Raw genomic sequence first — 57671 nt, 5'->3', positions numbered from 1 at the left:
AATTAATAATTCTATTCAAGAAATTGATGATGAATATTATGAAACATCAGGTAGAAGATTAGATGAATTATTATACAGTTTGGTAGAGGTAGATCCTTATATTTCACAAGCTAGGTTAGAAAGCAGACTTCAATCTATAGAAGATAGTAAAAGTATAATAGAAATAATTGATAAAACGTTATCAATGCTAAAGTCTTACCCTGATAATGGGGAACGGTATTATACATTAATATATAAAATTTATATTACACCTTGTAGGCATTCAGAGAATGAAGTAATAGAATATCTTTGTTGCTCAAGAGCCACATATTACAGAGAAAAGAAAAAGGCTATTAATTTATTAGGAACTATATTATGGGGATATTTATTTCCTAATATGGTCCAAGCTTTAAAAACTATAGATATGATACAAGATTGAGACTAAACAGATACAGCTTTGGTACTGACACTATACTTTGATACTGTTAAGATATATACAATAGGATATTGCGGAGTTTAAGAAAGTCCTGAAATGCAGAATTATATTGCATTGAAGGGCTTTTTTTTTATACCCAAAATTCCTAAATGAAATATAAAACTGACCCAGAAGGAGTCGCACGATTTTCGTGCGGCTCCTTTTTGCGTTCAGGCAGAAAGGAGCAATTAAAAATGTCAAAAGAAGAAAAACAACAAAATTATGAGGAATTTATGGAAGTTCTCCAAGAGGAGGACAAAAGAGAAGAAAACAATGAGAGGAGGTATTACAGACATAATCTTTCTCTTGAATACTTGCAAAAGTATGATGTACCAATTGAATTTGAATATGCAAAAGATGCGTTAGGAATTGAAAAAGAAGTTAATGAGCTATTGGATTTTACTGATTTTATTAGTGATTCAAACCTATATAAAGCTTTAAAGAAATTAAATGAATCAGATTTTAAGGTTATAGAGCTTAGATACAGATATGGGTTTTCCTTAAATGAAATAGCAGTAAAGCTTCAACTTAAAAATGATGCTGTTAGACAAAAGCATATAAGGGCTTTGGCAAAGTTAAAATCAATGCTTTAAAAAAATTTATAAAAACTTTTTTAAATTTGTCACATTTAATCTTCTCCCAAGGCTATACAGTGAGGGCGTTTTTTTATAAATGCTTTTACAAGTTCTTTGATAGTTGAATATTCAATACTTTAGGTACGTTACTGTGCAGCAGTTAAAGCTGGAAGCAACAAGAGGAAAACGCCAAGACACTTATAAATAAAATTTCAAAATTTTATTTAATAAAGAAATTTGTTTATTAAGGATAGCGATAAATTTTGCTCAAAACAGATTTGATAAATCTGATTGCCATGATCTGCACAGGAAAATAATGATACTTCCACTTAGTCTTAGGTATCCCATGGAGAGTGGCTTCCACATTGTGGGAGAGGTTAAAGTCCTATGATACTTGCTAATCACAAGTAGCTTAAAGTATTCCCAGCATTGGGGAGGTGTGACAAATACAATGCTTATTAAATAAGGAGCTATAGGTGAGGTTAATGCCTTGCCTTTAGCCCATTTATTGATAACAGACCAAAGGATTAAAGGTCTGTTTTTAATCTTTTGGTTTGGTATTAAAAATTTTTATAGCAGGGGAGATGGTTTTAATGGATAACAATATGAAATATAGTATTCAGTTAGCTATGTTAAATCAATTGCTTGGGCTTAAACTTATTACAGATAAAGAATATAACACTATTAAAATAGAGTTGATGAAAAAATATAATATTATGATTATTAATGCTTGATTCAATATGTGTTCAGATATATAATTAAAACTAATAAGTTATAGGAATACACTTTGTAAGGAGCGATTTTGATGGCAGATGTTAAAGTAATAAAAGCAAGTCAAGGTAGAATTGATAGACGTAATGCAAAAGTGATAGATAGATTAAGAGTTGCAGCTTACTGTAGAGTAAGTACTGATTCAGAAGAGCAATTAACTAGTTACAATTCTCAAGTAGAGCATTATAGAAATATGGTTGAAGCTAATCCACAGTGGAGTCTTGTTGATATTTATGCTGATGAAGGGATAAGTGGTACACAAACAGATAAAAGAGCAGAATTTCAAAGAATGATAAATGATGCAGTAGATGGAAAGATTGATTTAATCATAACCAAATCAATTTCAAGATTCGCTAGAAATACTTTAGATACTTTGAAATATGTAAGGCTGTTGAAGGATTATAACGTTGCAATTTTATTTGAAAAAGAAAATATCAATACTTTAACAATGAATGGAGAAATGTTATTAACTATTCTAAGTTCATTAGCTCAACAAGAAAGTGAATCTATCTCAACTAATGTAAAAATGGGACTAAAAATGAAGATGAAACGTGGAGAGCTTATAGGATTTAATGGTTGCTTAGGATATGATTATGATACAATAAATAAAGTAATAACAATAAACGAAGAAGAAGCAAAGATAGTTAGATATATTTTTAAAAGATATATTGAAGGTGCAGGATGTTTTGTTATTGCAAAAGAGCTTACACAGTTAAATTATAAAACTAAAAAAGGAAATACTAATTGGAATGATGGTTCAGTTAGAGGAATTATAACTAATGAAAAATACAAAGGAGATTTATTATTAGGAAAGACTTTTACTGTTGACCCAATATCCAAAAGAAGACTTGATAATATGGGTGAAGAAGAAAAGTATTATATAAACTCTAATCATGAACCTATAATATCAGAAGAAATGTTTAATGAAGCTCAAAAGATACTTGAAAAACGTAGTGTAAATAGTAACAATAAAGGAAGAGGAGAAAAGTATAGCAGAAAATTTGCTTTCAGTAGTAAAATAGAATGTGGATTTTGTGGAGGCACAGCTAGTAGACGTAGATGGCACAGTAATACAACTCATGAAAAAACTATTTGGCATTGTTGTGTATCTACTAAGAAAGGTAAAAAGTATTGTCCAGACAGTAAGGGGATAGATGAAAAGATTATTGAAAATGCATTTCTTGAAGCCTTTAATATGTTTTGTCTACAAAATAAAGATATAGTTACAGAGTTTATGGAAACTGTAGAAAATACTCTTAATAACACTAATACAGCTAAAGAATTAAAAAGAGTTGCAAGAGAAGTTACTTCTTATGAAAATAAGTTAAAAAAGCTAGTGGATATGAGAATTGATGAATTAATTGATAAAGCTACTTACGAAATTAAATTCACAGAGCTTTCTACAGCATTAGAAAAGCTTAAAGTTGAAAAAGTTGATTTAGATGCTTCTAATGAAAATAACATTGATATTAAAAAAAGAATAAACAGTTTTAGAAAAGTATTTGATAGTAATAAACCAATTAAAGAATTTGATAGAGTAGTTTTTGAAAGTGCAGTTAATAAAATTATATTAGGTGGAACTGATGAAGAAGGCAACGTAGATCCATACATGATAACTTTTATATTTAATTCTGGTATGAGCCATTCACTAAAAGGTAAAGATGTGATAGAATTAGATACAGATAAAAATGACAAAGAAGTGTGTTCCTATAGCGAACTCCACACACGTGGAGACGTGCGTACTACTATATAATAAGGAGTACTACGATAAGGAAATTAAGGGCAAGGTTAAGGCTGAAGTGGTAACGGAAGTTTAGAATAGAATTTAATAAAGGTTTAAGTATATAATAAAGGGCATTCAATTCTTAAAAGGGTTGAGTGCTTTTGTTATACCTAAAATTCATTGCTTGGTAATATTTGTGTATTTGCTATAAAAAACTTAGAAGATTTATTTTGAGTATTAGCTTTTATCATAGAATGATAAAATTTTTTGTAGATTGAAGAAAGATAAAAAGAATAGTAGAATAATAAACATAAGTTAGGTATAATTGCTTATGTTAGAAGGTGAATACGATAGTTACTATTATAGATAAACCTAAACAAGTTAATACAATAATAAAAAGAATAGTAGAAGCTGGATTGGATGATGTTATAAAGTATATGGATTACAAACATCCAGATTTATCTGATGATGAAAAAGCTAAAATTCTGAGAGAAAAATGGCTGCCAAGTTTAATTGAAGATGGGATTAAAACAGGACATTTCACTATGAATAATGGGAGACTTCAAGTGATTATTCAGCAAGAACTTAGTGTTATTGCTGGGTTTATATATGAAGCATATGTTGTTAGAAAGGCTAAAGTTGATAGTAATTTTTTCTTTAAGCTTTTTAAATGGACAACAAGAAGAGAGCGATTGCAATTAGAAATATTGAATCAATATTTTCCTATAGGACTAGGTCATAAAGAAACGAGGGAAAAATATCCATTGTTTTATGAACCAACAAGTAGAAAATTTGATGTTATTTTTTTAAGATTTAATGATAAAGTAGGAGCATATGAGGAGGCAACTGTTGTTGGCACTTCAATAAGAGCTGGAGTTCAAGTTAAAGCTATCAAAGGTAATGAGATAAAGGAAATAATCAGCCCAATTTTACAAGACAAATATGAATCGGTAATTACAATGTTAAGGCATAAAGATAATATTCATAGTTATGATTACTGTATGGATATTATAAAAAAAATGTATAACAAATCTGAAATTACTAATGAGCAAAGAATTAAACTTGAAAATTCTATAGCTTATCCTGGAAATATGGGAATTGATCAATATGAAGTAGATGAGTATTATGATTACATAAAGTATTGGTATAATAGTGAAGCAACGGCAGATAAAGTAACTCTAAATGGAGTAAGTATAGGCGTGCAAGAAGCAATTCTAAGAAAAAGTATTTTATCTTAAATTAGAAAGTGAAAATTAATGTACAAGATATTGTTTGAGAGTGCTTACTCTGATGAAAAAGGAACAATACTATAATTTCTTGCTTTTTAACTATAAGATGTCATAACAAGAATAAACCTGAAAAAGTATTTTCTAAAATTGGGATGGGGGAGATGTTAATGAAAATAATTTCTGTATTCAATAACAAAGGAGGCGTTGGAAAAACAACATTGTCATATCATATGGCATATGCACTTACTGAAATTGGATATAAAGTTCTGATGATAGACCTTGATCCTCAATGTAATTTAACCATACATGGAATTGATATAGAACAACTACATGATATATGGAAAAAAGAAGATGAATTTATTGAAACAGGATTTGATGCTGCTAAGAAAGAACTTTCAGAAAATGAATTCTTAGAAATGAATAGAGAACCAAGAACTATTCATTATTTATTAAAGCCAACAGAAGAAGGAACAGGAGATTTGGAAATTTTACCGCCACCATTTGTAATTACAGATAAATTAAATATAATTCCTGGCAGATTAACATTACATATGTATGAAAATAAAATATCATCTAGGTGGACAGAAGCATATGTAGGAGACCCGTTAGCAATAAGGACTATAACTAAGATTAGAAGCTTGGCTTGTGATTATGCTAGAATTTATGATTTTGATTTTGTGGTAGTGGATACATCACCTAGTTTAGGAGTATTAAATAAAGTTATTATTTCTACAGTTGATGGTTTTTTAATTCCAGCGTTGCCAGATATGTTTTCAATGTATGGAATAAAGAATATAGGTAGTTCATTAGCAAGTTGGAAAAAAGATTTTGATGCCATATACAATTTAATTTCAAGTCAAAAAAGAAAACAGTTTCCTAAAGAATTTGTAAAATTCCTTGGATTTACAATTTATAATGCAAAAAAATATAATGGGAATAATAACAATCCTTGGGAATTAGCACAATCACATTATAATTACGCAAAACAAATACCAGATACTATAAAAAATTATATAAGCAATGATGTTAGAAAACATTTGACGGATGATATGATAAATACTCCAATAGGTCTAAAAAATGTAATGCATTCGCATAATACATTACCAGGAATGGCACAAAAATATAAAAATCCAATATGGAAGATACCAAGTTTAGACAATTTAGAAATAGAAGATTCAGCTACAATAAGGGGGAATAGAAAGGTTTATGAAAACACAAAGCAAGCATATATTAATTTCGTAAAAGATTTATTAGAAAGGATAAAAACTTTAGAATAAAGTTATATTTTTTTAATACTATAGAGCATCTGTTGAGTCAGATGCTTTTATTATGTCTACATTTATTTTTTATTTACACTAATTATGGCTTTGGATGTTTCAACGATAAGTTTAAAATCTAATTCACTACAATTCTTGGTTAAATTAGCTAATTCATCTTTTAAGTATTCTTTAGATTTATATATAGAATCTAAAAGTATTAAATCAGGTGTAATCCCAAGTGTATTGCATATTTTTACAAGAGTTGGAAGGCTTAATTTTGTTGTTCCACATTCTATGTGACTCACATGTTCTTTTGACATATCAATCATTTCTGCAAGCTTTTCTTGAGAGATATTTAATTTTAATCTTTCTTCTTTTATCCTAGTTCCAATCTTTTTATAATCTAATCCCATAACCAAATCCATCCTTTTATATAAGTTTAGCAATTTCAATAATTTTTAAGAATGAATTGTATAAGCACAATGCTTATAATAGGTTGATTAATAGTAAAAAAAGTAATAAAATTGGAGTTGAACTATGTAGACATATTGCTTATGAGAGGTGGGGAAATTATTGGAACATCATAATGACTTGACATTTTTTACAAATGAACCAGATAGAAATTTATATGATAGATTTTCAAAAATATTAAAATCAAATACAAAATTTTTTGATGTACTTGTAGGTTATTTCAGAACTAGTGGCTTTTATTTAATGTATCCTGCTATGAAAGACATAGAGAATATAAGAATATTGGTTGGTTTAAATGTAGATGGAAAAACCGTTCAAATAATTCAAAAGTCAAAAGAAGAACAATTATCTTTTGAAATGTCTCATAAAGAAGTAAAGGGTGAATTTAAGGATAATATACAGGATGAAATGGAAAATTCAGAAGATAGTTTTAAGGTTGAGCAAGGAATTAAAATTTTTATTAAATGGTTACAATCTGGAAAACTTCAAATGAGAATATATCCTGAAAGTCCTATTCATGCAAAAGTTTATATCATGAGAAAAGATATGGACAAGTGTCCTGATAGCTATGGATCAGTTATAACAGGTTCAAGTAATTTTTCACAGGCAGGGCTTGTAAATAATCTGGAATTTAATGTTGAACTTAAAGATAGCAGGGACGTAGATTTTGCTTTAGAAAAGTTTGAAGAATTATGGAGTAGAAGCATTGATATAACTGAAGAATATATAGAAACAATTAACAAGGATACATGGATTAGAGATGATATAAAACCATATGAATTATTTCTAAAAACTCTTTACGAATATTTTAAGGAAGAAATCAATGAAGATAAAAACGATGTATGGGTTGAAATGCTTCCTGAAAATTTCATGAAACTTCAATATCAAACTGATGCTGTAATACAGGCAAAAAAGACATTAGATTCTTATGATGGAGTGTTTATTTCGGATGTAGTTGGACTTGGAAAAACTTATATTTGTGCAATGCTTATGCAAAGATTAAAGGGAAGGAAACTTGTAATATGTCCACCTGTACTTAAAGATTACTGGGAAAAAACCTTACATCAATTTGAGGTATCAGCTGAGGTTGAATCTCTTGGAAAACTTGATGATATTATTAATGATAATGATATTATGAAAAATACAAAATATGTTTTTATAGATGAAGCACATAGATTTAGAAATGGAAAGACAGAGAGTTTTCAAAAACTTCATGAGATTTGTTACAACAAAAAAGTAGTATTAATTACAGCAACACCTCAGAATAATTTTTCAACAGATATAGCAAATCAAATATATTTATTCCAGCCTAAAAACAACAGTACCATAATACCAAATGATAAAAATATTGAAGCATTTTTTAATAAATTAGATAGCCAACTTAAAAAATTAGAGAGAGGTACAAAAGAATACTCCGATGCATTAAAAGCAAATTCAGAAATAATAAGAGACCAAGTGCTTAGAAATGTAATGATAAGAAGAACACGTAAGGAAATAATAGAATTTTACAAGGATGACCTTGAAAGACAAGGACTTAGATTTCCACAACTTAGTACACCTGAAAAAATAGTTTACATATACAAAGACGAGATTGAAAAGGTATTTAATTATACAATTTCAGTTATTAAAAGTATGAATTATTCAAGATATCAACCACTTACATATCTTAAAAAGATAGATAAGGACATAGCATCTCAAATGGTATCACAAAAAAATATGGGCGGATTTATGAAATCTATTCTTATTAAAAGGCTGGAAAGTAGCTTTGAAGCATTTAAGAAAACTTTAAATAGATTTATAAAATCTTATGAGCAATTTATAGATATGTGTTCAAAAGGTGATGTTTATATAAGTAAAAAGATAGATGTTTATGATCTTTTAGATAATGGTGATGACGAAAAACTGATGGAGTTTGTTGATGAGAATAGAGTTCAGCACTATAAAATAAATGAATTTCGTGAAGACTTTATTTCAGCATTAAAGCAGGATTTGCTATTTTTAAAACTACTTCATGATCAGTGGGAAGAAATAATTGATGATCCAAAGAAAGAACAATTCTTATTTGAACTTGAAAACAATAAAACGCTTAAGAATAAAAAAATTATTATTTTCACTGAATCTAAAGAAACTGCTGAGTATATAGGATTGTATTTAGAAGAAAAATACCCCGAAAAGGTGCTCGCATTTAGTGGACAAGGTTCAAGACATGAAAGAGATGAAATTGAAGCAAATTTTAATCCTAATTATCAAGGTAAGAAAAAGGATGATATCCAATATTTGATTACAACCGATGTACTTGCAGAAGGAATTAATCTTCATCGTGCAAATATAATTGTGAATTATGATTTGCCTTGGAATCCAACGAAGATAATGCAGAGAGTAGGACGTATAAATCGTGTAGGAACGGAACATGACAGGATTTATGTATTTAACTTTTTCCCAGCAGCTCAGGCGAATGCAGAGCTATCAATGGAAGAAAATATTATTTTAAAAATACAAGCTTTTCATGACACATTAGGAGAAGATTTTAAATACTTGTCAGAAGATGAGGAGGTTTCATCTCACAAATTATATCAAAAATTAAATAGTAATGACATTTTTGATGAGAGTGATGTTTATGGAGAATCTGAACTTGAATATTTAAGTCTCATAAGAAAAATAAGAGATACTGACGAAAAGCTTTTTGAAAAAGTAAAGAAATTACCTAAAAAATCTAAGAGTAGCAGAAGAATTCAAGGTATAAAAAGTAGTGTAACATTATCATTTCTTAGAAAGGGTAGTTTAAAAAAGTTTTATGCAACTGATGGTCAAAAAATAAGAGAATTAACATTTATTGAAGCTATGAAATATCTGAAATGTACTCAGGAAGAAAAAAAGTTAAAAGTTCAAAAAGAATACTTTGAACATTTAAAGCTTAATAAAGAAAAATTTGAAGATATATTTGATGAAGAAATATTTGTAAATACTACAAATGCCACTAAGACAGGTAATGATGCAAAAATTATAAAAATATTAAAGGGTATATTTAAAATATGTAAAGCATTTACTGATGAACAGGAAAAGAAAATAAAACAATTGCAAGAACTTTGGGAAGATGGAAATATACCTGCAAGTATAAGCAAAGAAGTTGTAAAAGTAACAAAGAATATGAATGACCCAATAAAGATTTATTACGAAATAGAGAATCTTGTGCCAGAAAATTACTTTGAGAAAAGAGAAAATAAACAAAAGAAAAACATTGAAGGGAATATAAAAGTTATTCTTTCAGAGTATTTACAAAGGGGTGAGGAGTAGGTATGATTTCAGCAAAACTTCAGCTACTAAAGGAAACATTTGAAAGTAAATTTGATATAGATAAATTTAAAAGATTTACACGAGAGTTTTTTAATGAACCAGAAATGCTTTCAGCAAAGCGACATATTGGAATATGGAAAGAATACGAGAATAATATTTTATCATATAATGATATTGCTAAATTTAATGATTCAGAAGGAAATAAAATAATTATTCTTGCAGTTGAATTAAAAAGCGAAAAGGGAGTAGAGAGAGCCAGAAGTATTCAAAGAAACTTCATTTCAAAAATACTTGATATGCAAGGTTGTGAAGCAGCTATAGTAGCATTTTATTCAGAAGAGGACGTTAACTGGAGGCTTTCTTTTGTAAGACTTGATTATACATTTAAGGAAAAAGGACTTGAATTGGACTTAACACCTGCCAAGAGATATTCTTATCTTGTAGGTGAGAATGAGACAAGCCATACAGCACAGAAACAATTGTATCCTATATTTGAGAATGACAAGGATAATCCTAAGCTTGATGAAATAGAAGCTGCATTTAGTGTTGAAAAGGTTACTAAAGACTTCTTTGAACAATACAAAAATAAATATTATGATCTGAAAGAATATCTTGAGAAAGATGAAGCATTTATCAACGAATCATTAGTATTAGGCTTTGAAGTTAATAAATTTTCAGAGCAATTTGCTAAAAAGCTTATGGGACAACTTGCCTTTTTATATTTTCTTCAGAAAAAAGGGTGGCTTGGTGTTAGGATAATGCCACAAAATCATAGCATAGAAAAAGCACAGTTTATGGAAATATATAATGCGGTAGATGATAAGCATAAAGAAATATTAAAAAAGTTATTTATTAATGGAAAAGATGGCAAAGTAAAGTTGGCAATTAAAGCGTTTTATTCTATAGAAGCTGAAGAAGCAAATTTGTTATCTGATTGTTTTATAAACTCTGAATTTAATATGCCTTGGGGAAGCGGAGATAAAAAATTTATAAGAGGAATTTATGACTTTTGTAATAGCTATAAAAATAAAAATTTTTTTGATGATTATTTAGAACCATTTTTTTACGAGGCTCTAAATAAAAGGAGAAAGAATCAATACTATAAAAACTTTAATTGTAAAATTCCATTCCTTAATGGAGGATTATTTGAACCGTTAGAGGGTTATCATTGGAAGCAAGCTAAATTTGAAATTCCCAATAGTATTTTTTCAAATATTGATGAAAAAGGTAGAGAAGCAGATGGTATATTAGATATATTTGATAGATATAATTTTACAATGAATGAAGATGAGCCACTTGAAAAAGAAGTAGCTGTAGATCCAGAAATGTTAGGAAAGATATTTGAAAATTTGCTTGATGGAAAAGACAGAAAGTCTAAAGGAGCTTTTTATACCCCAAGAGAAATAGTTCATTATATGTGCCAAGAGAGTCTAACAAACTACCTTGTAAATAAAGTTAATGTACCTTATGCGGATATAAGAGAATTTATTCTTTATGGAGAATTGATTAGAGATGCAGACAATAGAAGTAATGTTGGATATGGAAAAGAATTTACAATAAAACAGACTGTTTTTGATAAAATAGTCCAAATTGATGAAGCACTAAAAAATATAAGGGTAGCTGATCCAGCAGTTGGTTCAGGAGCATTTCCACTTGGAATGCTTAATGAAATTGTAAGAGCTAGAAATAATATTACAGAATATTTAGTTAGGTTGGATAAAACTAATAAGTTGGATAGAAAATACGGAGAATTATTTATAAGAAAGTGGCGTTCTCAATATAAAATGAAATGGGATACTATTAAAAATTGTATTTTTGCTGTTGATATAGAACCAAGTGCAGTTGATATTGCAAAACTTAGATTATGGCTTTCAGTAGTTGTAGAACAGGAGATTGATGAAGAAAATGTAGAACCACACCCACTACCGAATTTAGATTGTAATATAATGGTTGGTAACAGTCTTGTAGATGAATATGAAGGAATAAAATTGTTTGATGAAAGTTTGCTTCATAAATATAAGAATAATAATTTAAAAGAAGAATCAGAAACATATAGTCAAATTGCTAGCACCATGCAAATGAGCTTGTTAATTGATCATTCTGATGATATGCTTAAAGAAATGTTCGAATATCAAGACATGTTGTTTGGTGAAGATGATGAAACTAAAAAGAAACAAATAAAAGTAAAGATTGATAAAATAAGAGATGATTTAATTGAGTACAAATTAACTAAGGATGGTAATAGAGAGGGACTTAAAAAATATGAAGAAATGAAAAAATTAAAGATGAAACCTTATTTTATTTGGGAATTAGAATTTGCTAAAGTATTTAAAGATAATGGAGGATTTGATGTAGTAATTGGCAATCCTCCATATGGTGCGAAATTCGATAAGAAGAATAAAAATTTCCTACAAAAAAAGTATCCATCTGTACCTGATTATGAATCAGCTGATTATTTTGTATGTAAAACTGAAGAACTTTTAAGAAGTAAAGGTATAATCAGTTATATAATACCTAATACCATATTGGCTAATGTATTTGCAGAGAAAATTAGAAAACAAATTATAAATAATTGGAGCTTTATTAATGTTGATAATTTATCAACTATAGATGTATTTGAATCTGCAACTGTTAGAAATTGTATTTTGACATTGCTAAAAGAACATAATTCAAATTTTAACTGCAAATTTATAAACGCTAAGATAGATAATTCGGTGTACATAATTGATAAAATTAAAATTGTATCAAAGGATTACTTGAATGATAATATAGATAATTGGCTAAATATATTTTATCATGATGAAGAAACTATAAGTATAATTAATAAAATAAAGAAGTTAAGTACACCATTGAGCCAATTTACAGAAATATCACAAGGTCTTATACCTTATGATAAATATAGAGGGCATAGTAAGGAAACCATAAAAAATAGAATATGGCATTCAAACTTTAAAAAAGATGATACTTATAGAATGGAACTTCAAGGTAAGGATTTGAACAGATATAGTATAAGATGGAATGGAAAGACTTGGATAAGCTACGGAGAATGGTTGGCAGCACCACGAAAAAAAGAGTTTTTTACAGAACCAAGAATACTAATTCGAGAAATAACTAACCCAAGAATTTTGGCGAGCTATACTTGTGAAGAATATTATAATACACCGTCAATAATTAATATAATAAATTTTAATAGCATAAATTCTAAATATGTTTTAGGATTAATAAATTCAAAATTAATTTCATTTTATCATAACAATACATCTTCAAAAGCGAACAAAGGTATATTCCCTAAAATTCTTGTTAATGATGTTAGAAACATACCAATAGTCTTATCCAATGAGAAAACTATGAATTTTATGATTGAACTTGTTGAACAAGCACTATCTATGAATCAAGAAGAAAATGAAAAAGTGGATAAAATGAAATTAGATAGTAAAATTGATAATTTGGTATACAAAATATATGAATTGAGTGATGAAGAGATTAATAAAGTAGAGAACTATTTTAAAAAAAAGGAGGCATAGTGAAATGCCAGACATTAAATTTGAAATTAAAGAAACTACAGGAACTCTTTCAGAATCACCAAAAGGCTGGAAGAAAGAATTGAATCTAATTTCTTGGAATGATAAAGAGCCTAAATATGATTTAAGAGATTGGGATTCTGAACATAAGAAAATGGGTAAAGGTATTACTTTAACAGCAGAAGAATTGAAAAAGCTTAAAGAAATACTTGATGAGATGGATTTATAAATGTAAAAACACTAGGTACTTTCAAGAGGCATCTAGTGTTTTTGCATTTATAAAGATTAATATTTTTTTAGAGTAAAGGTGCGTTTTTCTACTAATTGCTATAAGTTATCTTCAATCCAATCTTTTACAGATGATTGTTTTCTAATATTTGATGGCAATTCATCATGAATTAATTTTTCGATTTTTTTGCCATTAGATGTTGAAGAAGCTATTTTATTAATCATATATAATACTTCATATCCTTCATGTCTATTAAATAATGTACTATCTGGCTCACCAGAAACTTTAGGATCATCATTTTCATAGGCTGTCCATGAATAGTCATCATAGACCATGTCTGATTTTTTGTATAAAGCCATTTAAAAAAACCTCCTTATTATTAGAATGTACCCTTACTGTAGTAAAAAACATCAACAACCATATTATAACATAATATATAATAATTTTAATAAGATGCAAATATATATAGTAAGTTTTAGCGTCAGATACAGCAGTATTTGGTGTTTTATTTTGTCTAAAAATATTTAAATAGAAAGCATCAAGGAGTATAATTTAATTATTGCGAAATTTTAGAAAAAACAATTTTTATATAGATATACAACAGGATGGGGGTACAAGTATATGATTTCAAAACGACAATATCACATATGGCAGTATAAACTTGATGATATTTATGAAAATGATGGAAAGCTTATGGTTAACTTTTCAGAAGAAGAAGCTATAAATACCAGTGAAACATTAATGCTATATATTTTAAATGAGAAAATAAGAGAGCGTAATTATGATGACGCTATTGAATATAAAGCTGATGATAATGGTAATGAGATGAGGGTAAAGAAAAATTTTGCTCCAATAATTACTGTGGAAACAGGCAGAAGCAGAAAAAAAGAAACCAATGAAAAACTTCAAAGGCTTTTAAATGAAGGTTTCTATATTAATACTAAACCATTGGGACATTTCGTATTTTTAGATAATGTGCTTTCAGGTTCACAAAATAAAGAATGCAGGCAGATATTTGTTTATGAAGACTACTATGAAAAACTTAAAGAATACATTTCTCTAGGGAAAGAACCTTTCAAATGTACAATTTCAAAGAATCTTACTAGAAATGCGTTAACTACAACGGATGTTTATTTAGTTCCTACAGATATGAAAAAGCTGGGCATTTGCATTATTCCTGATTGTGAAGTTCCTGTTTATGAAACTGTAAATATGATAAAACCGTATACTCGTACGCCAGAAGAAGAAAAGAAGTTTGAAGAATTACAGCAGTGGATTGATGAGCAGGATAATTATAATAAGGTCATAAAGGAAGTAAAAGAAAGCATTAATTCTAATGAGTGTAAATTAGAAAAAGTAACAAAAGAAAATCGTCAAAAATCAACATACAAAACTGTAAATCAGTGGAAGAATGAAGGCAGAAAAGTTAAAGTTGAAGAATTAGGAACTCCTAAAGCTAGGATTTATGTTGATAAGAGTGGAAAGTATTTTGCTCTATATATTGAGGAACAGACAGAAGAATTTGCTGAAGAAGAAACAACAGAAATACCTATTATAGAATGGTCTACAGGATTACAGCTTGTAACTGAAGAAAATCATGAATGTAAGGAAGTTGTATTTGATGGTATGGGTATTATTTCAAAGGAGCTTGGTGATAAATTTAAGAAGTTTCTTGAAGTTAATTATGCCATTACAGGATATCAGTTAAGGATTCCAGCAGTTAAAGGATTTTTTCCAGTGGTAGATTTTCATTCATATTTCAAAATGCATAATATTGAGTACATTATGGATATGTGGGGACAGGAACATAAGGTTAGTGAGATTGACATTCTTACAACAGAGTCAACTTTTAAGGCTAAGTTAAATGTAATAGGTGTTAAGGATGATGGCTCTGAAAAGAAAGAATGGATGTTTAAAAGCATTGATGAATATAAAGATTTACTAATTAAATATGGTTATGATGTCATTGGTATTTCTAATTTTGCAAAGCCAGTAGAAGAGGAATTTAGACGTGCTACGTATCAGCTATGGCTTGCTTTAGATGTAAGAAAACTGGACATGCTTGCATTAGGAAATATCCAAGGCAATATGATTCATAAGGTTTTAAGTATTTATAGAAAAGATGAAATTGAGTGGGAAGATATAAAATATATTGAAGCCTTTTTAAATTTAATCCAAAAAGAAAATGCTGAAAGTAACCTTGCAAGACAATGTGCTGATGCTATTCATGCTCTTCGTTTAAATAAAAAAATGGTCTTTGATAGAAAGGTTATTCAGACTATTAAAGATGTTATTAATAAAAAAATTGATGATATGTGTATGGGCAGATTTTATGTAAAAGGAAAATATCTTTATGTTACACAAGATATTCTTGCTTTTTTAAGATATGCAGGTGCTGATAATAGAGAGCTGTGGAAGTATTCAGGCTTCCTTGGTAAAAGACAATTTTATTGTGGCGGACAAATCATGGGAAGAAATTTGCTGGCAAGGAATCCTATAATGAGTTATTCGGAAATAACAAAGGCTGATTTTGTTGATTATACTGGTGAAGATTCAGAGTTTATCAAACATATGGACAATATAATTCAGATGCCACTTGGAACTGAACCAGATAGGCTTTCAGGAAATGATAAAGATGGCGATGAAGTTCTAGTTTTATCTACAGATATTAATTTTAAAGAAACACATATAGAATTTATGCAACACTATAATTTCATAGTAAGCAAAGAAGATAGTGATAATTATGGAAAGAATTTATTAGAAGTTATAAATGAAAAATTGCAAGTACATTTTAATAATAGATTTCCAGATAAAGATGTTGTAACTATTGAAGATTTTGTTGTTCCATCATTAGTTCAGGTAAATGATGAGGATAAGGCTACAGCTCCAAGTAAAGAATGGAATAAAGAAAGTGTCGTTCAGTTTATTTTAGATTCAGAAGATAGAACAGGAGTTATTACTGACATAAATACTGCAATTGAAAATGTGGCTAATAATGAAGAGAACTTGCCCAAATATGCTCTGCCTATTGCAATTATGAAAGACCTTCAAGGTAAGATGATTGATGCTAGTAAAAGTGGATTATTTGACCAGGTTGTTATTCCAAAGGTTATTAAATTAAAGTATAGAAAGAAACCGCAGTTTATGTATTTCAAGGATGGAAATGAATTTAATAAAGATTACTCGACAATGTCAGCACTAGATTTTTTTTCGGCAAGAATGCAGAAATTTAAAGAGTATGTAAATACGGTTATGAGAGAAAAAACGAATGCCAAAATAAGAGGACAACATTTTGAAAATATATACAATTATTTAATGAATCCAGAGCTTGATGGCGAAGTTGTGCAGAATATTATTGAAGGCTTAGATAAGGTTTATTCAGATTTTATAAAGGAAAATAGAACACTAGCTATATTAAAATCGCATATTAATCCTTACTCCAATGATGATAGATATAAAAGGGAACGTGAAATTGTAGACCAGAAATACAAGGTCTTGTATGAGAAAACAAAGAAAGCGGCAGAGGCTGTTTGTAACTGTCCATCACTTCTTGCGACAGCTGCTGTACGTATGACTTATATAAATTCAAAATATAATAATCAAAATGATAATTACTCATTTTGCTGGATTGTTGCTCCTGAAGGAATTCTTCAAAATATTAAAATGCATGAAGATAAAGAAAAAATATATGTGGTTAAAGCTAATAAAGGAGAAGAAGACGTTTTTGAATGGCTTGGAGAATATTATAAAACCAAGGTTTTTGATGGGGAGTATCCATTAAAGTTTGATGAGGAAAAGGATATGAGTATTTCCAAAGATTATTTAAGAAAAGAAGGAGAGGAGCTTTCAGATATTTGTGACCTTAAGATTACTATTATGGGAGTTGAAAAAGGAAAAGCAGAAGAAGTTTCAAAGGAGATGCTTGGAAAGCCTTATAAATTATTTGTTACTGAAAATAATTGGATTGGTATTGACGGAAATATGAGTATTAAGGAAAAAGAAACTTTATCTTCAGGAATAGATTTAAGAAAATATATTGGTCATGATATTATAGTAAAAGAAATTATTACAGCAAAGGATTCTCAAACTATAATAAAAGTAATTGCAGACGTAAAGGGATAGACAGCCAGCGAAGCTGGCTTAGGGTGGACAATGCAAGCTTATAATGTATTGTTACACACTAAGATACAGGAGGTCATGAACAATATGAATAATGAAACAATTGTAATTACGCAGGAAAGAATGGCTGGTTGGCTTATGTTTAACAGATTCCATAAAGTAGATGAGAAGGCTGACTTGAAAGATTTAAATAGAAAAATTTTTATCTTTAAGGATTCTCCAAAACTGCGTGAGACTATGGTTAAATATAATCAATTTAAAGAATTGATTTAAGACTGGAGGATCATAATGGATGGGGAGCAAAACAAAAAAGTTATAATTGAAGATTTTGAATATAAACGTGAATACAAAAAGAAAACTTCTGCTGATGGTACAACATATATTGACGCTGGAGAATATACTCAATGGACAACTAAAATTGAAGTTTCAGTATTAAAACCTGATGAAATAGTTCACATGAATAATGATATAGAAGGCTTTGCTAAGGATGTAAAAGATAAATTCAGAGGACTATTTGATGCCAGACATAATCCAATTACTGAAGGACAAATAAATTTTAGTTATGATGCAACAGTAAGTATAATGGGAGAAGTTAAAAATCCTGATAAAATAACAATAATACCTGCAAAAGCTGGCTTTGGAAAATCAAGCTACATTTACTCTTTTCTGAGCACACTTTGCAAACATATTAAAATGGATGCATTAAGCAAGTTTTCTAAGCAAGGAGTCATAATTGTTACTGATAAAATAGATGTTTTGAGGCAGCTTGAAAAAGATATTTATAATGACATGAAATATTATCATGAGGGTAAGTATAAAACAAAATATACATATATACTTGAAGCATGGAATAAAAATTCTTTCAGAGATGAAATATGCAAAAATGAAGCTGCTGAAAAATATGAGTATGGTATGTGTAGTCCTATGGAATGTCCTTATTATAATAACTGTAAAATGAGCTATCAGAAAAGAAGACAAGTGTATAGTCCAATTTTACTTATAACTAATGCTAGATTTAAACAGTATCAGGAAAAAATTGATGAATACAGAACTTGGATTGATAAAGAAGGAAATAATCAAGAAAGAGACATTGTTATTATAGATGAAAAACCATCAATAATTGACAGCTATAAAATTGATACAAATTTATTTTCTTCATTAAAGAAAACTGTTGAAGAAATAAAATCAGATGACACAGAAATAAAGAGTGATAAGGAATTTTTATTAAAGGAATTGATAGATAATGAAAATGAAGTCTTAAGTCTGAGAAATACAATGACTGATTATAGAAATTGTATTTACTGCGGAACTAAAGAAAAAGTATTTACTGAGGAATTCAATGAAAAATGGGAAAATCTTATTGGTTATAAAAACATTGACCTTTTGAATGCAATTGAAAAAATGTTTACGCAGGGGGCATTATGGTGCAACGCAGATATACCTTATTTTAAAACATTGGGGATTAAGAATTTCAATTATACTGGGTTTAAAACATATATATTTGATGCTACAGCAGAATTAGATCCAGATTATGATGATGAGAGATTTCAATTTTTAAATATTGCTGATTATAAAAACTATGAGAATGTCAAATTTCATATTTTTAGAGATAAAATGATGAATATGAGCAGAAGTGCTTTAGATTTAAAAAAGCATTATTGGAAAAATAAAGCTGTTGCTGAGTGGATAAATAATAAATTCAATGAAAAAACCTATGTTGTAAGTTATAAGGCTAATGTAAAAGTTATTTCAAAGCATTTAAAAAATAAAGACAGTCTTATATTTATTGATAAAGATGAAGAAAAACAAGTTATTCCTCATTTTGGAGATACAAAGGGAAGCAATGAATTTAAAGATGCTAAAAATATGGTTCAAATAGGTTGGAATAAGGCTCCTTCAGATGAATATTTAGCACAATGTTTAAGTAGAAATGCTAAGTATGAAAAGTTGTTTGAGCCACAAGAAGATAAAGCTGCAAGAACTGCAGAGGTGCTTGAGAATGAGAATGGATATTTTAGAAAATATGATGAAGCCAATATTTATATGTGGCGTAAAATGGCTGTTGAATTTGAGCAAGAAGTATTTAGAACATGTGTAAGAGATTTTTCTGCTGATAATGCGGTTGATATTTATATATTTAAGCCTGATGGTAAAATATTAGACCTCATAGTCCAAAGATTTAAAAAGTGCAAAATGAATAGTATTTATAGTGTACCAGAGGAATTCAATGAAGAAAAAATTCTTGGAAGGCAAAATGCTGATGGCAATGATAATAAAATACAAGCATTTGTGAAATGGGTCAAAAGCGAATGGACAGGCAGTAAAATAAGCATTAAGGATATAAAAGCTAAATTTGAAATGAGTAATAAGTATTGGGAAAAAGTAAGTTCAAATCAAGTAGTAAAAGATATTAAGAAAAATCGTAATATAAAAGTTAAAAGAGAAGGTAAAGGTAGTAATCAAGTTAATTATTGGTATATTTAATTTATATGGTTTTAGACTCCCCCATAATCAGTATATATATTTATACATAATAGTAGGGGTTCTAAGGATATTAAGTATATTATTGTAAAATAGTGCTGAATAATATTAGAATAAAAAATAATAAAGTATTATACGTCAGGGGGTTTGGGGGACGGGCGTAGGCTTTGCAATTTGAGAAGCCCTCAAGGCTGAACAAACTGCAAAGGATGGTGGTAAGTCCCACAAGTAAGTAACATTTATTAAATTTGTTGCATATATTATATTAAAGATAGAATATCCTCCCGTAAAATATATTATTATTCCCAATTTTATGATATAATATGTTGAAATGTGTGACATTTTTACGTGGGGGGGATTAGATGGAAGTAAAATATGATGATTTAAATATAATTGCAGATGATGTTAATCAAAAAACTGTTGATTGTAAAACCAATATAATGATTAGATCGAATATGTACCCGTTTATAAAGAAATATATGGAGTATTTAGAAACGTTAAACTCTTATGAGGTTGCTTCAATTTTTATAGATGTTGGTAAATGGGAAAAGTCAAGAAAAAAATCTTTTGACAAGAGTACAAAACCTTTTAGATATAATCAGAGAGATATAGTTTTTGTAAACCTTGGGGCTTCTAATTATGGATTTGAAGCATCATATAAACATCCGTTTATTGTATTTGCTAATGGATTTAATTGGATATTAGGTATACCTTGTTCAACTGGTAGATATAAAGTTAAAAATGAATATATTATTAAAGGAGAACGATCGGATGGATTTCAAGAACCAACAGGTATTCAACTAGATAAAATTAGGATTATAGATAAATGGAGAATTGAAGGGGATATAAAAGGAAGACTTTCTGCAACTAAATTTAAAGAAATAAATGAAAAATTAATTGAACTTTATTTCCAAAATATAGATAAAAAAATGAAGCGGCTATTAAAAGAGAACTTCGATTTAAAAAATGAAAATGAAAAACTTTTAGAGAAAATAAATGAGTACGAAAAAAATAAAAAAACACTTGAATAATATATATATAATGTGGTATCCTATATATAGATAATATTGATGTGCCTTAGCGCACCTAGCCATATCTTTAAAGGTATGTTATGTTTGGTGAAAAGACTTCTCTTATAGGGGAGTCTTTTCTTGTGATATTTTATTTAATAGAAAATAATTTTATTATCATACTCCTCAACGTCAGCGAAGCTGACATTGAGTGAAAAAAGCAAAAATATTAGTAATAAATTACAACTGTCTATTCAAATATGAGTAGGCAGTTTTTTTATGCCTAAAATTAAGGAGGAGTCACGTAATGTATAACAATATAAAGTTAATAATTTCAGAAAAAACTAAAAATAACATAAAGAATAACCTTTTTGCTAAAATTATATTTTCGTATAAAAATTTAACTAAATCAGAAAGAGAGATTCTTAAAAAATTAAATCCAGATTATATGACAGCTTATTATGCTATTTATAACAAAATAAATTCTGAAGTAGAAGCACAGAATAATATAGCGTGGATTAAAAGAGCCTATTGTTTTCTTAATGATGAACTTAAATCATGGAAAAAGCTAAAATATGAGTGGACAGAAATACATAATAAAAATCTTATTTCTATAAGAAAAAATTTAGAGCTATCAGGAGATGAGATACTAAATGAAGACCAAATAACAAAAGAAGAATATGAGGATTTAATGTATCTTCAGGAACAGATTGATATGTGTGATGAAAGTATAGAGCATATTAAAGGATTATTTATTTCTTTAAACAATAAGCTTATAGAATGCTGTAAGTATATAGACAATATATCCTTTGACAATTTCTGTTCACTTATTGGAATAAATAGAGTTACAGCACTTAAAAATCTTAAAGATGATTTTGATTATACTAAAGATGGTTATTTCCCTTATTACTATAGTTTGCTATGGTGGGGAATAGAAGATGCTAGAGAGGAAGATGGTTGGAAAAGTAACAAAAATGGTATGCCATATTTTTACCTTTGCACAGAAGCATTTATATTTGAATTAGATAGAAATAAAGAAGCTAAGAAAAAAGTTGATGATTACTTAATCTATGATATGGGGCTTGGAAGTAGTATGGTTACATTAAAAACGAATCAAAATGGTGAGCAAAGTATTGAAAAATATTATCCACCATTGAAAGCAATAAAGTAGGAGTGTCTGTAATGGATGCTCCTACTATTTTGAGAGGAGAGGTTATATTGGAATTTAAAAAGTTAAAAATAGACCAACTTAAACATGCTGAATATAATCCACGTAAGGATTTAAAAGCTGGAGATGCAGAATTTGAAAAAATAAAGAACAGTATTAATGAATTTGGTTATTGTGAACCTATTATTGTAAACAGTGATATGACTATTGTTGGAGGTCATCAAAGAGCAAAAGTTTTAAAAGAACTTGGTTATGATGAAGTGGAATGTGTTGTAATTGATATTGATAAAACTAAGGAGAAAGCATTAAATGTTGCTTTAAATAAAATATCAGGTGATTGGGACTCAGAAGCATTGGCAAAATTACTGGATGATTTAAAGGTCGAAGATTATAATGTGGAACTTACAGGTTTTGATATGAGTGAAGCTGAAAAATTATGGGATGAATACATAGGTAAAGATGAACAGCAAAAGGAAGAAGAAATCCCTGAGCCACCAGAAGAACCTGTAATTAAAGCAGGAGATATTATTATACTAGGCAAGCATAGGATTATTTGCGGTGATGCAACTAAAACTGATGATATTGAGAAGTTAATGAATGGCAAAAAGGCAAAGCTTACTGTTGTAGATCCTCCTTATGGAATTTCATATGTTGGTAAAACTGAAGATGCTTTAACTATTGAAAATGACAATTTAAATGATGAAGAATTCTATAATTTTTTACTTGAAGCATTTAAAAGAGTTTATGAAATATCAGATGATGGTGCAAGTATGTATATATTCCATGCAGATGCAAAAGGCTTAATTTTTAGACAAGCATTTGTTGATTCAGGTTTTAAACATTCTCAATGCTGTATTTGGGTGAAAAACACTTTTGTAATGGGAAGACAGCCGTACCAATGGCAACATGAACCTGCTTTGTTTGGATGGAAACCTACAGGCTCACATTATTGGAATGGAGACAGAAAGCAGAGTACAGTTTGGAATTTTGACAAGCCTGCAAGAAATGACATTCATCCTACAATGAAGCCAGTTTCTCTTATTGAATATATTATAAAGAATTCTAGTAAATACGGTGATATTGTTGTAGATACATTTCTTGGAAGTGGGACTACATTAATTGCAGCAGACAATACTGATAGAATTTGTTATGGCTCAGAACTTGATCCTAAATATGCACAGGTTATTGTGGAAAGATGGATTAATTATAAGGATGGAATAAATGGTGATGATGTTATTATTGAAAGAGAAGGACAGCAAATAAAATTTTCGGAATTAAAAAGTAAGCAGTTAGTAGAAGAATAAATTCTATTAATTGCTTTTTATTATCCCCTTAATTGTATTGACTTAATGTGCTTGTAGAGTGATTAATGTACACAACAAATACATTGGAGGGATTTTATTATGGATAGAAAAGAAATCGTAAAAGTTTTAAGTGAGCATTTTGGAGCTAAGGCTGAATATATGGGAGTGCCAAGCTTTGCATATCAAATTATAACTGAAGCAGAAACTTACACAATTGATAAAGCAGGAAAGATTACAAATACAGAAGGCAAAGAATTAGAACTTGAAGATATATTAAAGCCAGCAGTTAAAATTCAGGTGCAGGAAGAAAAGAATGTTATAGAAGAGAATACAGAAGCAGAACCTCAAATTATATCAGCTGATATATCAGTTCCAATAGCAGGACATACAGGAATAAGTCTAAGAAATTTAGTGAATATGATATACAGCAAACATGAACTTATTCAGAAATCTTTAGGGATTGAAGAAAACATAGTAGCCGAGGAGTTTATAAAAGAAATTAATGAAGCAAAGATTTCTAATATAGATGATTTTCAAAAGGCTATAGCTGGAAAAGAAAGCTGTATACAGATTGAGTTTAACTTTGAAGAACAGAAAATAAGTTTTAACTTTATAAAAGCTAAAGTAGAAAATATTACAGCATATACTCAATTTATAGAACTTTTAAATCAAAATGCAAAAACTTTAAAACATGCTTCAGCAAAGGTCAGTTCCACTGATAATCCAAAGTTTACGTTCAGAGTTTTTTTAATAAGGCTTGGTATGATAGGAGATGAATATAAAATTGCAAGGAAAATATTACTTGGAAAATTAGAAGGTAATGCTGCTTTTAGACATGGAAAACCTGAAAAGAAAATTGAAGAGACAACTGGGGAGCAATAAGCTTCCCTTTTTTCTTGGCTTTGTAAGGGCTTGTGTTGCAATATTTTTATCAAGGTAGGGTAAGTGCTCGACCTTATTTTTTTGTTGTAACGTTGGGGCAGGTATAAACGGGTTAGATGGATATATATTTCAACTTTACTTTTAGACATGTTCAGAGGTAATGTACTACCTAACCCAATATTGAAAGGTGGAGTATTAATGAAAACTGAATATTTGATTAAGGAAACTTTGAAAGGCTTACTTGCTACAGCTAAGGAAAAGTTATGTGTGCTTGGAGAAGAAGATGCTAAGGAGGATTTAAAAAAGCTGAGAGAAGTATATGAAGATTTGGTTTTATTCTGGGGATTGGATGAGGAGATGATTGATGAGTTTGATGAAAAGATTGGAATATTGAAGTAGGTGATAAGGGGCTGATGAAGCTCCTTTTTAAGTTAAAAATGTAACTAAAGTGCTATACAATAAAACATATATGGTGGATTTTAATTTGTAAATTAAATATTGAAAAGCTGTAGAATAGTAGAGTTTTACATGGAATATTGTAAAAAGAATCCTTTGGTGGTATATTTACCTTATAATTATGTTGCAAGAGGGGGGAAATTTAAAATTAGTACATCAATAATAAAATTTTTAATTGGAATTATACTATTCATCATTACATTAGTAGTTTATGAGGTGGTCTTTAAAATAGATTATCTGAATTATTTTAATGAGCAAAGGACAAAGCATAAAGCCAAAGTAATAGTGACAAGTATTATTATGATTATCTCACTGTTTGTACTTTATGGTGCTGAACATATATATAGTATCGATACATATTACATATATTTGATATTTTTTATATTGTTCTTTAGAAGTACACATGATACTGTTCTGTTTTTTATTTTTAGATTTAAACTTTCTGAAAAAAATGCTTGTAAAAAATTTAAAGATAATAAACAATTTCAATATTATCATTCGGTACTTCAACCTATTTTATGGACATTTTTAATTTGTTCCATTGTCTCGTTTATTTTACAGGGTTCATCAAAAAGTTTTAGACAGGTTTATTTGCCAATAGGGAAAATGATGTTTCTCCTTATGGCTACTAATTATAGTATGTCTGCTATCAGATTGAATATGGAATATAAAAAAATATATATGAAGAAAATTAAAGGTATAAATAAATTAAAAATATATTTTAATGAAGTTATTTCTTTGCTAAAAACACCATTTTTGATTATAGTTATTGCTATGGTAATTATTTATGCTTTGGGTTTTATAGTATATCCTAAATATATTCATTAATATGAGAGAGCCAATAGCAAGGCTCTTTTTTAGTTTGGAGGTGAGGTGATGAAAAATAATAGAAAGGCTTTAACCAAGTATGAAACCAATGTTGAGCCGAGGTTAACTGAAATAAAGGAATGGATAATTCAAGGACTTACAGATGAACAAATTGCTGAAAGGCTTGATATTCATGTGTCTATGATATATGAGTATAAGAAAAAACATCCTGAATTTGCAGAGGTTATAGACAGAAAATCCAAGTGGGAAACCCATATAGTGCCGAGACTTAAAGACATTCAGCAGTGGTGTGAGGAAGGATTAACGAATCAGGTTATATGCAGTAGGTTAGATATACCCGAAAGCACATGGTATGAGTATCAGAATAAATACCCAATTCTTTTAGAGTTAGTGCGGATGTCTAAGTCTGTTATGGATACAAAAGTTGAAAATGCACTTTTAAATTCTGCCCTTGGATATGATTATGAAGAAATTAAAACAATTGTTGAGGAAGATAAAAATGGAAAGAAAAGAACACGAATAGAGAAGACTAAGAAGCATATGCCTGCGAATCCAGCAGCTCAAGCTTTTTGGTTGAAGAATCGTAAACGTGATGAATGGAGCGAAAGAAAAGAAATTATATTTGATACTAAGGCTCAGGAAGAAGAAAGAAAAAGACTGTTCCTTAATATGATAAAGGATGATGTTCTTGATGCAGATTATTCCATAGCAGGTGAAGAAATATCAGAATTAAAAGAACCTGAAATTACAGAAGAAACGGATGAAGGATTTATTGATGAAACTGATAATAACGATTATAATGGGGATGAAGAGAATTCAATAGGAATATAAATGCTGGAGCATAACTAATAAATATTATGTATCCAGTTTTTTTATAGATAAATGCTTTTTAACCCTTTAAGAATGGCTTAAAACCGTTGGAAAATCTAAGAAACTCACAACATAATCGCAGTTATGTATTGAGATTAATTCCTTTCAGAGGTATCATGTAACCAATGAAAGAAGGTGCTATATATGAGCTATATCAACGGTTTCAAAGGATATTTACAGGCAAAAGATAAAAGTATAAATACTGTTTCCTGCTATGTAAGAGATACGAAGGCATTTGTAGCTTGGTACGAAAGCAGAACGGATGCAGGTATTGAAAAGGTTATTGAACTGGACTTGGTGGAATATAAAAAGCATTTGCAAGGTTCAGGTGAAGCAGTCATAACAATAAACCGTAAACTTGCCAGTATAAATTCATTTTTAAAGTATTTGAAACAGGATGGCATTATTAATGAAGTAATTGCAGTTTCAGTTATAAAGGATAAGGATAAAAGGCAGTTTAAAGGACTTCCAGATAAAGAATTATGGAAACTTAGAAGTGAAATACACCGAGAAGGAAATCTAATGCATATATGTATTATAGAGATATTACTTCAAACAGGTATTAGAGTAAGTGAATTGGTCAATATTAAACTTTCAGACATAAAAATATCAGAAAGAAAAGGCAGTTTGCAGGTTATTGGCAAAGGTAATGCCAAGAGAACTGTTCCAATAAATAAGGATGGAAGGAAAGCAATTAATAAATACCTTGAAGTTAGGCGAGATTATGACTCTGAATACTTATTTATAGGTCAAAGAGGAGCAATTAAAAGGAATGCAGTCAACCTTATACTTGAAAGTTATGGAGAAAGACTTCAAATCAAGGTTACACCTCATATGATAAGGCATACACTTGGATATAATTTGGTCAAAAAGAACATACCGATAACAACAATCCAGCAAATATTAGGGCATGAAAGCATAACAACAACAAATATATATACTCAAACCCCAGAAGATGATATAGTTAAGGCTTTGGAAGGCTTGGAGTGGTAGAAACCATTCCTTTTTTTATTGCCTTCAGGGGAGGGGTACTTCTATTTTAAAAAAATTGCCCGTCAGTAAATGTTGCAGAAATTTTTATTGTAAATTTTACAGGAAAATATTGTTATTATAAACCGAATTATGTATAATTAAACATAGTGATAAAATCTTTTGTCGAATAGATTTTATACTTGATTTAATTAATTTGTGAGGTGGGTTTATATGGCTAAAATATCTTTAACAAGCTATTTAATTAAGATAATTGACAAGAAAACTAATGAACAGATGAAGTTCAATTCTCTAGTAGATTTAAAAAATAACTACACAATAATTGATATTCTTTATAACTATTTTAATTCAAAGAAGAGTGTTTATTCTAAAAATGAAGAAAATAAAAAAGTTATTACTGTTATAAAAAATCAATTAAAAGATGAAAAACAAGATAAGATGATTAAATACAAACATATTACAGGTATAATTCAAAATGGGACTTATGGATATTCTTCAGATATATTTAATACTGATACAGGTAAAGTAGAATATAAAAAGCTACCTAATTCAGCAGAAATGCTCCCTTTTTTTTATGGTATTTACATGCCACAAAATGCCAATAAAGGAGTTTGTATATTTCAAAGGTTTATGCAATATGGAATTAAATCATCATTGGAAAATGATATAAAAGATTATATGGAAAAAAATTATCCTACTATAAAGATAGAAATGAATCCACTATTTCCAAAAGATTATTTAAAAAGTTTTTTTGAAAAAGGTAGTATTAAGCAATTGAAATTTATTAAACATGGTGTAGCTAAAGATATTGCTGATAGAATTGATGGAGAAGGATTTACTGAAAATGTTGGTTTTGTAGAATATATTTTTAAAGCTAAAAGAAGAAAGAACTTACCTGTTAATAATAAAATATGGAGTATGCTAAATGAGGGCAAGAATGTAACCGAAATGTTTGAAATAACAAATTTTAAGTATGATAACATAAAAGTTGAAATATCTATAAATAATGTAACAAAAACAATAAATATGAATAATATAGAATCTATAAATGGTAGCTATAATGTGACAGACGATTTAACGTATGGAGAAAATGGACATCCTACATACAAAAGTATAAGTAGTACAGCAAAAGAATATGCAGAAAGTTTTCTTATTAGTTTGGGACTTTTATTTTTAGAGAGGTGATATTATTTGATATTAAAAATTGAAAATATAATAAGAAATGGATTATTATTTTTACAGAGTTTTATAAGTTACAAAGCATTAATTATTATCTTAACAATTGGTGCTTTTATTCTTTTTGTAAGATTTTCAAAAATCGATAAAATTAGCATAAAAAAGATTATAAAAGAACATTTAAATTCGTTAAAAAGTTCAAATTCTTCTAATGGAACACTTAACTTAACAGAAGCAATTTGTTTTTTTATCTTTCCATTTGTATTTGCAGTATTATTTGCATGGAAAAAAGTATTAAATGAACAAGATATAAATACGGTAATAACTATATTCTCCATATTTACAGGATTATTATTTAATTTATTAATATTAATATTGGATATGGTAAGAAAAATAAAAGATATGGCAAATAATGAAAACGATGCTAATAGTTATAATATTAGGAGGACATTATTAAAAGAAACATATGCTAATATATCATTTTGTATTGTTTTATCGTTAGTATTACTGAGTTTTTCATTTGTATTTGTAATTGGTGTATCAAAGTGGTTATTTAAATATATACTATCTGTTTTAGTATATTATTGCATAATAACATTTATATTAACATTGTTTATGGTACTAAAGCGAATATACAGTTTATTATCACATGAATTTAAATAAAAAAGGAAGTGGAACGCAGTGCAAATACAAAAGCAAAATTATTATCAGAACAAATTATTGCATCAATATATGCAAAAATATTTCTCACCACCCAAAATAAAACAGCTTGTAGAAGAGTTCTCCTTTTCAGAACTTCGCAAGTTGATTGGTGAAATGGATATAGAATTCTTTGCTCTCTGTTATTTTCCGAAATACTTTGATAGGAAGTTTGGAAAATTTCACAGGGAGCTTTTTGATGAACTGAAATATATGTTAAATAATAAAGGGTTGATTGAAGCTTTTGGATTGCCGAGAGAGCATGGAAAAAGCACAATCAATTCTTTTTTATTTCCGTTGTATTCAACATTATATAATAAATCACAGTTTACATTAATTATATCAGCTACAGAGCAGATTGCAGTTCCATTTCTTGATATGATTAAAGGTGAACTTGAAGAAAATCAAATGCTTATTGATGATTTTGGTATTCAAAAGGGAAACAGATGGAATAATAATGAGATATGGATTAGAACTAAAGGTGGTATTGATTCTTGCATAATGATAAGGGGAATTGATGGCTCGCTAAGAGGTATACATTATAAGCAATACAGACCAACATTGGTTTTGCTAGATGATTTATTAAAAGATGATACTGCAAAATCAGAAACTAAACGTGAACAAGTTAAATCTACTTTTACAGATGTTGTTATTCCAATAGGCACGAAGGATACCAATATATTAGTTGTTGGTACTATTTTAAATGAAGAAGATTTAATGGCTGAACTACTTAAAGGAAAAATTCCAGGAGTTAGAAGCATTAAAAAATCAGCTGTTTTAAGTTTCGCTGAAAGAGATGATCTTTGGGCAGAGTGGCAAGTAAAATATAATAATTTACAGGATGAGGATAGAATTCAAACAGCTCTATCTTTTTTTTATGCCCATAAACATGAAATGCTAGAAGGAACAGAAATATTGTGGGATGAATATTTGGATTATTATTATTTAATGTGTAAGAAGCAAAGCATGGGTGAAAAGAGTTTCTATAAGGAAATGCAGAACGACCCAAGAAATACAGATGATTATATATTTCAAGAAATTAAGTATTGGGATAAGCTTCCTGATTTTGAGGATATGGAAATAGTAATGTATATTGATCCAGCTATAAAAGCAGGCAAACGTAATGATTATTCAGCAATAACTATATTAGCAAGGCACAGAAAAACTAAGCAGATGTATGTGATTGATGGTTCAATATATAAATTACTTCCTGATGATTTATTCCAAGTGGTAGTAGAAAAGTTAAAGAATTATTCTGTGGAGAAAGTAGGATTTGAAACGGTACAGGCACAGAGTTACATAAAGCAAAAACTTGAGGAAGAACTGTGGAAGAATAAAATTTATGTTCCTGTGGAAGGTATTAATTCTAAAGGTCAGAAACATGAGAGAATTATAAGTCTTGAGCCAGATGTTAAAAATGGGCATATTTTATTTTGTGATCCTAATATTCAATATAATAATCAAATAAAAGATTATAACAAAAATTGTAAGCATGATGATGCACCAGATAGTCTTTATGGTGCGGTACAACTAATCCAAGGAGTAAAGAAAATAAGATTTTTTGATAGAAATTTATTATTTTAAATTAGGAGGAGGTAGTTTTATGTTAGAAGAGAAAATTATAAAAGATGTTTCAGAAAAAATTTTGCAGTTAATAGATGATTATGAGTTATCTGTAGCTGAAAGCAAAGTGATTTTTAATAAAACTATTGAAATTTTAGAGAACATCGCAATTATTCCTATGAAAAGGCGATGTTCCCGAAAAGAAAGAATAGATAAAATAAATTAAATTAAATTAGCCATCAGGATGCATACAATGATCACATTCTTCTTTATAAGTTGGTTGTGACTTTATATCAGAATAAAAGTAATCTGATAGATAGATATGTTCTTTCTTTATTTTTTCAATTTCACATTTAGAATCATTATTTTTTAAGTCGTGAGCAACACCAGTGTTTGTGTTTAATAAATAGTGCTTTCCTTCAAAGTCACTTGAAATATCTTTTCCCATTCCATATTCCCCCTTTATAAACTAATAATTTACAAATTAATTATACTGCTAAAGGGATATATTAGCAATTAAATTGCAAAATTTTCAAAATTTATGAAAGGAGATGATAATTTGCAAATAACAGAAAATCTAATATTACAATGTTTAAATGAACTAAATAAGAACTACATAAACAAGCAGATTTATAAAAAATACTACGAAGGAAATCATTCTATTTTAAGCAATTATCAAATGCAGGACAGCAGGAGTAACATGAAACTGGTATTCAATTACCCTAGAAAATTTGTTGACAATGAAGTGGGATACCTTTTAGGTAAGCCTGTGAATTATATTTCAAAATCAGATGATGCAAATATTATAAATACCATTGATATAAATACCAGTCATTGGGATAAGGAGCATAATATTAATCTTCGCAAACAATCTGAAATATATGGTGAAGCCTATGAACTTAATTATATTAATGAAGAAGGAGAATTTTCTGCTGCAATACTTAATCCATTGAATTGTTTTGTTTTAGAAGATGGTACCGCTGAAAGAAATGTATTACTGGCTATTCACAAATATACAAAACAGTTTGATGATAGTGAATATATGGATGTTTATACTGATAGCCAAATACTTCATTATAAAATAGGTAAGGTAACTGATGGAGTTGTATATTCAGAAGGAGGATTAGAGCTTTTAGGAAGTCATAATCATATATTTGGGAAAGTTCCTGTTATTGTATGCCCAGCAAATTCTGAAAGGAAGAGTGGATTTCAAGATATTATATCTTTATTTGATGCTTACAATGCTTTAAATTCAGATTTAGTAAATGAAATAGCTGACCATAGAAATGCTTATCTTGTTATAGAAAATGCAAAGCTTGAGGAAGAAGACCTTGGCAAAATGAAGCAAATGGGAATTATTCAAGTACCGTCAGGAGGAAAAGTAAGCTGGCTTACTAAAGATATTAATGATTCGTTTGTTAAAAATGAACTTGATAACATTGAAAGAAAAATTTATGACCTTATGGATGAAGTTAATTTTAATGAAAATTGGGCATCTAATACTTCATCACTGGCACTTAGAAATAAATTATTAAATCTTGAAAATAGAGTATCAATGCGTGAAGCTATTATGGAAAAGGTAATTAAGAAAAGGTTAAAGAACCTTTTTATTTTTTTGTCCAAAAAAGAAGGAAAACATTATGACTATAGGGATATAGCAGTAAAGTTTACAAGAAACCTGCCAACAGATTTAACTGGACTTGCAGATGTTATTGTTAAACTTGAAAATGTATGTTCACAGGAAACTTTATTAACACTACTACCTTTTGTTGAAAATCCAAAGCTGGAAGTTAATAAATATAATTCAGAACAGAAAAAATTGGATTTATGGAATGTGGATGTTAGTAGTAAAGATATTATTAAAAATCAAAGTTAAGAAAGGGGATAATTGGTTATGAATAAATTAGTTAAAGACGAGATTATCAAAATTAAAAAGGAAATGATGGACAAGACGAATAGTGATGTAGATGAAATCAAGAAGGAATACAAAAAATATCTTCTCATTTTAATTGCATGTATAAGTGATTATTATAATAGGCATATTTCTAATGGTAAGATAAGTAATTTTAGAAAAAATATTATTATGAACGATTTAGAGAAGGAGATAAAAAAATATGCCAATGAACTTTATGATTTTCAGTATGAATTTTTAATCAATGAATTAAAGGATATTTATGAAGAAACTTATTTCAAAAATCTTGAAGTTTTAAATGATGTAAGGCAAATGAATGTTAAAGGAGAACTTGTTCCAGAAGAAATAGAAAAAATAATTAATGCTAATTATCAAGGAAGTACTATTATTAATAGGCTTCAAAACAATATAAATGAATTCGCAGAAAGTATTTACAATAAGATTAACAGAAACATATTAAATAGAAAGACATTAGATGAAATGATTACAGATATATCAAAAACTTTTGAAATCAGTACATATGACAGCAAGGTTCTTTTAAATACAGAGCAGACTAGAATATTCACAGAAGCACAGGAAAAAGTATTCACAGATTTTGAAATTGAAGAAATTATGTGGTGTGCCGATGTTTGTTTAAATACTTGTATGTATTGTGAAGCTATGGATGGTAAGGTTTTTAGAATGGATGATGAGAATAGACCTACAATACCTGCTCATCCAAATTGCAATTGTTGCTGGATACCTGTTTTATAATAACTGTTAGTGCAGAGAATTGAGATTGATTCTATAAATATGCTATAATTTACTAAAACGTAAATAGTAAATTGATTTGAAATTTAATATAGTGTGGAGGTTATTATGAATTATTTTTGGACAATTCAAAGTAGAAAAGTTGTTGATATTGTAAATTCTGAAGGAGAATATTATCCGAGTTTTACAAATCGTAAAAAAGATTATCGTATAGTATTAGAAAGTTTCAACGCCAATAATAAAACGGATTATAAAGGACTTGTATTTGGATTTGCAAAAAGAAATAGAGAAGGATGTTTTGAAAATGTAGATGAACTATATGAATATTTATTTCAAAATCCATTAGTTACAGATGCATTTGATTTTTGGGATAAAGAACATGTTATTCTGAAATTAGAAACAAGAGAGAATTTTAATCAAATACCGATAGATTTCAATGATTTTAATCAAATAACTTTTCCTATTTGGGGTATGGAGGTAAATAAGAATATTATTAATTTAGTAAATAAAGGTTACTATAATGATAATAGTATATTGCCAAGTTTTACACAAATACATATTCCCTATATAAAGAAAGAGATGATTGTTAATATATATGGAAACTTTAATAAAAAACGCAGTGATGCAGCTGGTGAATTAAGTATATTCCAAGTATAAAATAAATTAATTAATGAATTTCAAGTTATAAATTATGTCCTAAGCATGACACTAAACTGCTTTATTTTTATGCAAAAAATTAATGAAGCGTCTTTGGTTTTTATTAAGTCAATGGGGCAAGAAGGAGGAAAATTACATGGATTTTAAAGAAGTAAAACAATTTATTGAGACTAACAAGGAACAGGCAGAGGTTAAGGAATATCTACAGGGCTTAAATAAAATAAGCGTTGATGGTATTGAAAAGTATGTTAATGAAGATGAAGGTGCTAAAAAGTGGATGGATTCAGTTAAAGACAAACATTTTAACAAGGCACTGGAGACATGGAAATCTAATAATCTTGAAGGATTAATTAATGAGGAGGTTAAAAAGAGGTTTCCTACGAAAGACGAAAAGGAGATTGAGGTTGAAAAACTAAAATCTGAAATTGAGAATATGAAACAGGAAAAATTGCATGAAGCATTAACAAGTAAAGCTGTAAAGTTAGCTAGTGAGAAGAATCTGCCAGTAGAATTGGTGGATTTTTTTATTGCAGATAATGAGGAAAACACAGTTAAAAACCTTAGTGCTTTAGAGCAAAGCTTTAATTCAGCAATTCAAAAATCAGTAGAGATAAGACTTAAGGGTGAAGGATATACTCCACCAAACAATGATTCAAAAGAAATTCAACCAAAGAATCTAAACGAAGCATTGAAAAATTATTATACAGAAAAAAATAAATAAATTTGAAAGGGGAAATGATTTATTATGGCAATTACATTAGCACAAGCAAAATTAAACACTCAAGACGATATTCAAAAGGGGGTAATCGATGAATTTAGAAAGAGTTCATTTATACTTGATAACATTACCTTTGACAACGCAGTAACTCCTGGAACTAATGGAGCGACACTTACTTATGGGTACACAAGACTTATAACTCAACCAACAGCGGCATTTAGAGCAATCAATAATGAATATACACCACAAGAGGTAACTAAGGACAGGTATATTGTTGAACTTAAACCTTTTGGTGGTTCATTTGCAATTGATAGAATTATAGCAAATACAGGAGGACTTGTAGATGAAGTAAATTTACAGGTACAGCAAAAGGTAAAAGCTGCAAATGCATTATTTCACGATACTATTATTAATGGTGATTCAGCAGTTGATTCTAATTCTTTTGATGGATTAAATAAGGCGATTACTGGTTCAAGCACAGAATATAATGCTGGAGCATTTATTGATTTATCTACATCTACAGCACTTGATACAAACTATAAACAGTTTATGGATTTACTTGATGAGTTCCTATCAAATCTTGATGGCAAGCCTACATTCCTTGGAGGAAACTCAAAGCTCATAACAAAAATTAAATCCGTAGCAAGAAGGGCAGGATACTTGACTCAAAGTGAAGATGCTTTTGGCAGAAAGGTTGATGCTTATGACGGCATTGTTCTTGTTGACCTTGGAGCAAAAGCAGGAACTAATGACCCTGTTGTATCTATTGCCAATACAAGAAAACCAAATGGTACTGATGCTGTGACAGGTTTAACAGACCTTTATGCCGCAAGATTATCTCTTGATGGTTTCCATGCTGTATCTCTTGCTAATCAAGACTTAGTAAAGATTTGGCTTCCTGACTTTTCAACTTCTGGTGCAGTAAAGAATGGTGAAGTTGAAATGGTAGCAGCTGTGGCTCTTAAAGCTACAAAGAGTGCAGGTGTATTTAGAAATATAAAAGTAGTTTAAACAGGAGGTACATATGGCAAGGATATACTCAAACAATAAAAAATATAATGGTATATCCGCAGGAATAAACTTTGTAAATGGGGTGGGAGAAACTGAGGTCTCTCACCTTATTTCTTGGTTTAATGAAAATGGATATACAGTTGTTGAAGAAAAGATATTAAATTATGATGATATGAAATATAAGGAACTGACTGAATTAGCAAAGAAAAAAGGTATTAATGGTATTGGATTAAGAAAGGATGAACTTATTAAAAAATTAAAGGAAATGGAGGAATAGCTTATGCTGGAAACTATGAAAATAATTCTAGGAATTGATACTGCTGATACATCAAAAGATAATATTTTGAACCATTATTTAAATAAAGCAATAAGCATAATTTTAGGGTACTGCAATATAGATACTTTGGATACAAAGTATAATGATATAGCTTCAGATTATGCAGTTTATCTTTATAAAAACAAGGATTTAGAAGGACTAGAAAGTAAAACTGAAGGTGATAAAAGTGTAAAAATTAAAGATGGTATTCCTGAAAATATAAAGAAGGCTCTGCCACTTCCCAAGATAAAAGTTGGTGGCTATAATGTTTAGTGATACAGAAATTAAGGTATTGTTTAACTCTGATAATTCATCAATTATAAAAACTGAATATGCGGATGTACAGCCATTTTCAAAGAATTATTCTTTTGAGGATGGCTTTAATTTTGAAGTTACCAAGAGAGCATTTTGTGATAAAGAAAGTATTGTAAATGAAAATAGCTACCTATTAATTGAAAATGAAAAATATAAAGTTATGGAAATAAAAACTTGGGATACATATATAGAAGCATTTTTATATAAATGTAGAAGGCAGGTGTAGATGTTATGCAGAATATAGATGATATATTTGATTTCCTTTTGTATGAAAAAGGTACTGATATTATTTACAATGGAATATCTAAAAGGGCATTGATAAAAGATAGTGACTCAATAATTAGTTATGAAGATGATAAGCAGCTTTATACTGATTTTTCTATAAATACAGGAGATTTAATACAGTATAACAGTAATAATTGGTTTGTAATATCTCAAATTGATAAGCATGAAAAGACTTACAGAAGCCGAATAAGAAAAGTAGAACAAAGCTTCAAAATAATCTTAGATAATAGGCTGTATACATTCCTAGCTGTTTTTGAGCCAGCAAATCAATCTGTTCAAACATCAAGTGTAATAAATGTGTGGTCTGGTAATTTAAAAGTAATTGTTCAAGATACGGATTTATCTAAAAAAATAGATGTGAATCTTGAATTTATTAAAATGGGAGCAAAGTGGAAGGTAGACGGATATACTACAGAGCACTTAGGATTGAGAACTCTATATTGTGAAAAAACTCAGATTAATACTTCAACTGATGATATGATAAATGAAATTGCAGATACTAATTTATTGGCTCACTATAACATAATCATAACAAACGGCAATTCTATTCAAATGGGAGTAAATCAAACTCTCCAACTCAATGCAATAGCAACAGTGACTATCGGAGGAAAACTTTCAATTTTGACAAATCCTAAAATTAACTATTCAAGTTCTGATACAACGAAGGCTTCCGTAGATTCAAATGGATTAATTACTTTTTATAATAATACGGGTAATGTAAATATAACAGCTGCTTTAGATTTGGATAATTCTGCAACTAATAATATAGCTATTACAATAGTTTCAGATCCACAAAATAATTATACTGTAGATGTAACTTCAGATGGTCAAGTTATAGAAGGTATTACAGATATTGCTTTGAATACAACAAAAATATTTGCAGGTACGAGAAAAAATAATGGATTCGATGTGCCTAACAGCCAATTTAATTTTGAAATAATTCCAGGTACTACAATAGCAAGCAAATATACTTTTACAGTTTTGAATGATACTAGCTGTAGTATAAAGGCTTTAGGTGGAACGTTCTTGATAACTTTAAGATGTCATGATAGAAATAATACTTCAATATATATTGATAAAACTATAAGATTAAAGTCGGGATTCTAAAACTATAATTACATAATGCTTAAGGCAGGTGAAATATCCTGATCTTTTTTTATATAAATTTAATTTTAAAGGGTGAAAGGGGAAATGTGTTTTATGAGTAATAAACCAAACGTTGAATATTTATTAAGCTTACATATGTTAAGAAATTTAAAGGAAAGAAATTTAATTTCTGATGAGGAATTTGATGCTATAGATAGAGAAAATAGAAGGTCTTTTAAATATTATGATAATAAAAAAATAGCTTGAACTATTGCACCACTAATTATATCATGTGTGTAGCCAAGTACAATAAAAGGGAGGAGAAAATTTATGGCAAAGAATGTTCAAGTTTTAGAACCAGTTATAACTTTAAATTACAATAATGATGGCGAAGAAATTATAAATAAAAGGAGGGTTTGTGCTTACTGTAGGGTAAGTACAGACTCGGAAGAACAGATGAAAAGTTATGATGCACAGGTAAGTGAATATACTAAAAAGATAAAGGAAAATTCAGAATGGGAGTTTATTCAGATTTATACTGATGCAGGTATAAGCGGCACAAATGTTAAAAATAGACTTGGGTTTAACAGAATGATTAAGGATTGTAAAGACGGAAAGATAGACCTGATTTTAACAAAGTCAATTTCAAGGTTTGCACGAAATACAGTTGATTGCTTAAATAACGTAAGGATGCTTAGAAACATTGGAGTTGAAGTATTCTTTGAAAAGGAAAATATATATTCCTTTGACCCAAAGGTGGAATTGGTGCTTACCATGATGAGTTCTATTGCACAAGAAGAAAGCAGGAGTATTTCCGAAAATTCAAAGTGGGGAATTAAAAAGAGATTTAAAGATGGAGTTACAATTTGCAATACTACTAGACTTCATGGATATGATAAAGATGAAAAAGGAAACCTTGTTATAAATAAAGAAGAAGCTAAAATTATAAAAAGGATTTATAAAGAATATTTAGAAGGTAGTGGATATTCAACAATTGCGAAGGGACTTGAAGCAGATGGAATAAAAACTGTAACTGGAGGAACTACATGGCATGGTTCAACAATCAGTAAAATTTTGAGTAATGAAAAATATTATGGAGTGCTACTTCTCCAAAAGACGGTTACTGTAGATTACTTAAGCCATAAAAGGGTAAAAAATAAGAATTTAGAACCAATGTATAAGATTGAAAATAACCATGAGCCTATAATTTCAAAGGAAATATTTGATGCAGTTCAGGAAGAAAAGAAAAAGAGATTTGAAATATCCAGTGGTAAAAATAAAGATAGGACTAAATACACAAATAAGTATGCTTTTAGCGGTAAGCTATTCTGCGATAAATGTGGAAGAACACTAAAGAGAAGAACTTGGAATTCAGGAACACCTTCTGAAAAAATAATGTGGCAGTGTAACAATTACATTAAAGGAATAGAGAATTGCTCTGCAAAAGCAGTAAGCGATGAAGTATTGAAAAGAATTTTTGTCCAGCTATATAATGATATGGTTGAGGATAAGAGTTCTTTTTTTAAAACCTTTATGGCTAATATAGAAAAAGTTCTTGAAAAAGATATAAGTGTAAATAAGATTAATGATATAATAGGGCAAATAGGAATTTTTGAACAAGACTTAAAGAACTTAATACAGCTTCAATTAAGAGGCAAAATAGATGAGAAATATTACGATGAGGAATACCAAAGAATTAAAGGTGAAATTGATAAGCTGAATGATGAGAAAATTAATCTTGAAGAAGAGAATTTGAAGGATTCAGATTATAAGCAAAGGCTTAAAAACATTTCAAAGATATTGAATGAAAATGGAGAAGGTATGAAAGAGTTTGATGAAGATATATTTACTGCCCTTGTAAATAAAGTAATTATAAAATCACCAGAGCATTTTGTATTTGTCCTTGAAAATGGGATAGAGTTTGAAAGACAAGCTTATTGTAGTAGCCAACACTCACCGCATGTGGAGACGGTTGTCCTATTATCCCACAAAAATGCAGATAGTTTTATTAGCGTAAGAATGGAGTATGAGGACGGTGTTGATAGGCTAACAGAGCGAGTAACTTACTCAATGATACAGACCTATGTAGAAGAAAAATACGGCTTTAAAGTGCATACTGCCTATATTGCTGAGGTTAAGCGTTCACTTGGTTTACCTATGTATGATGCACCTAACGCAGTTGAAGAATTGAAACACCCATACAAACCAGCACCAGCTCATAAGGTGGAAGCAATAAAGGATGCACTTAAACATTTTGATGTTATATGATGTTATACTGATATAAAATGGCCTTTGAGAGATTACAACGATATTCATAAAAATGATGACACCATAAAATCGGTGATTATTACCTTTTAAGTAAAAAAATAAATCTCAAACACCAATTTAATAAGAGGTGTATTATAGTGTTTTTCTTAGCAATTTAATTTAAAAACTTTATGTAGTGAATTAATTTCTATTGATAACGCTATATATGATTCTTATAAATTCTGATGCTACTGGGGTTAAATCATCGAAGGAATGTGCAATTAATCCTATTTCCATTTTGATTGGTGGATAGATATCACAAATAGTTAAATCATTGGGGATTGAAGACAAGACAAATTTAGAAATCACGCCTTTACCAACCCCGTTCTTCACCATGTTAACTACGGTTTCTCCGTTTTGCACAATTAAGCTTTCAGTGAATCTAATTTTGTAGTCTTTACGTAATTGGTTTATCGCAGCTTCTTGTCCTGATTTACAAAAGATTAAGTTATTTTGCTCTTCGTTTAAGTCAATACTCACTGAATCTTGCTTTTCAACAATAATTCCAACCATTTTATCCTCAACTAATATGTGGTATTCCAAATCGTTGAAAGGAGAAATTCCGATACCAAAATCCACAACATGCTCCTCTACCATTTTTTGGACTTCATTTGAACTTCCTTCTAATAATTCAATAAATACAAAGGGGTATTTTTGTTTGAAAATAGAAATTGCTTTAGAAAGAATTAAGTTAGAAGAAGTTGGGGTTGATCCTATTTTGATCTTTGATCCAAGGAAATTATTATCTCGAAAAGCAGTCTGATAGATTTTGTTTTCGACATTCACCATTTGTCGTGCTAACAACAGAATTTTTTCTCCGACATCTGTAATGATAAGTCCATTTCTTTTGTCTCTCTTGAATAGTTTTGCGCTTAATTCATCCTCTAAATTCTTAATTGCTTTGCTAACAGCAGGCTGAGAAATATAAAGATTATTTGCTGCTTCGGTAATGCTTTTTTCATCTGCTACACTTATAAAAATTTTTAAGTTATTAATATTAATGTTCATAACTATAAAGTTATCACCTCATCACTATTTATGTATTTGAGTTATGAATAATTTTATCATATAATTCTAGTTGAATCAAGAAAAGGAAGTTTAAATTATTAATTTAAATTAATTTATAATTGGAGCGGAGCATGTATTTTGGGATTAATCGTGATTCTAATTGCTCTTGCTATAAATTTATTTTTATTTAGTAGAAGATAAAAAGATTAATATTTTATAGAATATACGAGAGGAGTTTTTATGATGAAAGTTTATGCAATTAATGGAAGTCCAAGAAAAAATAAAAATACAGCAACATTACTTCAAAGAGCCTTAGATGGAGTTGTAGAAGCCAATAAAGGTAAAGAAGTAAAAACAGAGATAATCAATTTATATGATTTTAAATATACTGGATGTAAAAGCTGTTTCGCCTGTAAAAGAATTGGTGCTCCAAGTTATGGGAAATGTGCTGTAAAAGATGATCTTTATGAAATTTTAGAAAAACTATCACAAGCGGATGGCATTATATTCGGGTCGCCAATATATTTTAGCAGTATTACAGGGCAACTTCATTCACTTATTGAAAGATTGATATTCCCTTATTTGGTGTATGATAAGAATTATTCAATAATTACACCAAAGAAGATGCCAACAGCATTTATTTATACAATGAATGTGCAAGAAGAATTTATGAATGGATCTAACTATATGTCGGCATTTAATGATTGGGAAGCGTTTATTGCCCGTACATTTACAAAGCCATCAGTTCTGTATTCGAATAATACCTACCAATTTGATGATTATTCAAAATATAAATCTGATGCGTTTTCTGAAGAGGAAAAGGCAGCACATAGGAAAGTACAATTTCCTATAGATTGTCAGAAGGCATTTGAACTAGGGGTAAGTTTGATAAAATAAATACATTTAGTATCAAATGTAATGTATTGACACAACGGATAGGATTGGAAGGAGAATTTTTTATGAAGGTAATTGCTGTGAATGGAAGTCCGAGAAAACAATGGAATACTGCTACGCTTTTAAAGAAAGCATTAGATGGTGCAGCTTCTGTAGGAGCTGATACAGAGCTGATTAACCTTTACGAGTTAAATTATAAGGGGTGTAGCAGTTGTTTTGCTTGTAAAAGAAAGGGTGGTGTATTAGGCCATTGTGCCATGAAGGATGATCTTACAAATGTACTGGAAAAAATCATAAATTGTGATGTGCTTTTATTAGGAACACCGATTTATTTTGGAAATATTACTGGAGAAATGCTATGCTTTTTAGAACGTCTTTTCTTTTCTAGTATGACTTATAATACTGAAAATCGTTCTACTTTTCCAGGAAAGCTCTCAGCATCTGGATTCGTTTATACTATGAATTTTTCTATAGCTATGATGGATAAATTTGGATATGAAAGATTATTTAATAGTTATAAAACTCTGTTGGAGCGCTTAGGAGCACCTTCAGAAGTTTTTACAAGTAATGACACATATCAGTTCGATGATTATTCTAAATATGAGGCTTCTCTTTGGAACGAACAACATAAAGCAAAGGTCAAGGCAGAACAGTTTCCTATTGATTGTAGTAAAGCGTTTGAGCTTGGTGCACGCCTTGCTAAGAAATAAATATTATGTTTTGCAGATAATGCAAAACTATACAGAGATAGTTAATGACTGTAAATGGAAATGAAAGTTCGCATTTATAAGAGCTTATTCACCATGCTATTGATGAAGGGGTTAATTATATAGATACTACATATCCTTATCATGGTACTCGAATGATAAAAGGCGGAGAAAGTGAAATGGATATAGAGAAAAAATTGACTGAAGTTTATTATGAATATATATATATATATACTATTAAAAAGCCAACTGTTAATTTGAGCCAATAATATCTGAGAATATTTTTATATAAAGGTTATTTATTCTGTACAAACATCAATTTCAGTGGACTATTTGCATTAATATGTTAGCTTTAAAAATTAAAAAAACGCCGTCTTATAATATGGATTAATAGTCCATATAAGTTTGATTACATAAGCATTTTATGAAGGTCATACCATAGATCAGAAATAACATATATTTAAGTTTATCTTTTTTGAATCTTAGTGTTCACTATCTAACTTATGTTAGACAAAGCTTGGAAAATATATAAAAACAACATGAAGGCACTGTAAAGTTGACTTTTTTTAATGCGAAAGATAATCAAGCAATAATACAAAATGAAAATATTAATAATTTAGTTAATGGGAATTTTACTTTTTTTTATAAATTTAATAGAAAAATAGTTTAAATATTTTACAAATGTGAAAGAAATTGATTTAAAAAATGAAAAACACTATGAAAATTTACATATTGGCGCTTATTTGCTTTGTAACAAGCATATCAGAGTTCGTTATAGTAGGTGTGGTAGACAAAATTGCTAAATCTGTCAATATATCAATATCGGCGGCAGGATAACTGATTACAGTATTTGCCATTGCTGGCGCCATTGGTACTCCAATTACCATAACTGCCATGGCTAGTATGGATCGACGTAAGGTATTAATGATTTCTTTTTCTTTCGTTATGCTTGAGAGCATTATGATGCTTATTTCTCCTAACTATGCTTTATTACTTGTCGCCCGCATTATACTTGCTATCGGGGTTGGAGTTTTTTTTGTTACTAGTTTTACTGTAGTGGCAAAACTAGCGGAACCTGAACGTCAAGCAAGGGCAATTTATACACTTGTGACAGGAGCCAATGCTGCTCTTATCTTGGGACTACCAATGGGGCGTGTTTTAAATGGAGTGTTTGGTTGGAAAGCTATATTTTGGTTTACTGGGATTTTTAGTCTGATGTCAATTTTACTGGTAAAATTAACAATTCCATCTACAGAGGGTGAGGAAGTAGTACCTATACGAAAACAAATAGCTCTTTTGAAGAGTCCTAAAATTTTACTCACTATGGGTATTTCGTTCTTTTGGATTGCAGGATATTCTGTACTATATTCGTATATTACTCCTTTCATTAAAGCTAATTTCATCAATGAGCGAACAGATGATAAGTACGACTCTTCTTGCTTTTGGAATTGCTACTTTAATAGGAAATAAGCTGGGAGGATACTTGGGAGATAGTATAATTGGTGGTATGTTGCTTCAAGCAATTGCGCTTATATTATCAATTACCACTGGATCTACGTGGATTATAGTGATATTGCTTATTTTATTGGCTATAGCAACTTGGACAGTTGGTTCAGTTCAGCAGCTTAACATTATTTCATTGGCACCAGAAGCATCAGCAATAATGCTCAGTCTTAATAATTCAATTACGCAGTTAGCTTTTGCGGGAGGATCTGCAATTGGAGGAATTGTTGTAGAAGGTTCATCTATATTAACTCTTAGCTGGACTGGAGCTTTATTTGCAGTGATTACTGTAATTATTGCATCCATTTCATTTAGGTTTAGAAGTTCATATAATAATTTAGAGGTTGAATAATCACTGTAGTTTGATTAAAAATTTACGTATAAACTATTGCATTTAGTTAAACTAGATGTTAATACACTCAATATTTAGAACTTATACGCATATTTAGTAGTTGTAAAAATATTAAGAAATGGAAAGGAGAAATTCCGATACCAAAATCAACAATATTATCTTCTACCATTTTTTGACTTTATCTGAACTTCCTTCTAACAATTCAACACTGACAAAAGGATACTTTTGTTTGAAAATTGAAATTGCTTTAGAAAGAATTAAGGTAGAAGCAATTTCAATTGATCCTATTCTTACTTTTGATCCAAGAAAAGTATTATCCCGAAAGGCTGTCTAATAGATTTTGTTTTCATAACCATTTGTTGTGCTAACAATAGAATTTTTTCTTCGACATCCGTAATGAGAAGTACATTTCTTTTATCTCTTTGGAACAGCTTTACAGTTAGTTCATCCTCTAAATTTTTTATTGCTTTGCTGACAGCAGGTTGAGAAATATACAAATTATTCGCCGCCTCGGTAATGCTTTTTTCATCTGCTACACTTATAAAAATTTTTAAATTATTAATATTCATAACTATTAAGTTATCACATCAGTATCATTTGTGGATTTGAGTTATGTAATATCTTAGCATACAATTTTAATTGAATCAAGGAAGAAGTTTAGATTGTTCATTTTATATTAGCTAAAAATAATAATTAAATAGAACTGTTGATTTTGGAATTACAAAAGTGTCTGTTCAAGAAGGATATTGGAACAGAGGTTCATTGTTAGTACAATAAACTATATTCTATAAGATGAGATAGATACAGGAAAGAGACTGTGTTATAATATTACATCACAGAATGCTTGATTATCCCCCTTGAGATAGGCAAATTTATGCATATCTCAAGGGGGATATGAATTTCTATTTAGATAACACTGTATATTATTCTTATAAATTCTGAAGCTACTGGAGTCAAATCATCGAAGGAATGTGCAATTAATCCTATTTCCATTTTAATTGGTGGATAGATATCACAAATAGCTAAATCATGGGGTATAGAAGACAAGACAAATTTAGAAATCACGCCTTTACCAACCCCATTCTTCACCATGTTAACTACGGTTTCTCCGTTTTGCACAATTAAGCTTTCATTGAAGCTGATTTTGTGGTCTTTACGTAATTGGTTTATCGCAGCTTCTTGTCCCGATTTACAAAAGATTAAGTTATTTTGCTCTTCGTTTAAGTCAATACTCACTGCATCTTTCTTTTCAACAATAATCCCTACCATTTTATCTTCAACCAATACCTGATAGTCCAAGTCGTTAAAAGGAGAAATCCCGATACCGAAATCAACAACATGTTCGTCTACCATTTTTTGAACTTCATTTGAACTTCCTTCTAATAATTCAATAATTACAAAAGGATATTTTTGTTTAAAAGTAGCAATTGCTTTAGAAAGAATTACGGCAGAAGCAATTGGAATTGATCCTATTTTGACCTTTGATCCAAGAAAATTATTATCTCGAAAAGCAGTCTGATAGATTTTGTTTTCAATGTTCATCATTTGTCGTGCTAACAATAGAATTTTTTCTCCGACATCTGTAATGATAAGTCCATTCCTTTTGTCTCTCTTGAATAGTTTTACGCTTAATTCATCCTCTAAATTCTTAATTGCTTTGCTAACAGCAGGCTGAGAAATATAAAGATTATTTGCTGTCTCGGTAATACTTTTCTCATCTGCTACACTTATAAAAATTTTTAAGTTATTAATATTAATGTTCATAACTATAAAGTTATCACCTCATCACTATTTGTGTATTTGAGTTATGTTTCATCTTATCATATAATTCTAATTGAATCAAGAAAGTTTAGAGTATTCATTTAAATTAGTTAAAAATAATAATTAAATTAATTTAAATAAATCTTCATTTGAAAATTTGAATTAACAAATAATTAAGAATGAAATAGTGTATTTATAAGCAAAAAGCTATTAGTTATGGAAAGGATGATATTAATGAATAAAAAAATTTTAGTGCTATCTGCTAGTCCAAGAAAGGAAGGAAATTCCGACATGCTATGTGATCAGTTTGTGCTTGGTGCAAAAGAAGCCGGTAACCAGGCAGAAAAAATTTTTTTAAATGATAAGGAAATTAATTATTGCATGGCTTGTGATTCCTGTAGAGGGGATGAAGGCAAATGTATTCAACAGGATGACATGACTGAAATTCTGGATAAAATGATTGCAGCGGATGTGATTGTAATGGCAACGCCTGTGTATTTTTATACTATGGATGCACATATGAAAACACTTATAGATAGAACTTATGCTAGACATACCCAAGTTAGTAATAAAGAGTTTTACTTTATTGTAACTGCTATGGATGGAAGAAAGCAGGCAATGGGAAGGACAATAGAAGGATTCAGAGGATTTACTGATTGTTTGAGTGGAGTAAAAGAGAAAGGCATTATTTATGGAGTAGGTGCTTGGAATATGGGAGATATTAAAGGACATCCAGCCATGAAAGAGGCTTATGAAATGGGAAGGAACGTATAGAGAGGAATGTAAATAAGTTTTTGGAGGAAATATTTATGAGTAAAAAAAATATAGTTATCGTTGGAGCAGGCCCTGGTATAGGAAATCATGTTGCTAAAAAATTCGGTAGGAATGATTTCAATGTAGTGTTAGTTTCTCGTAACCAAGATAGACTAAAGCAATATGTGCAAGAGTTAAGTACAGAAGGTGTTGAGTCCTATGCACAAGTCGCAGATGCTTCAAGCACTGAATCACTTACAAAAGCTTTTGAGCAAATCGCAGGGAAATATGGAACAATTGATGTATTAGTTTATAATGCTGCGAGCTTACAGGCAGGGCAACCAACTTCTTTAAGTTCAGAGATACTTATGGAACATTACCAAGTTGATGTTGCGAATGCTCTTCATTCGGTTCAGCAAGTTCTTCCAAGTCAGTTGGCTCAAAAAGAAGGAACTATTCTACTTACAGGGGGAGGGTTTGGATTACATCCAGTACCTGAATTTGCTGCAGTTTCTGCAGGAAAAGCTGCTTTACGCGCTTTAGCTTTCACGTTAGCAGAAGAACTTGAAGAACAGGGTATTTTTGTTGGAACAGTTACAATTATGGGAAATGTTGCTCCAAATACTCATTTTGACCCACAACTGATTGCTGAGAAGTATTGGGAAATGTATATAAATCGAAAAGAGCATGAAATTGTATATAAATAAACCTTATAACGCTGGCGATATTGATTAATGAAATTCGTTCGTTAGTTAATGTGAATTTTTAATTAGCTATTGAAATAAGAAATAAGATGAAAAAAAGGAAACGATGTATTAATGATAATGGATTAATATTTGTTTTATAAAAATTGATTGGAGGAGAAAAAATGGTAAAACATATTTTTGTAGGTTCTATAAAAAAAGGGGTAGCAGAAGAAAAAGTAGATGAAAAGATAAATGCTCTACGCTTATTGGAAGAAAATGTTCCAGAAATAATTCAACTTACTGTAGGAAAAAATCTTGGCTGGTATGGTACTGAAAATGCAATAACTTTAGTTGCAGATTTTAAAAATAAAGAGGATTGGAATGCGTTTATAAATAATCCATATCATGTGCAGCTTAATGCAGTAGCATCTGAGGTTTTTGATTTATCAGCATCGACTGCTGCTCAAATCGAGTTTTAACAGAAAAATAATAAGCTTAGTTTGTTAGAGAACCAATTATACAAAAAAATTGAAAGTTTATATTTTTCAAATATAAAGATACAAGGAGGATTTTGCATATAGAGATGGATTATGTACAAATAGAAAAACAAAAGAAAACAACAACTTTAACTAAAGGATTTATTATACTGTTAGCTCTTGTTGCAGGAATAGCATCAGCAAATATTTATTATAATCAGCCCTTGCTGGGAGAAATTGCTAAATCATTTAGTATAACATCTCGGGAAGCAGGATTTATATCCACATTTACACAGCTAGGATTTGCAGCAGGAGTATTTATGGTCGTTCCTTTAGGAGATATAAAGGAAAAAAGAAAAATAATATTAACACTAAATGTATTAGTAACAATATCACTATTAAGTGTTGCTTCGGCTCAAAATTTAATTTGGATGTATATTTCTTGTTTTGCAGTAGGATTAACTTCATGTATTCCGCCGATAATAACAACTCTTGCAGCACAGCTGGCTGAACCAGAAAAAAGAGGAAAAGTATTAGGAATTGTGGTAAGTGCAATGCTAATAGGTATTTTATCAGCAAGAACTGTATCAGGTTACATAGGATATTTGGCAGGATGGAGATTGATGTTTGTTTTTGGTGCAATTTTAATGGCAATAGTAGGTATAGCTTTATATGTTAAATTACCTGTAACTAACTCATATGAAAAATTAACTTATAAGGAACTCATAAAATCCGTTTTAAGTATTTCAAATAAATATAGTGCATTAAAGAGATCAGCTATTACGCAAGCAATGTTATTTGGAGCTTTTAGTGCTTTTTGGACAACACTAACTTTTTTGTTAGAAGGTTCTATGTACAATATGAATAGTAATCAAGTTGGACTCTTTGGTTTGTTTGGAGTAGTTGGAGCTTTGGGAGCACATTTTATTGGCAGATTAAACGATAAAAAAGATTCTAGAAGTATAGTTAGAGTATGTATTGTTATTTGCATAATTGCATATGTGATTTTGGATCTTTTCAGTTTGAAGATTTTGGGATTAATAATAGGAGTAATAATTTTAGATTTTGGAGTCCAAGGATCACAGGTTTCAAATCAAACTATAATTCATAGTTTGAGTAATGAGGAAAGAAGCAGAATAAATACTGTTTACATTGTAAGTACTTTTGTTGGAGGTGCTATAGGATCTTCATTAGGCTCTGTGGCGTGGAGCGTATATAATTGGAGCGGAGTATGTATTCTAGGATTAGCTATGATACTAATTGCTTTTGTTATAAATTTATTTGGTAGGAGACAGAAAAATTAAGGATTAATAATATATACGAGAGGAGTTTTAATTATGAAAGTTTATGCAATTAATGGAAGTTCAAGAAAGAATAAAAATACAGCTACATTACTTGAAAAGGCTTTAGAGGGAGCTAGAGAGGCAAATAAAGATAAAGAAATGGAAACAGAAATAATTAATTTATATGATTTGAAATATACTGGATGTAAAAGTTGCTTTGCTTGTAAAAGAATTGGCAGTAAGAGCTATGGAAAATGTGCAGTAAAAGATGATCTTTATGAAGTTTTTGGAAAATTATCTCAAGCTGATGGCATCATATTTGGATCACCAATATATTTTAGTAGTATTACCGGTCAACTTCATTCATTTATTGAAAGATTAGTATTCCCTTACTTGGTGTATGATGGAAACTATTCAACAATTGCACCAAAGAGAATGCCAACAGCATTTATTTATACAATGAATGTAACAGAAGGATATATGTATGGCTCTAGATATATGGATGATTTTAATAAATTTGAAGGTAATATTGAACGCATGTTTACAAAACCAGTAGTTATGTATTCAAATGATACTTATCAATTTGATGATTATTCAAAATATAAATCTGACGCATTTTCTGAAGAAGAAAAAGCAGAACATAGAAAAAGACAATTTCCTGTAGATTGTCAAAAAGCATTTGAACTAGGTTTAAATTTAATAAAATAGCAGATTAACATAAATTATCTATATAAGTAATTGAAATCACTAATAAAAATTAGATTAGAGGAGGAAAAGATATGCCAGTAATTACTTTAGAAGCAGGAAAATTAAATAAAGAACAGAAAAGCCAGATAGTAAAAGAATTTACAGCAACAGCATCAAAGGTTATGAATGTACCGGAACAGGCATTTATTGTGCAAATAAAAGAAAATGAGCAGGACAACATAGGAGTTGGTGGAAAGCTTTTATCTGATAGATAAGTATGAATATTTAGTAGGGAAATTATGATTTTAGATCTTGCAAAAAACGCCGTTCTATCCGAAGACTTACTGGTGAAAGAGTTGACAAGGCCACAGTAGATGAAATAATGAAAATTGCTTTGTTAGCACCGTCATCTTGGGGGAGACATTCAGTTGAGTTTGTTATAGTTGAAGATAAAATTACTATTGAAAAATTAGCTCGATGCAAGAGAATGGGTGCTGGGCCACTCAAAGATGCAAGTGTAGCTATTGTGGTGATTGTTGATCGAAGTGATTGTGAACTATGGATTGAAGATGGAGCTGTCGCTGCTACCTATTTGCTGCTAGCAGCTGAAGAACTTGGAGTGGGCGCTTGTTGGATTCACATGAGAGGCAGAGATGGACAAGTTGGAACTGCTGAAGAAGATATTCAGGAACTACTTGGAATTCCATCAAATTATGGAGTACTTAATGTAGTTGCATTAGGTCATAAAGGAGAGTTCAAACTTGAAATTTTAGAAAAAAATCTACCTTTTCAGAATATTCACAATGGTAAATTTTAGCTTCTAGATTTATTTATTTTAAAATTATAAAAATGATTTAAATAATTAAAAAAGAAAGTTTTATGAAATGATCATAAAACTAAGGGAGAAAATGTAATGAAAGTATTATTAATTAATGGAAGTCCAAACGAAAAAGGATGTACTTATACTGCACTTAATGAGGTAGAAAAAACATTAAATAAGCATAATGTTGAAACAGAAATTTTATATCTTGGAAAAAAGCCGATTGCAGGTTGTACAGCTTGTATGGCATGTCTTAAAACAGGAAAATGCGTAAAAAATGATTTAGCTACTGAGGTTCAAGGTAGAATGGATACAATTGATGCTATTATTATTGGTTCACCAGTATATTATGGTGCAGCATCTGGTCAATTAATATCATTCCTTAACCGCTTATTTTTCCCTATTCAGGATACACCAGCAACAGAAGGAAAACTTGGTGCTGCAGTGGTATCATGTCGTAGAGGAGGAGCGTCTTCTACTTTTGATCAATTAAATAAGTATTTCACTATATGTAATATGCCAGTTGTTTCATCTCAATACTGGAATCAGGTTCATGGGTTTACACCTGAAGATGTAATGAAAGATGAGGAAGGATTACAGACATTACGTACTCTTGGTGAAAATATGGCATGGTTACTTGCTTCAATTGAATCTGGACGTAAGAACGGTGTACCAGCTCCAAAATATGAAGAAATTGTAAGAACACACTTTATTAGATAAGACACAATCAAAAAAATAACAAGTCCATCTGTCAGTATATTTGACTTGTTATTTTCTTTTATATGCCTAATTACAAAGGTATTATTCTTAGGAAGAAGGATTAATTATGAAGCCGCCCTTAATTACTAGTGCTATTGAATTAGAACAATTGATTAATGAAGTAGGATTTCTTCCGCTCTTTAAATCAGAAATTAATGGATTTTCTGTTGAGGATTGTACACCTTCGGATCTTTGGTTTGTAGATGGTGTAGAAGGTCCTTGGGAGTGGAGAGAGATAATTACTGAAAAAGGAGAAATAGCTTATGGAAAACTCTTTAATAAAAAAACAGGTTTTGTAAGCAGACGATGGTATCCTGATTTAGCGAACTATAGACGTAATGGTTATGATTTTGACGCGCGTTATGAAGATGGACTTTCTTCTTATGAATGTAAAATAATTGTGGATTTGCTTCAAACAAAGGATTCCTTTCTTTCTAAGGAAATAAAAAATTTACTTGGCTTTAAAAAAGATTGGTATTCAGGTTTTGAAACAGCTATGACAACTTTGCAAATGCAGACTTATGTTACAGTAAAATGTTTTGAATATAAAGTTGATAAATTTGGGCGGCCATATGGATGGAGTGCAGCCAGATACTCTCTTAGTGAAAAAGTTTTTGGAGAAGATTTTGTTACATCAAGATATAACATAGTACCTAAGGAATCAAAAGAATTATTAGAAGAGCATATCTATAAGCTGTTTCCTAATTCTACCAAGGAACAAATTGCGAAAATTATAAGGTAAACAAACTTTATATAATGAAATTGTAGAAAGGAGTAAAATGGAAATGAAAAAACTGGGTTTTGGATGTATGAGATTGCCGATTTTAGATAAACAGGATCAAACCTCATTTGATACAGAAACATTAAATAAAATGGTAGATGCATTTTTAGAAAGAGGTTTCACATATTTTGATACGGCATATACATATCACGCTTCAAAGAGTGAAGATGCTGTAAGGGAAGCTTTAGTAAAAAGACATAATAGAGATGAATTTACTCTTGCAACAAAACTTCCGCCAAGAGTTTTAAAAGAATACGGCGATCAAGAAAGAATTTTTGATGATCAATTAAAAAAATGTGGAGTAGACTTTTTTGATTATTACTTAGTTCACAGTATTAGTAGAGGTTCATATGAAAAGGCATGCAAGTTTGATACTTTTAAATTTCTTCAAAGTAAGAAGGATGAAGGAATAATAAAGAAACTTGGTATGTCTTTTCATGATTCTCCAGAGCTATTAGATGAAATTTTAAACGATCATCCTGAATTAGATTTTGTTCAGCTGCAGATTAATTACATTGATTGGGATAATCCAAGTATTCAATCAAGAAGATGTTATGAAGTGGCAAGAAAATACAATAAGCCTATTGTTGTAATGGAACCTTGTAAGGGTGGTAATCTTGCAATTGTACCGGAAGCTGCAGAAAAGTTGATGAAAACATATAATCAAGATGTATCTGTTCCGTCTTGGGCAATAAGATATGTTGCTAGCCAAGAAGGAGTAATGATGGTACTTAGTGGTATGAGTAATATGGATCAAGTAATTGATAATACATCTTATATGGAGAACTTTAGACCTCTTAATAATGAAGAATATGAGATTATAAAACAAGTAATTGATATTATAAATGAAAATACAGTAATTCCTTGTACAACTTGTAGGTACTGTGTAGATGGATGTCCTAAGAAAATTGCAATTCCTGACTATTTTTCGTTATATAATAGCGCAAAAAGGGCTACTACAGAAAATGCTTCTAGTTTGTATACTTATTATCTAAATTTTGCAGCTACATATGGTAAAGCTGGGGATTGCATTGGATGTAAAGCATGTGAAAATGTATGTCCACAACATATACAAATAACAGAACACTTGAAAGGTGTTTCTAAGCTGTTTGATAATGGTCCGGGACTACCAGGAGTACCACCAAAATAAGTGTGAAAAGTAAGCCAATATGAGTTGTATTTATTTTTTATTTGAGAAGAATATAGCAATGGCAACAAGAAAGGGAATTATTTAAAATTTTACTAGTAGTCATAATTACAAATGGTTTTTAAATTTTATGGACAAAATGCTATTGCGGAATAAATGCAAATAGCATTTTTGTTTTAATGCAATTACTACTTATTATTGAGAAACGTACAAAAAAACGTTAAGAGAAAACCATCTTAAAACAATATGAGTTGAATTTTATGGAGTTGAGAAAATTATGGAAAATGAAAAAGGTAAGTATATTCCACGAATAAAGGGTACATTGAGAAATCATGTGGTTGAGGTACCTTCAGTTATAAGAAATTGTAGTGGAATTGAGATTTTTGGGAAAAGAATAAAGTCATTATTATTTAGTACTGATGTTGCATTGATAAGAAATAATAATGCAGATGCGATTATAGCAGTATATCCTTTTACACCGCAGCCGTTAATAACACAAGCTATTGTTATGGCAGCGGATGTTCCAGTATTTTGTGGTGTAGGTGGAAGAATAACTCAAGGAAAAAGAGTTGTAAATTTAGCTATGGATGCAGAATTTAAAGGTGCGATGGGAGTAGTTGTAAATGCGCCTACAAGCAATGAAGTTGTCAGCAGAGTTAGAGCAACTATAGATATACCGATTATAGTAACCGTTGTTTCGGAGAATGAAGATATAGCTGAGAGGGTCAAATCTGGAGCAACAATATTAAACGTTTCTGGAGGAAGGGATACAGCAAGAATAGTTAGAAGTATACGAGGTGAATTTTCAGAGCTCCCCATAATAGCTACTGGGGGAACTACGGATGAATCTATAAATGAAACAATTCAAGCAGGAGCAAATGCGATTACTTTTACACCACCTACATCAGCGAGTATTATGTGTGAACTTATGGAAAAATATAGAAATTAGAATATTGTATATATAGGATGATTAATTTGGAAGAAATATGAAAATAGTACTTGACTTGGAGTTAGCTTCAAGTGATAGACTAAAATTCAAAGAAATAAAACATGGCAATTGCAGATATAGGTAGACAATTTTGAATGTCCACATATGCATTGCAATATTTGTGAAGAAATTGGATTAATACCACTTGTAGAGCAAAATGAAAATGGAAGCAAGGAATATAGAAAAATTAGAGGAATATTTTAATGGAATTTTGAAAGGAGAGTATTTATGAAACAACAAATAGGAACAAGTACTGAGGGTAAATTATCTGAAGCAGTAAAGGGATTTAGTAATCCTTCATTAATTATATTATTATCAAACAAAAATAAGTTCAAAGAATATGTAGACGAATTAAAACAATTGTATCCTGGAATTCCAAGTATAGGATGTGCTTGTACAAGTTACAGCAAATTTGCAACGGTTGAAAATGGTGTGACGGCAATTGCGTTTTCTGAATGTACGGGTGTTGCGACTAATGTTATATTAGAACTTTCTAGCGTGCCTGTTAAGTATATTAATAGAGTAGAAGATGATATAAAGAAAATAAAAGCAGAATCAGAAAATACTGTTTGCATTGATTTCGCTACAGGAAATGATAGTCGCTTAATGACAACTTTAGGAAGTGCGTTAGAACCTAAGAACATTTCTTTAATAGGTACTGGTGCTGAGAATAATATGGTTTCATGCAATGGTGTTATCTATGAAGATGCTTGTGCATATGCGTTTATCAAGAATAATGGAAAGATAAAAGCTTATATAGAAAATATATATAAACCAACGGATTTAAAAATGGTGGTAACTAAAGCAGATTCTAAAAATCACATTATATATGAATTAAATGGGAAAAAGGCGGAATCTGTTTATTGTGAATATCTTAATATCTCCCCAAGAGAGATAAATACACAAACGTTTAAAAATCCATTAGGGAGATGGGTAGGAGATCAGTTTTACATAATGGGTATTAGTCAAATGCACGATAAAGCATTAAAATGCTATAAACGCATAAATAATACAGATATTGTTTCAATTTTAGAAATAGATGATTATAAAAAGGTTGTTAATAATACTATAGCAAGAGTTAAGAAAGACCTTCGTAATGTTTCTGGAATTTTTACTATGAACTGTATAAATCGATATTTATTTTTTAAAGAAGAAAATTATTGGGCAGATTATTTAAAAACAATGAATTTTGCTGATAATCATGTTGGATTAATAGCAATGGGAGAACATTTTAATTCACAACATGTAAACCAAACAATGGTATGTGTTGCATTTGAATAAATTTGGAGGTGGAATCAAGATGAAATTGTTTAATATTAATATGAAGAATCAAGATGAAATTGAAAATATAGATATAAATAATGAATTAAAGGAAGTAAAAGATATTTCTCCTATTTTATATGCCATTGAGTATCTTAGTAGATGTTTTGAAAACTTAACTGTAGAAGAATTAAATACTTCGGATCAGATTCGTAAAATTCAATTGTCATTTGGAAAAGTTTTAAATGACAATTCGAAACTAAATGAAGAGATTGATAATAATTTTCACAATATTCTTTCTAAGATAGTTACTACTTCAGGAGGATCTAATGAAGTGAAAAATGATATTATCAAATCCATTAGTAGAGCAGAATCACAAGAAAATGTTGTAATGGAGAATACTAACAGAGTAAGTGCTAGTTTTAATGAGATGGACAATGTTTTTCAAATGTTGCAGAGTTCGGTTGATGAAATTAAAAAATGTACAAATGGAATTGTAGGTATTGCAAATCAAGCAAATATGCTAGCACTTAATGCATCCATTGAAGCGGCAAGAGCTGGAGAAAATGGCAAAGGTTTTTCTGTAGTTGCAGAAGAGGTAAGAAAATTATCGGGTGAAATAAAAAATCTAGTTACCTTCGTTAAAAAAAGTGTTGAGGATGTAGAGAGTGGTATGGAAGAATTAAGTCAGTCGTTTAAAAATTCACAAAACTTTTTAGAAGTCGGTACACAAAGTGTATGTGACACAAATGAAATTTTTAGAGAAATAAAAAGTACTGCTGCAAAACTTGATAATGTACATGCTGAAATTGTAAATGCTATTGAGGAGTCTTCTAATGGAATGAAGAAAATCAATGATTATATATTAGCATCGCAAAAGTCATATAATGATATGACAGAGAATATTGATATGATTAATAAATTCGACACTAAAAAGAGTTTTATTTTTGAAAATTTGGATAACATGACTGAACAACTAGAACCATTAATAAAAGAGTTGGTCAATGCAGCCCCATAATGGACTGGTTGCAGGTAATCGTCAAAAATGTCCCACATTTCAATGCGAATTGATTCATGAGATAGTACTTTTAAATCAGTAGACCACTATTTCATGGGAAAACAAATACTGATCAGCTGAGTTTATTTAAGGAGTCTAATATTTATGATACTTGATATAAAAGAACTGAAATAAAATATTTTAAATTAAAGGAGATATTTGAGATGTATTTAGAAGTGGTGTTAGTATAATATTGTAGACACAGAAAGCCGAACACTTTAAAATAAAGAAAAGAGAAGGAAGTGTTATGATGGCTAGAGGTCAAAAACAATATACAGAAGAATTTAAAAATACAATTGTAGAGCTTTATAACTCCGGAA

58 protein-coding genes and 1 pseudogene (1 of these 59 running past the window's edge) are annotated in these 57671 nt (G+C 29.7%); 52 read left to right on the top strand and 7 right to left on the bottom strand.

All coding sequences use genetic code 11. The features are described from left to right. From IAI10_RS10115 to IAI10_RS10090, 6 genes are all read left to right on the top strand, one after another. Nucleotides 1–418 carry the 3' portion of a hypothetical protein gene (locus tag IAI10_RS10115; RefSeq protein WP_315673189.1) on the top strand. 134 nt of this gene lie to the left of the window's left edge, so 418 of the gene's 552 nt are visible here — the last part of the coding sequence; its start codon lies off the left edge, out of view; it ends in the stop codon at nt 416–418. A gap of 230 nt (nt 419–648) precedes the next feature. Next, on the top strand, nt 649–1047 hold the full coding sequence (locus IAI10_RS10110; RefSeq protein ID WP_156736350.1) for a sigma factor-like helix-turn-helix DNA-binding protein: 399 nt from the start codon (nt 649–651) through the stop codon (nt 1045–1047). A gap of 575 nt (nt 1048–1622) precedes the next feature. Beyond that, entirely contained in the window at nt 1623–1763 is a 141-nt protein-coding gene (locus IAI10_RS10105) for an SHOCT domain-containing protein (RefSeq protein ID WP_021284199.1), read from the top strand. Between the two features lie 71 nt (nt 1764–1834). Then, the gene (locus tag IAI10_RS10100; RefSeq protein WP_315673188.1) at nt 1835–3553 is read left to right on the top strand and encodes a recombinase family protein; all 1719 of its coding nucleotides are present in this window, start codon (nt 1835–1837) and stop codon (nt 3551–3553) included. Nucleotides 3554–3864: 311 nt separating this feature from the next. After that, the gene (locus IAI10_RS10095; RefSeq protein WP_315673187.1) at nt 3865–4761 is read left to right on the top strand and encodes a hypothetical protein; all 897 of its coding nucleotides are present in this window, start codon (nt 3865–3867) and stop codon (nt 4759–4761) included. Between the two features lie 158 nt (nt 4762–4919). Next, entirely contained in the window at nt 4920–6029 is a 1110-nt protein-coding gene (locus IAI10_RS10090) for an AAA family ATPase (RefSeq protein ID WP_315673186.1), read from the top strand. A gap of 62 nt (nt 6030–6091) precedes the next feature. Here the strand turns inward: IAI10_RS10090 and IAI10_RS10085 are convergent, their stop codons facing one another. Further along, a complete protein-coding gene (locus IAI10_RS10085; protein ID WP_315673185.1) occupies nt 6092–6424 on the bottom strand; it encodes a helix-turn-helix transcriptional regulator in 333 nt (110 codons plus the stop codon). Between the two features lie 160 nt (nt 6425–6584). Here IAI10_RS10085 and IAI10_RS10080 point away from each other — a divergent pair, with 160 nt between their 5' ends. The 3 genes from IAI10_RS10080 to IAI10_RS10070 are packed head-to-tail and all read left to right on the top strand — an operon-like array spanning nt 6585 to nt 13526. Beyond that, nucleotides 6585–9776, top strand: a complete 3192-nt coding sequence (locus IAI10_RS10080; RefSeq protein WP_315673184.1) for a helicase-related protein — start codon at nt 6585–6587, stop codon at nt 9774–9776. A 2-nt stretch (nt 9777–9778) separates the two neighbouring features. After that, nucleotides 9779–13300, top strand: a complete 3522-nt coding sequence (locus tag IAI10_RS10075) for an Eco57I restriction-modification methylase domain-containing protein (RefSeq protein WP_315673183.1) — start codon at nt 9779–9781, stop codon at nt 13298–13300. A gap of 4 nt (nt 13301–13304) precedes the next feature. Beyond that, nucleotides 13305–13526, top strand: coding sequence for a PC4/YdbC family ssDNA-binding protein (locus IAI10_RS10070; RefSeq protein ID WP_315673182.1), 222 nt, complete (start codon nt 13305–13307; stop codon nt 13524–13526). A gap of 98 nt (nt 13527–13624) precedes the next feature. Here IAI10_RS10070 and IAI10_RS10065 read toward each other — a convergent pair whose 3' ends face one another. Then, a complete protein-coding gene (locus IAI10_RS10065; protein WP_231016727.1) occupies nt 13625–13885 on the bottom strand; it encodes a hypothetical protein in 261 nt (86 codons plus the stop codon). Between the two features lie 262 nt (nt 13886–14147). On the opposite strand from IAI10_RS10065, the gene IAI10_RS10060 reads away from it, so the two are divergent. From IAI10_RS10060 to IAI10_RS09990, 15 genes are all read left to right on the top strand, one after another. After that, complete coding sequence (locus IAI10_RS10060) at nt 14148–17648, top strand: hypothetical protein (RefSeq protein ID WP_315673181.1); 3501 nt, start codon at nt 14148–14150, stop codon at nt 17646–17648. A gap of 75 nt (nt 17649–17723) precedes the next feature. Beyond that, on the top strand, nt 17724–17918 hold the full coding sequence (locus IAI10_RS10055) for a hypothetical protein (protein WP_315673180.1): 195 nt from the start codon (nt 17724–17726) through the stop codon (nt 17916–17918). A gap of 15 nt (nt 17919–17933) precedes the next feature. Next, the gene (locus tag IAI10_RS10050; RefSeq protein ID WP_315673179.1) at nt 17934–20129 is read left to right on the top strand and encodes a hypothetical protein; all 2196 of its coding nucleotides are present in this window, start codon (nt 17934–17936) and stop codon (nt 20127–20129) included. Nucleotides 20130–20488: 359 nt separating this feature from the next. Next, nucleotides 20489–21157, top strand: coding sequence for a type II toxin-antitoxin system PemK/MazF family toxin (locus IAI10_RS10045; protein ID WP_315673178.1), 669 nt, complete (start codon nt 20489–20491; stop codon nt 21155–21157). Nucleotides 21158–21443: 286 nt separating this feature from the next. Continuing rightward, on the top strand, nt 21444–22307 hold the full coding sequence (locus tag IAI10_RS10040) for a hypothetical protein (protein ID WP_315673177.1): 864 nt from the start codon (nt 21444–21446) through the stop codon (nt 22305–22307). A 47-nt stretch (nt 22308–22354) separates the two neighbouring features. Further along, nucleotides 22355–23608: a site-specific DNA-methyltransferase gene (locus tag IAI10_RS10035; RefSeq protein WP_315673279.1), complete on the top strand. Its 1254-nt coding sequence runs from the start codon at nt 22355–22357 to the stop codon at nt 23606–23608. Nucleotides 23609–23707: 99 nt separating this feature from the next. After that, nucleotides 23708–24490: a virulence-related protein gene (locus IAI10_RS10030; protein ID WP_315673176.1), complete on the top strand. Its 783-nt coding sequence runs from the start codon at nt 23708–23710 to the stop codon at nt 24488–24490. Between the two features lie 198 nt (nt 24491–24688). Continuing rightward, complete coding sequence (locus IAI10_RS10025) at nt 24689–24889, top strand: hypothetical protein (protein ID WP_315673175.1); 201 nt, start codon at nt 24689–24691, stop codon at nt 24887–24889. 129 nt (nt 24890–25018) lie between these two features. Next, nucleotides 25019–25774: a hypothetical protein gene (locus IAI10_RS10020; RefSeq protein WP_315673174.1), complete on the top strand. Its 756-nt coding sequence runs from the start codon at nt 25019–25021 to the stop codon at nt 25772–25774. 48 nt (nt 25775–25822) lie between these two features. Further along, nucleotides 25823–26605 (top strand): transposase, encoded by a 783-nt coding sequence (locus IAI10_RS10015; RefSeq protein WP_315673173.1) that lies wholly within the window; start codon nt 25823–25825, stop codon nt 26603–26605. A 183-nt stretch (nt 26606–26788) separates the two neighbouring features. Then, a complete protein-coding gene (locus tag IAI10_RS10010; protein WP_315673172.1) occupies nt 26789–27637 on the top strand; it encodes a tyrosine-type recombinase/integrase in 849 nt (282 codons plus the stop codon). Between the two features lie 210 nt (nt 27638–27847). Next, the gene (locus IAI10_RS10005) at nt 27848–28819 is read left to right on the top strand and encodes a hypothetical protein (protein ID WP_315673171.1); all 972 of its coding nucleotides are present in this window, start codon (nt 27848–27850) and stop codon (nt 28817–28819) included. 6 nt (nt 28820–28825) lie between these two features. Continuing rightward, nucleotides 28826–29473 (top strand): hypothetical protein, encoded by a 648-nt coding sequence (locus tag IAI10_RS10000; RefSeq protein WP_315673170.1) that lies wholly within the window; start codon nt 28826–28828, stop codon nt 29471–29473. 18 nt (nt 29474–29491) lie between these two features. Next, nucleotides 29492–31093 (top strand): phage terminase large subunit, encoded by a 1602-nt coding sequence (gene terL, locus IAI10_RS09995; RefSeq protein WP_315673169.1) that lies wholly within the window; start codon nt 29492–29494, stop codon nt 31091–31093. A gap of 19 nt (nt 31094–31112) precedes the next feature. Further along, nucleotides 31113–31298, top strand: coding sequence for a hypothetical protein (locus tag IAI10_RS09990; RefSeq protein WP_315673168.1), 186 nt, complete (start codon nt 31113–31115; stop codon nt 31296–31298). Nucleotides 31299–31304: 6 nt separating this feature from the next. On the opposite strand, the gene IAI10_RS09985 is transcribed toward IAI10_RS09990, so the two are convergent. Then, nucleotides 31305–31520 (bottom strand): hypothetical protein, encoded by a 216-nt coding sequence (locus IAI10_RS09985; protein WP_315673167.1) that lies wholly within the window; start codon nt 31518–31520, stop codon nt 31305–31307. A gap of 111 nt (nt 31521–31631) precedes the next feature. On the opposite strand from IAI10_RS09985, the gene IAI10_RS09980 reads away from it, so the two are divergent. The 11 genes from IAI10_RS09980 to IAI10_RS09930 all read left to right on the top strand — a co-directional run bounded on the left by IAI10_RS09980 (nt 31632) and on the right by IAI10_RS09930 (nt 40390). After that, complete coding sequence (locus IAI10_RS09980; protein WP_315673166.1) at nt 31632–32948, top strand: phage portal protein; 1317 nt, start codon at nt 31632–31634, stop codon at nt 32946–32948. A gap of 18 nt (nt 32949–32966) precedes the next feature. Next, nucleotides 32967–33737, top strand: a complete 771-nt coding sequence (locus tag IAI10_RS09975; protein ID WP_315673165.1) for a minor capsid protein — start codon at nt 32967–32969, stop codon at nt 33735–33737. 105 nt (nt 33738–33842) lie between these two features. Beyond that, complete coding sequence (locus IAI10_RS09970) at nt 33843–34391, top strand: hypothetical protein (protein ID WP_315673164.1); 549 nt, start codon at nt 33843–33845, stop codon at nt 34389–34391. Nucleotides 34392–34527: 136 nt separating this feature from the next. After that, the gene (locus IAI10_RS09965; RefSeq protein WP_315673163.1) at nt 34528–35112 is read left to right on the top strand and encodes a DUF4355 domain-containing protein; all 585 of its coding nucleotides are present in this window, start codon (nt 34528–34530) and stop codon (nt 35110–35112) included. A gap of 24 nt (nt 35113–35136) precedes the next feature. Then, nucleotides 35137–36120 carry a major capsid protein gene (locus IAI10_RS09960; protein WP_315673162.1) on the top strand — a complete coding sequence of 328 codons (984 nt, stop codon included), beginning with the start codon at nt 35137–35139 and terminating at the stop codon, nt 36118–36120. Nucleotides 36121–36133: 13 nt separating this feature from the next. Then, a complete protein-coding gene (locus IAI10_RS09955; protein WP_315673161.1) occupies nt 36134–36397 on the top strand; it encodes a hypothetical protein in 264 nt (87 codons plus the stop codon). Between the two features lie 3 nt (nt 36398–36400). Continuing rightward, on the top strand, nt 36401–36709 hold the full coding sequence (locus IAI10_RS09950; protein WP_315673160.1) for a phage head-tail connector protein: 309 nt from the start codon (nt 36401–36403) through the stop codon (nt 36707–36709). Then, nucleotides 36702–36977, top strand: a complete 276-nt coding sequence (locus IAI10_RS09945) for a hypothetical protein (protein WP_315673159.1) — start codon at nt 36702–36704, stop codon at nt 36975–36977. The genes IAI10_RS09950 and IAI10_RS09945 overlap by 8 nt, the downstream gene beginning before the upstream one ends. Nucleotides 36978–36982: 5 nt before the next feature. Next, nucleotides 36983–38143: a hypothetical protein gene (locus tag IAI10_RS09940; RefSeq protein ID WP_315673158.1), complete on the top strand. Its 1161-nt coding sequence runs from the start codon at nt 36983–36985 to the stop codon at nt 38141–38143. Nucleotides 38144–38236: 93 nt separating this feature from the next. Then, entirely contained in the window at nt 38237–38389 is a 153-nt protein-coding gene (locus IAI10_RS09935) for an SHOCT domain-containing protein (RefSeq protein ID WP_315673157.1), read from the top strand. 63 nt (nt 38390–38452) lie between these two features. Then, nucleotides 38453–40390, top strand: a complete 1938-nt coding sequence (locus IAI10_RS09930) for a recombinase family protein (protein WP_315673156.1) — start codon at nt 38453–38455, stop codon at nt 40388–40390. Nucleotides 40391–40570: 180 nt separating this feature from the next. Here the strand turns inward: IAI10_RS09930 and IAI10_RS09925 are convergent, their stop codons facing one another. After that, a complete protein-coding gene (locus IAI10_RS09925) occupies nt 40571–41437 on the bottom strand; it encodes a LysR family transcriptional regulator (protein ID WP_315673155.1) in 867 nt (288 codons plus the stop codon). A 243-nt stretch (nt 41438–41680) separates the two neighbouring features. Here IAI10_RS09925 and IAI10_RS09920 point away from each other — a divergent pair, with 243 nt between their 5' ends. Then, entirely contained in the window at nt 41681–42334 is a 654-nt protein-coding gene (locus IAI10_RS09920) for a flavodoxin family protein (protein WP_315673278.1), read from the top strand. A 62-nt stretch (nt 42335–42396) separates the two neighbouring features. Further along, nucleotides 42397–43041, top strand: a complete 645-nt coding sequence (locus IAI10_RS09915) for a flavodoxin family protein (RefSeq protein WP_315673154.1) — start codon at nt 42397–42399, stop codon at nt 43039–43041. Between the two features lie 722 nt (nt 43042–43763). Here the strand turns inward: IAI10_RS09915 and IAI10_RS09910 are convergent. Continuing rightward, entirely contained in the window at nt 43764–43997 is a 234-nt protein-coding gene (locus tag IAI10_RS09910; protein ID WP_315673283.1) for a hypothetical protein, read from the bottom strand. Here IAI10_RS09910 and IAI10_RS09905 point away from each other — a divergent pair. Both IAI10_RS09905 and IAI10_RS09900 read left to right on the top strand, forming a co-directional pair. Then, nucleotides 43933–44508 carry an MFS transporter gene (locus IAI10_RS09905; protein ID WP_315673153.1) on the top strand — a complete coding sequence of 192 codons (576 nt, stop codon included), beginning with the start codon at nt 43933–43935 and terminating at the stop codon, nt 44506–44508. The genes IAI10_RS09910 and IAI10_RS09905 overlap by 65 nt on opposite strands. After that, the gene (locus IAI10_RS09900) at nt 44456–44893 is read left to right on the top strand and encodes a hypothetical protein (protein ID WP_315673282.1); all 438 of its coding nucleotides are present in this window, start codon (nt 44456–44458) and stop codon (nt 44891–44893) included. The genes IAI10_RS09905 and IAI10_RS09900 overlap by 53 nt, the downstream gene beginning before the upstream one ends. Before the next feature lie 290 nt (nt 44894–45183). Here the strand turns inward: IAI10_RS09900 and IAI10_RS09895 are convergent, their stop codons facing one another. Next, nucleotides 45184–45462, bottom strand: a complete 279-nt coding sequence (locus tag IAI10_RS09895) for a LysR family transcriptional regulator (RefSeq protein WP_315673152.1) — start codon at nt 45460–45462, stop codon at nt 45184–45186. 337 nt (nt 45463–45799) lie between these two features. Further along, complete coding sequence (locus tag IAI10_RS09890; RefSeq protein ID WP_315673151.1) at nt 45800–46657, bottom strand: LysR family transcriptional regulator; 858 nt, start codon at nt 46655–46657, stop codon at nt 45800–45802. A gap of 231 nt (nt 46658–46888) precedes the next feature. Here IAI10_RS09890 and IAI10_RS09885 point away from each other — a divergent pair, with 231 nt between their 5' ends. The 13 genes and pseudogenes from IAI10_RS09885 to IAI10_RS09820 all read left to right on the top strand — a co-directional run bounded on the left by IAI10_RS09885 (nt 46889) and on the right by IAI10_RS09820 (nt 57312). Further along, nucleotides 46889–47428: a flavodoxin family protein gene (locus tag IAI10_RS09885; protein ID WP_315673150.1), complete on the top strand. Its 540-nt coding sequence runs from the start codon at nt 46889–46891 to the stop codon at nt 47426–47428. A gap of 35 nt (nt 47429–47463) precedes the next feature. After that, nucleotides 47464–48114 (top strand): SDR family NAD(P)-dependent oxidoreductase, encoded by a 651-nt coding sequence (locus IAI10_RS09880; protein ID WP_315673149.1) that lies wholly within the window; start codon nt 47464–47466, stop codon nt 48112–48114. Nucleotides 48115–48275: 161 nt separating this feature from the next. Continuing rightward, entirely contained in the window at nt 48276–48572 is a 297-nt protein-coding gene (locus tag IAI10_RS09875) for a Dabb family protein (RefSeq protein WP_315673148.1), read from the top strand. A gap of 92 nt (nt 48573–48664) precedes the next feature. After that, complete coding sequence (locus IAI10_RS09870; RefSeq protein ID WP_315673147.1) at nt 48665–49873, top strand: MFS transporter; 1209 nt, start codon at nt 48665–48667, stop codon at nt 49871–49873. A gap of 33 nt (nt 49874–49906) precedes the next feature. After that, on the top strand, nt 49907–50560 hold the full coding sequence (locus tag IAI10_RS09865) for a flavodoxin family protein (protein ID WP_315673146.1): 654 nt from the start codon (nt 49907–49909) through the stop codon (nt 50558–50560). A gap of 71 nt (nt 50561–50631) precedes the next feature. Beyond that, nucleotides 50632–50814 carry a 4-oxalocrotonate tautomerase DmpI gene (dmpI, locus tag IAI10_RS09860; RefSeq protein WP_315673145.1) on the top strand — a complete coding sequence of 61 codons (183 nt, stop codon included), beginning with the start codon at nt 50632–50634 and terminating at the stop codon, nt 50812–50814. Between the two features lie 53 nt (nt 50815–50867). After that, a pseudogene (locus IAI10_RS09850) lies at nt 50868–51356 on the top strand (nitroreductase family protein); the annotation flags it as partial. Between the two features lie 96 nt (nt 51357–51452). Further along, entirely contained in the window at nt 51453–52079 is a 627-nt protein-coding gene (locus IAI10_RS09845; RefSeq protein ID WP_315673144.1) for a flavodoxin family protein, read from the top strand. A 106-nt stretch (nt 52080–52185) separates the two neighbouring features. Beyond that, on the top strand, nt 52186–52860 hold the full coding sequence (locus IAI10_RS09840) for a hypothetical protein (protein WP_315673143.1): 675 nt from the start codon (nt 52186–52188) through the stop codon (nt 52858–52860). Nucleotides 52861–52897: 37 nt separating this feature from the next. Continuing rightward, entirely contained in the window at nt 52898–54049 is a 1152-nt protein-coding gene (locus IAI10_RS09835; protein ID WP_315673142.1) for an aldo/keto reductase, read from the top strand. Between the two features lie 274 nt (nt 54050–54323). Next, nucleotides 54324–54995: a hydrolase gene (locus IAI10_RS09830; protein ID WP_315673141.1), complete on the top strand. Its 672-nt coding sequence runs from the start codon at nt 54324–54326 to the stop codon at nt 54993–54995. 267 nt (nt 54996–55262) lie between these two features. Then, nucleotides 55263–56315: an FIST N-terminal domain-containing protein gene (locus tag IAI10_RS09825; protein WP_315673140.1), complete on the top strand. Its 1053-nt coding sequence runs from the start codon at nt 55263–55265 to the stop codon at nt 56313–56315. Nucleotides 56316–56334: 19 nt separating this feature from the next. After that, nucleotides 56335–57312 (top strand): methyl-accepting chemotaxis protein, encoded by a 978-nt coding sequence (locus IAI10_RS09820; protein ID WP_315673139.1) that lies wholly within the window; start codon nt 56335–56337, stop codon nt 57310–57312. The last annotated feature ends 359 nt before the right edge of the window (nt 57313–57671 follow it).

Source organism: Clostridium sp. 19966 (genome assembly GCF_032335695.1).
Taxonomy (GTDB): Bacteria; Bacillota; Clostridia; order Clostridiales; family Clostridiaceae; genus JACTOJ01.
The sequence above is the reverse complement of the archived record's forward strand: the minus strand, read 5'-3'. Positions and strand labels throughout refer to the sequence as shown.

Coding starts and splice junctions, on each gene's coding strand:
- IAI10_RS09845 (WP_315673144.1), top strand. CDS start 51,453: ATGAAAGTATTATTAATTAATGGAAGTCCAAACGAAAAAGGATGTACT.
- IAI10_RS09830 (WP_315673141.1), top strand. CDS start 54,324: ATGGAAAATGAAAAAGGTAAGTATATTCCACGAATAAAGGGTACATTG.
- IAI10_RS09905 (WP_315673153.1), top strand. CDS start 43,933: ATGGCTAGTATGGATCGACGTAAGGTATTAATGATTTCTTTTTCTTTC.
- IAI10_RS10085 (WP_315673185.1), bottom strand. CDS start 6,424: ATGGGATTAGATTATAAAAAGATTGGAACTAGGATAAAAGAAGAAAGA.
- IAI10_RS09970 (WP_315673164.1), top strand. CDS start 33,843: ATGAATTATTTTTGGACAATTCAAAGTAGAAAAGTTGTTGATATTGTA.
- IAI10_RS10015 (WP_315673173.1), top strand. CDS start 25,823: ATGAAAAATAATAGAAAGGCTTTAACCAAGTATGAAACCAATGTTGAG.
- IAI10_RS09865 (WP_315673146.1), top strand. CDS start 49,907: ATGAAAGTTTATGCAATTAATGGAAGTTCAAGAAAGAATAAAAATACA.
- IAI10_RS10060 (WP_315673181.1), top strand. CDS start 14,148: ATGATTTCAAAACGACAATATCACATATGGCAGTATAAACTTGATGAT.
- IAI10_RS09885 (WP_315673150.1), top strand. CDS start 46,889: ATGAATAAAAAAATTTTAGTGCTATCTGCTAGTCCAAGAAAGGAAGGA.
- IAI10_RS10030 (WP_315673176.1), top strand. CDS start 23,708: ATGGATAGAAAAGAAATCGTAAAAGTTTTAAGTGAGCATTTTGGAGCT.
- IAI10_RS09875 (WP_315673148.1), top strand. CDS start 48,276: ATGGTAAAACATATTTTTGTAGGTTCTATAAAAAAAGGGGTAGCAGAA.
- IAI10_RS09900 (WP_315673282.1), top strand. CDS start 44,456: ATGATAAGTACGACTCTTCTTGCTTTTGGAATTGCTACTTTAATAGGA.
- IAI10_RS10050 (WP_315673179.1), top strand. CDS start 17,934: ATGGATGGGGAGCAAAACAAAAAAGTTATAATTGAAGATTTTGAATAT.
- IAI10_RS09925 (WP_315673155.1), bottom strand. CDS start 41,437: ATGAACATTAATATTAATAACTTAAAAATTTTTATAAGTGTAGCAGAT.
- IAI10_RS10105 (WP_021284199.1), top strand. CDS start 1,623: ATGGATAACAATATGAAATATAGTATTCAGTTAGCTATGTTAAATCAA.
- IAI10_RS10010 (WP_315673172.1), top strand. CDS start 26,789: ATGAGCTATATCAACGGTTTCAAAGGATATTTACAGGCAAAAGATAAA.
- IAI10_RS10065 (WP_231016727.1), bottom strand. CDS start 13,885: ATGGCTTTATACAAAAAATCAGACATGGTCTATGATGACTATTCATGG.
- IAI10_RS10055 (WP_315673180.1), top strand. CDS start 17,724: ATGAACAATATGAATAATGAAACAATTGTAATTACGCAGGAAAGAATG.
- IAI10_RS10075 (WP_315673183.1), top strand. CDS start 9,779: ATGATTTCAGCAAAACTTCAGCTACTAAAGGAAACATTTGAAAGTAAA.
- IAI10_RS09895 (WP_315673152.1), bottom strand. CDS start 45,462: ATGAATATTAATAATTTAAAAATTTTTATAAGTGTAGCAGATGAAAAA.
- IAI10_RS09820 (WP_315673139.1), top strand. CDS start 56,335: ATGAAATTGTTTAATATTAATATGAAGAATCAAGATGAAATTGAAAAT.
- dmpI (WP_315673145.1), top strand. CDS start 50,632: ATGCCAGTAATTACTTTAGAAGCAGGAAAATTAAATAAAGAACAGAAA.
- IAI10_RS09840 (WP_315673143.1), top strand. CDS start 52,186: ATGAAGCCGCCCTTAATTACTAGTGCTATTGAATTAGAACAATTGATT.
- IAI10_RS09940 (WP_315673158.1), top strand. CDS start 36,983: ATGCAGAATATAGATGATATATTTGATTTCCTTTTGTATGAAAAAGGT.
- IAI10_RS09945 (WP_315673159.1), top strand. CDS start 36,702: ATGTTTAGTGATACAGAAATTAAGGTATTGTTTAACTCTGATAATTCA.
- IAI10_RS09880 (WP_315673149.1), top strand. CDS start 47,464: ATGAGTAAAAAAAATATAGTTATCGTTGGAGCAGGCCCTGGTATAGGA.
- IAI10_RS10005 (WP_315673171.1), top strand. CDS start 27,848: ATGGCTAAAATATCTTTAACAAGCTATTTAATTAAGATAATTGACAAG.
- IAI10_RS09965 (WP_315673163.1), top strand. CDS start 34,528: ATGGATTTTAAAGAAGTAAAACAATTTATTGAGACTAACAAGGAACAG.
- IAI10_RS10100 (WP_315673188.1), top strand. CDS start 1,835: ATGGCAGATGTTAAAGTAATAAAAGCAAGTCAAGGTAGAATTGATAGA.
- IAI10_RS09890 (WP_315673151.1), bottom strand. CDS start 46,657: ATGAACATTAATATTAATAACTTAAAAATTTTTATAAGTGTAGCAGAT.
- IAI10_RS09960 (WP_315673162.1), top strand. CDS start 35,137: ATGGCAATTACATTAGCACAAGCAAAATTAAACACTCAAGACGATATT.
- IAI10_RS09950 (WP_315673160.1), top strand. CDS start 36,401: ATGCTGGAAACTATGAAAATAATTCTAGGAATTGATACTGCTGATACA.
- IAI10_RS09955 (WP_315673161.1), top strand. CDS start 36,134: ATGGCAAGGATATACTCAAACAATAAAAAATATAATGGTATATCCGCA.
- IAI10_RS09920 (WP_315673278.1), top strand. CDS start 41,681: ATGAAAGTTTATGCAATTAATGGAAGTCCAAGAAAAAATAAAAATACA.
- IAI10_RS10025 (WP_315673175.1), top strand. CDS start 24,689: ATGAAAACTGAATATTTGATTAAGGAAACTTTGAAAGGCTTACTTGCT.
- IAI10_RS10045 (WP_315673178.1), top strand. CDS start 20,489: ATGGAAGTAAAATATGATGATTTAAATATAATTGCAGATGATGTTAAT.
- IAI10_RS09915 (WP_315673154.1), top strand. CDS start 42,397: ATGAAGGTAATTGCTGTGAATGGAAGTCCGAGAAAACAATGGAATACT.
- IAI10_RS09930 (WP_315673156.1), top strand. CDS start 38,453: ATGGCAAAGAATGTTCAAGTTTTAGAACCAGTTATAACTTTAAATTAC.
- IAI10_RS10090 (WP_315673186.1), top strand. CDS start 4,920: ATGAAAATAATTTCTGTATTCAATAACAAAGGAGGCGTTGGAAAAACA.
- IAI10_RS10040 (WP_315673177.1), top strand. CDS start 21,444: ATGTATAACAATATAAAGTTAATAATTTCAGAAAAAACTAAAAATAAC.
- IAI10_RS10070 (WP_315673182.1), top strand. CDS start 13,305: ATGCCAGACATTAAATTTGAAATTAAAGAAACTACAGGAACTCTTTCA.
- IAI10_RS10110 (WP_156736350.1), top strand. CDS start 649: ATGTCAAAAGAAGAAAAACAACAAAATTATGAGGAATTTATGGAAGTT.
- IAI10_RS09975 (WP_315673165.1), top strand. CDS start 32,967: ATGAATAAATTAGTTAAAGACGAGATTATCAAAATTAAAAAGGAAATG.
- IAI10_RS09825 (WP_315673140.1), top strand. CDS start 55,263: ATGAAACAACAAATAGGAACAAGTACTGAGGGTAAATTATCTGAAGCA.
- IAI10_RS09910 (WP_315673283.1), bottom strand. CDS start 43,997: ATGCTCTCAAGCATAACGAAAGAAAAAGAAATCATTAATACCTTACGT.
- IAI10_RS10020 (WP_315673174.1), top strand. CDS start 25,019: ATGGAATATTGTAAAAAGAATCCTTTGGTGGTATATTTACCTTATAAT.
- IAI10_RS09985 (WP_315673167.1), bottom strand. CDS start 31,520: ATGGGAAAAGATATTTCAAGTGACTTTGAAGGAAAGCACTATTTATTA.
- IAI10_RS09990 (WP_315673168.1), top strand. CDS start 31,113: ATGTTAGAAGAGAAAATTATAAAAGATGTTTCAGAAAAAATTTTGCAG.
- IAI10_RS09935 (WP_315673157.1), top strand. CDS start 38,237: ATGAGTAATAAACCAAACGTTGAATATTTATTAAGCTTACATATGTTA.
- IAI10_RS09835 (WP_315673142.1), top strand. CDS start 52,898: ATGGAAATGAAAAAACTGGGTTTTGGATGTATGAGATTGCCGATTTTA.